Here is a 57671-nt window from a genome sequence, read left to right on the forward strand (position 1 = left end):
TGCGAAAACTTCTCTAATATTTACCGTCGTGGTCGCGGCCTGTTTATCTCATACCCGAACCGCGACCGTATCGAAGATATGCTCAACAATGCTTCTCGCCACAACGTAAAAGTTATCGTTGTAACTGATGGCGAGCGTATTCTGGGTCTTGGCGATCAGGGCATCGGCGGTATGGGTATTCCTATTGGTAAGCTGTCACTGTACACCGCCTGTGGTGGTATCAGCCCGGCTTACACCCTACCCGTTGTTCTTGATGTCGGCACTAACAACCCACAGCGCCTTTCTGATCCTATGTACATGGGCTGGCGTCATCCTCGTATTACAGGGCAAGAATACGACAACTTCGTTGATGACTTCATTCAGGCAGTTAAAGAACGTTGGCCTGATGCACTAATTCAATTTGAAGACTTTGCTCAAAATAACGCAATGCCGCTGTTGGAGCGTTACAAAAACAAAGTTTGCTGCTTTAACGATGATATTCAAGGCACGGCTGCAGTAACCGTTGGTTCTCTACTTGCTGCATGTAAAGCTGCAGGTAGCCGTTTGTCAGAACAACGCGTGACTTTCCTTGGTGCAGGCTCTGCCGGCTGTGGTATCGCCGAAGCCATTATTGCGCAGATGGTTTCTGAAGGTATTTCAGATGCTCAGGCACGAAGCCAAGTCTACATGGTCGACCGCTGGGGCCTGCTTGTTGACGATATGCCAAATCTGATCAACTTCCAGAAGACATTGGTTCAGACGCGCGAGAAAATCAACGAGTGGGAAACAGAGGACAACAATATCTCCCTGCTTGATGTGATGCGCAATGCCAAACCAACCATTTTGATCGGTGTATCTGGTGTTCCTGGCCTATTCAGCGAAGAAGTTATCCGTGAGATGCACCAGCACTGCGAACGTCCGATTATCTTCCCGCTATCTAACCCTACCAGCCGTGTTGAAGCGACACCTGCAGATTTGATCCGCTGGACAGATGGTCATGCCCTTGTTGCTACAGGTTCACCATTTGAGCCAGTAATCCATAACGGTAAGACGTACCAAATTGCCCAGTGCAATAATAGCTATATCTTCCCAGGTATTGGTCTTGGCGTACTCGCGGTTGGTGCGCGCCGCGTAACAGATGAAATGCTAATGGAAAGTAGCCGTGCGTTGGCTGAATGCTCGCCAATGGCAAAAGATGGCAAAGGCCCTCTTCTTCCGCCACTAGAAGAAATTCAGAATGTCTCTCGTCATATCGCCTTTGCCGTTGCCAAGAAAGCTGTAGAGCAACGTAAAGCGCCGAAAAACTCTGACGAACGTATTAAAGAGAAAATCGACGATAACTTCTGGAGTTCAGAATACCGCCGCTACAAGCGTACCTCTTTCTAATCCACTCATAATAGGGCTCCATTATGGGAGTCATACCGCAAACCCGCCATATGGCGGGTTTTTTATAGCCATTATTCAGCTATACGTCAGGCGAATTCTGCCATAGTTATCCTATTGAAGCACTTTATTGCATATATAAATGCGCCATATTGCATTACAGGATTCAAAATCAAGATAAAAATAAACTTTAATTGTATATCTTTGCAATGAATCCCAGAAATTTCTCAACCTATTTATACTGTTGCAAAATTATGTATATGATTACATTCAAACAAAATCTTGTACGGTAATAATAATAATTCTTTGGAGACACTATGCTACGATTACCGATGTGTACAAAATGCGGCCAATCAGAAGAGTTTATGGTAAGTGAGGATGAGCAATATATTTGTGTCTGCGGCCATCAATTCCGCCCTAATTTCGATACTCGCATCAACACACTGCCTGAGAAACCGAAACAAGAACCTTGGCAATTTTCAGCACTAATCCCTATCCATTGATCAACCCACATCTGCAGTGCCGGTTAATTCATTCTCTTTTACCGGCACCGACATTCTCACATTATAAAAATAGAAACCCCATTTTATCGATTGCGCGTCCCGCAATTTAAGAAAATATTGTTAAAAATACGTTTACATTTAACCCTTGGAATATTTATTCATAACATTTTCAATTAAGTCGAGAGTCACTCTATCTCACATGTTAAGAATAAATTAATTTCACACCCACCCTTTTAGTTAAAAAACGCGCGCAAACTCGTTAAATCAACGTTAAATTCGAAATTAATTTCAATTGAACAGCGCTCATTACCGACCTAGCTGACAACACTTCAATTAAACATAAGGCACTGATTTAAAATCATTTATTTTACAGCATGAAATACTGCAACGCTAATTTGCATGTTTTCCTTTCACGCAGTGTGACTTAGATCACGCTGATTGTGGCAAATTTCGTGCTAACTTACCTTCCCGTCTACAGATGAAATATCTGATTCATTGTTTCATATTTGTAACCTTTCTTGGTTGCGCAATCATGCCGTTTGGCAAGACAAAACAATAATTATTTCAGAATCATATTCATGAACTGTCGTATAAGGACGTTCCCGTTTGTTCTATTAGCAAATGATTAGTAGGACACCATTTACAGGATATAAAGTATGAGTGTTACGAATGAATCTTGGCTGACCACACTAAATGATGGGCTAAATTCCGTCATTGGAGCCATTAACGGAGTACTATGGGGCCAGCTACTTGTTTACTTACTGGTTGCAGTAGGTATCTACTTCACTTTTCGTCTCGGCTTCATTCAAATTCGCCAATTCAAACATGCTGTCGAAGTGCTAAAAAGTGGTCGTGATGTCGACAATGGCCTGAGTTCCTATCAGGTATTCTGTACCTCTATGGCAGCTCGCGTGGGTACGGGTAACATGGCCGGTGTTGCTGTTGCACTAACAGTAGGTGGCCCTGGCGCCATATTCTGGATGTGGCTGATTGCCCTGTTCGGTATGTCAACGGCGTTTATTGAATCCACATTGGCCCAAATCTACAAAACCAAAGATGTCGACGGTCAATACCGTGGCGGCCCTGCCTACTACATGGAAAAAGGCCTTGGCCAGCGCTGGATGGGGTCTTTGTTCTCTGTCTTCTTGATCATTGCCTTCGGTTTGGTCTTCAACGCCGTACAGGCAAATACCATTACCGATGCACTGAGCCACTCTTTTGGTTTCGATGAAACTATCATGGGTGTGGTCATCGTTGCTTTCTCTGGCTTCTTTATCATGGGCGGCCTACAGAAAATTGCTCAGGCGTCATCCCGCATCGTACCTGTCATGGCAATCGGCTACCTGGCCATTGCAATTGTGATTGTGATTATGAACATCACAGAACTTCCAGCTGTACTGTCTCTGATCGTGAAGAGTGCATTTGGCTGGCAGGAAGCGGCAGCCGGTGGTGTGGCCTACACCATTGCGCAAGCCATGCAGAGCGGTATTGCCCGCGGTCTGTTCTCCAACGAAGCGGGTATGGGCTCAGCAGCCAACGTAGCCGCCAGTGCGACACCAAACCCGAACCACCCTGCCTCTCAGGGCTTCGTTCAAATGCTAGGTGTATTCGTTGATACCATCGTGATTTGTACAGCATCTGCGGCCATGATCATGTTGAGTGGTGTAATGGACCAGCCTGATGCTGCAACCGGTATCAGCCTGCTACAGCAAGCCTTGACCAACGAACTGGGTAGCTGGACAACATACTTCATGGCAGCGGCTATTCTATTGTTCTGTTTCTCGTCAATTATTGCTAACTATAGCTACGCGGAAACAAACGTGATGTTCCTAAACGGCAACACAAAGAAAGGCCTACTTGCATTCCGCCTGTGCGTACTGGCAATGGTTATGTTCGGCTCTGTAGCTTCTTTGCCTGTGGTTTGGAACCTCGCCGATGCATCAATGGGCATGATGGCCTTGATCAACATCGTCGCACTAGTTTTGCTTTCAAAACTGGCAATCAAAGTCATCAAAGACTACGAACTACAGCTGAAACAAGGCAAGATGCCTGAGTTTGACCGCTCTAAGTTCCCAGAACTTGACGAACTTGATGGCGCATGGCATCCGGAAGATAACGCAGAGCCGATTGCATCTAGCAAATAAGCTTCGTTACCCAACCCCAAGAGCCAGCAATATGCTGGCTCTTTTTTTTCAATCTGGCTTATTTTCTCTCCACCCCTCCTCCGTTGCATACCACATACCAGCCTGTATACCTAACGCCCCCTCCATCGCCCAGCTATCCAACACTATTTATGCCGTATAGATACAAAGAACATAGAGCATCTAAATCGATGATTAAAGAAATTGACCATAAAAAAATCCCCATCAAGAATGGGGATTTAATACAGTTGATATCAGATGGGCATTATTTATTAGGCATCAATGCGCTCAGCCGTTATACGAATCACATCAACAACTACATTGCTGGCAGCCTCAAGCGAGCTCACAGGCAAGTATTCATAAATAGAGTGGAAATTATGGGCTCCGGTAAAGATGTTCGGGCATGGCAACCCTTTTTGCGACAACACCGCACCATCATAACCGCCACGCATCGGAATCGCATTCATCTCGATCCCATTACGTGAATACGCCTCTTTGGCTATATCAATAGGGAAACTCGCTTCGCCTTCTAGACTATTAGCAACGTTTTCATAACGGTCAGACAAATCAATGTGAACGGCCTGCTCCCCCCACAACACTTGACAACTGTCGGCAAGCTTTTGCAAAAATGCCATACGATCAGCATAGCCTTGCTTGCTGAAATCACGAATATCCATCTTCAACACGGTTTTTGCACTGTTACCAGCCAGCTCTTTCACCCAATAGTAACCCTCGCGGCCATCGGTATATTCTGGCGCTTCCCCCGGCGGCAACATCGCAATGAATTTATGAGCCATCAACAAAGAGTTCTTCAGCTTACCTTTCGCCGACATCGGATGGGCAGACTGACCGGTAAACGTCACCACGGCATTGCCTGCATTCCAGTTCTCATGAACAAATTCGCCAATGCCACAGCAATCTAAGGTATAGCCAAAGTCAGCACCGAATTCCTCTACATCAAATGCCTTAGCACCTCGCAGCCCCTGCTCTTCATCAGGGACAAAAGCCACCTTCACCGGGCCATGCTCAATAGATGGGTTCTCCACCAGCACTTTCACTGCGTGCATAATGGCAGCAATGGCAGCCTTGTCGTCGGCACCCAACAGGCTTGTTCCGTCGGTAACAATAATTTCCTGTCCACGATATTGTGCAATTTCAGGAAATTCCGCTTCTTTCAATACGATATCCAGCGCTGAATTCAGAACGATATCGCCACCGTTATAAGCTACAATCTGCGCCTGTGTATCATTAACCTGCTCGGCACTGGTATCTAGGTGAGCAAAAAACGATACCGTAGGAACGCATTTAGAGGTATTGCTCGGCAGTGTTGCCGTCAGGATCGCCGTATCACGCAAACGAACATCTTCTAAACCCAATTCCGTCAGCTCACGAGCCAACAACTGAGCCAACTCCATCTGCCCCGGTGATGAAGGCATAATGCCAGCAGCACCTTTATTCCTGTCTGTGGTTGTATTAATCCGGGTATAATTCAAAAAGCGTTCAACAATTGTCATGCAACCTTCCTTCTAATTCACCTTACCGTTAATACCTCGGCCATGAAAACAAGACAATAACCAAGCCTATCGGTAGGAGGGATTCAATCGTCAGTACTTTGCAATCAAAGTACTCACGGCTGAACACGCAAGAACAAAACTCGCCGCTTAATAAAATACAGCGGGCCATATGCCCGCTGTATGATCTTCAGCTCACATTAAACAAGAATTTGTGAACAGATCATGATAGTCACCAAACCACCCAACATAGGGATCGCCGTACGCTTAGCCAATTCAATTGGAGATACATTAGCAACCGCCGCACAGGCAATAACCACACCGGCAACCGGTGATGCTGAGCGCATCAGGCCCGCAGCCAACTGCATAGGCAGTGCGACATGCGCAGCGGCCGTACCCACCTGAGCCGCAACATCTGGTGCAAGGTTAGAGAAACTAAAGAACGCAGCATTACCAGAACCTGACAACATGGTGATAGTAACGATGATACCCACCAGCATCACAATCATCGCGCTGTATCCCAAACCAAGGTTTGACGCAGAGTTAAGAAGAAGATCAATAAAACCAATTGCTTTTAGGCCAACAACGAAAACCTGGGCAGCAATAATCAGGGTCACTACGCCAGAGAATACGTTGCCCATACCTTCTAGATATACTTTCAGTGATGCCGCCACTTCTTTGCCGTCGCGGCTGTAAATGAAATCACATACCATCGAAACAAATAGCGCGATAAACATTGCTGTTACCACGTCCATTTTAATCGTGGTGATGGCAAACTTACTGAAAGTAAGAAGTAGCAACAGAGGCAATACAGGTAGGAAAGCAAACCACTTCGGCGCTTTACGCTGCTCTTTCGCTTCTAGGTTAAACTCATGCACAACACCATTTTCTTCATCTTTACGGTCAAAATAACGCTGGCTGACAAAGTGAAGAGCGGCAATCACGATCATCGCAGCAATCGCGACTGGCAACTGGTAACTCGCAAAATAAGTCGCAACATCAATGCCAGACACTTCCGCCGCTTTGTTTGCAGCCGATGAGGCAGGTCCCAAATCCAAACACCCTGTAGTGGCAACAACCGCCGCCGCTGCCGCAGGGTTACAACCAACACCAACAAGTACCGGATACATCGCAACCAACAGAAGCAATGCCAAGCCCGTCGCACTAGGAATGAAGATATTAATCAACTGGCCGATAATATAGGCCATTGCTAACACTAAATATGGATTCTTAATATGAGAAAGCGGCTTAGTTGCAATCTGCACCATCGCATTTGCCGCACCAATATGCCCCATATATTTAGAGAAGCCACCTACAGCCATGATAATCAGGCCGAGCTTAGCTAGAGTACCAGAAGAAATAACTTTAATTACTTCGAAAAAGTCGACAACAATAGAGCCGGTATGTGTACCACCTTTCGGTAAGAAATCTGTGTTACCGTTGATCACACCAAGCATGATCATCATTAAACCAGCAAGGAACAAAACGGCCTGAGTATTATATTTTTTAACAATAAAATACCCCACACCAAATATTGATGGCAAAGCTAAATACGTAATCATTATCGACCTCTTCGATCTTAAATTAATAAATCAATAATTTCAGGGTGAATGAAGCCACCCGTCTTTAAAAACAGGAACAGAATAATTTGAAAATCTAGTTAACTTTTAAACACCCCAAACTCATCAAAGAGATTTTCGATACGTTTGAATCGATAGTCTTTTTCTTGATGGTGGGATAACCCCTTGATCAGCGCCTCGATAAGCGCAAAACCTGCAGCACGGTTATTGAAAAATCCCGTCCCAGCACTTTCAACATTAAAGAGCACATCACAAAATGAAACGAAAGGATTCACTGCTTGATCGGTAATCACAACGATTTTCCCGCCACACTCATGAAACCAATGGACAAGTTTTACAGTAATATTTGAATAACGATGATAGGAAATAGCTAATAATATATCTTCTTTACCGACATCAACTAACTGATGAGGTAATGTTGATATATCTGCTTTTAATAAAACAACATCCTTGCGTAAATAACGTGCAAGCATGTAAAAATAACTTGCAAGTGCTTCAGATGACGCACTACCAATAACATACAACTTACCTCTTTGATCTCGCATAATATTGACAGCATTTTCAAAATCCTGATCCGAAAGCGCATCAAAGGTTTTTTCCATGTTATCCATAATTTCTGCGTAATGGCTGGATAACAGCGTTTCGGCATTCCCTTCACGGGCAGGATCAGTAGTGTGATATTCGTAGCGCTCGATAGGCGTCGTTAACGTTTGGGTTAAATCCTCGGTAACTTGCTTTTTGAATTGGATAAAACCTGAGAAACCCAACCGTTGAAGAAAACGTCCCAAGGTAGCCTTGCCTATTCCGATCTGCTTGCACAGCTCATCAATTTTGGCAAAGGGCAAAACAGTATAGTGATCCATAAAATACTGGGCTATCCGTTTTTCAGCATCCGTATGTGAATCAAACCGATTAACTGCATTGATGAACTCTTGCTTATTCATTACACATCCATTCGCATTTTCAGCCTACTAAGAGTCGCTCTCCTCCTCATAGACGGCCATAACTTTCCTGTTCTTGGCTGGAGCTGCCACTCCGACGTCGTGGGTATTAATTCCCGCCCAGCACTCTATGTGGGAAATTTTTCCATTCATGACAAAATGATGCAAGGGAATACATTTTTCCCATTATTAATTTGTGATCATTCCCTTACCTGACACATGAAAGAGCAATTCATTAATGATGAATGACAAAAATCGCCACACAAGCGCAACAATCTATACCGCAAAAGCATCACTTATCGCTGAATTTAATCCAATTTTTATCAAAACAAAGTCCACTTACGGTTTTTTCTGAAACAGGACAAATATGCGTCAATTTCCAAGTCTACTCAGATCTAAATTTCACAGGAAATTTTTCCCAGCACTGTCACTGCCCATTTTGCAACCAGTGACGTGTTGAAAAATACACCAGTTACATATTTTCTGATTGCCCAGAGACAAGGGGATATCCACGATATAAAAAGTGATGTTTAAAGACGATGATATTGAAAGTCTTTTTCTCTCAATAAGTTATAAAAAACGAAAACCAATCGTTTGCGCAACCGAATAATATAATAGTGATCTCAGTTTTGTTTTTTTGCAATTGCCTGTAAAAATCATCTCGGATATAGTCCCCCCGCCTCATATATCTCTGGCTTTTTCACTGGTAAACCCGGTTTATCACACTATAAAAATGACACTGTGTCCTTTTTCGCTGTGACAGGAAGAAGGTCCAACAGGTCAAGCCCAAGGTAAAATAATGAACATTTCAAAGCCTCTAGTAGCATTGTCCGTAGCCATGGCCCTAACTGGTTGTGCGCAGTCTCCTTTCGCTACCGATGATAGTTTTACCCTTACCGTTGCCCATATCAACGACACCCACTCTAACTTTGATCCGGTGAAGTCAAGCTTCAAGGCCAACGATACCTTGGTATATAACGAATTTGGTGGTTACCCTCGACTACAGACCATGGCTGAGGAATACAAGAAAGCCGCCACCGATGAAAACCGCAGCTTCTTGTTCCTTCATGGTGGTGACGCATGGCAAGGCAGCGCTTACTTCAAAATTAACGAAGGCGCAATGAATGCCGAATTGCTAAGCCGCATGGGACTTGATGCAATGGCGCTTGGTAACCATGAGTTCGACCTCAACAATGCCAAGCTCAACGCCTTCATTAGTGACATCAACTTCCCTGTTCTAGCTGCTAACATCGACACCAGCAACGATCCTGACCTGAAAGACCAAGCAAACCTCAAGCCTTATATTGTTTTCGCATTCGACGGTAACAACAAAGTTCAAGTCAACGACCTCAATAACCTTCCTAAAGACAAAGACATCGTTGCCGTTTTCGGTATTGCCCTTGATGATATGCCAAACCTTGCACCAAACACTGGCAAGGTCGAATTCGAAGACATGGTGACCTCTTCCCAGCAGACTGTCGACTTCCTGAAGTCAAAAGGCATCAACAACATCATCGCCCTAACCCATATCGGCAATGCAGTTGATTTGGATGTCGCCTCTAAGGTAAATGGTATCGACCTTATTGTTGGCGGCCACTCGCATACCCTATTGGGCGATTTCACCAACATCGGCCACGACAATGCCGGCATCTATGCACAAATGGTCAATAACCCGAATGGCCAGAGCCAAACCTGTGTTGTCCAGGCTGGTGAATATGCACAAGCTATCGGCCAACTAGATGTTACTTTCGACAGCAAAGGCAATGTTAGCAACTGTGCAGGCCTTAACACGCTGCTGACCAACGATGAATACTTCCACTCACCAATGCGCGAAGCCAGCAGCAAATTCAACGCTGAAGAAACAGCTGCCGTTGTTGACTTTGTCGAAGGCGAAGAGAATATTGCGATCACAGCGGAAGAAGCCGCTATGCGCCAGCTCATCGACAGCAAGTACAAGCCAGCGGTTGTTAAGGCATACGGCAAAGTTATTTCTCAGGTGCCAGTAGAGATTAACCACGAGCGCCGTCCGGGTGACCGTGGTACAGACAAACATGGTTCTGATGTAGCAACTATTATCGCTGAAGGCCAATACTACTGGGCAAATACCCCTGCCGTACAAGCAGCGACAGGCATGAAAGTGGACTTCTCGCTAATCGGCGCTGGTGGTATTCGTACCAACTTTGAAGCTGGTGAATACCGCGAAGGTAATGTTTCGCTAGAAATGCTGCCTTTCTCAAACTTCATGTCTGTCGTACCGTTGAAAGGTTCAGTTGTGAAGTCTCTGATCCAAGAGACGATTACTGCAACCCTACCAGAAGGCGCTCACGCAGGTAAATTCCCATACGGCGGCCACATCCGTTACCAGTACACAGAAACCACACCACACAAAGCCGGTAAAGTGGATTTTGTTGAAGTGATGACTGGCACAGAAGCCAACCCAGTATGGACGCCAATTGACGACAACAAGATCTACAATGTTGCGATCAACAACTACAATGCGACAGGTAACGATGGCTGGACGGCACTGTACAACGCGCAGAAAGACTCATCAGACCGTGTTGACCTTGCTTACGTAAATGGCAAAATCACAGGCTTCCCCGTGCAGAAGATCGATGAAGTGAACGGTAAATACAAAGTCCGTTACGAAGGTCAGGCACCTAACTGTAAAGCAGCCAACACTCGCTGTAATACAGATGCACAAGCCGTTATTGACTATATTGCCGATCAAAAACCGACTCTTAAGCCTCTGAGCTACGAAGTGGTTACTTTTGAGCGTGCAGCTAAATAAGCGCTACCGCCTATAACAAACAAAGGGCTTTGGATATCCAAAGCCCTTTTTCGTATTCCTCATATTATTATTACCGCAACAACTGCTCTAATTGCCCTGTAAGCAACGCATCTGTCGGCTGTGTTCTACTAGCAAATACAGCAACCACATTGCCTTTGCGATCGATTAAGTACTTGAAAAAATTCCAATTGGGTTCAACCCCTGATTCCGCAGCCAATTGCTTGAATACCGGATTAGCCTGCGAACCTGTTACAGCCGTTCTACCCGCCATCGGAAATGTTACACCGTAATCCAGATAACACACTTTAGCCGTGTCTGCTTCACTTCCTCGATCTTGGCGAAAATCATTCGACGGAAAACCAATAACAGCAAATCCACGACTGCTATAAGCCTGATGCAAGGCTTCCAATTGTTTATATTGCGGCGTAAAGCCACATTGGCTGGCCGTATTAACAATCAGCAGTACTTTCCCCTTAAACAGCCCACACATATCCAATTGCTTCGACGAATTTAGCTGCGTGAACGAATGCTGGAGCAATAACGGGCAGTCGGAACTCTTCCCGTCACTCCCCCATGCCGCCTTGCTAACAAAAACACTCAGTATCATCAAACTGGCCCACAGAGCCGCACCACATCGCGGCAGCCACCTCTTGTTCATATCCACACTATTATGCATTTTCCCTCCTGCCTTGCCCTACTGAGCAAACCTATTAAGACACTGCAAGTACGTCAAGAAAGCGATTGATGATCATTTTTTACCCACTTCGAGCGCCATAGAGAAGTGATAGCTTTATCCCACCGCCGCTCTCGTTTAGACTGCAACCACACTCAATTTGCCTTAACGCCGAAGGATACCTAATGCAACAAGTAAACCTTATCCCTAACCCACAAATTGCGATTATTTTCAAAGGCTGGGCTGACGACTGGGCAAAAGAGAGCGACCCTTCCCAAAAAGATACTGCCACCAAATTTCATACTGTCTACCGCATCGCTGCCGAGTTATTTCTCAAAGGTGGGGCTGTAGAGCTATCGCTTCTCAATAACTTGTTTGAAGACTGCAAACAGAAGCTAGAACATGCCCATGCGATGATCAAAAAAATCGAATTGGCATTGGCTGACGACCCTCAGAAAGCAGAAGCCATCATTAAAAAGATCAACACGACGGCACAAGATGCAGCCCATGTCGTTCGCTACCTCGGTGAAATCCTCAAGCCATCAGCAAAATAATAGGTAAAAGGTGCCCAACGAGTTACGAATATACCGTTCAGACCAACAACTTGGGCATTCCCTTCCCCCGCAACATCCATGGCAAAATATAAAACTTATAAATAGTTATATTTCAATGCATTGTCTTGAATTTTATTGCCATAACCGCCACAAAATTTAAATAATTATTACACAGCAAGTTTTTTGTGCTCCCGTTCAAACTTTGATGCAACTGATTGCTATACCATGTTTGCTCTTCAATAAAACAGAGTGTAAATGATGGATCTCTTACTTCTTAGCAACGGCAAAATTGCAGGCAATGACAAAGTGATGGAATTTGCTCTTCCAGCAATCACTGAACTATTCACTCGCAAACAAGTGAAAAACGTGGTTGTTATTCCTTACGCCGTTATCCGTAGCAGCCATGATGATCGTACCGCTATGGTCGCAGATACGCTAAGCCATCTTGATGTGAATGTTACCGGCTTGCACCGTGCGGAAGATCCTGTGAAAGCTATCCGCGAGGCCGATGCTATCGTATGCAGTGGCGGTAACACCTGGGTATTGAATAAAACCCTTCATGATCTCGGCCTTATTGGCCCTATTCAACATGCTATCGCCAATCGTGGGGTTCCATATGTTGGCTGGAGCGCCGGTGCCGTAATCAGCGCGCCAACCATTCGCACAACAAACGATATGTGCATCGTTAGCGCGGCAATCACGCCATCGCTGAACTTGGTGCCCTTCCAAATCAATGCGCATTACATTGATGCAACCATTGAAGGCCACAACGGTGAAACCCGTGATGAGCGTATTGAGGAATACCTCATTGTGAACCCTCACCAATCAGTGATAGGTATTCCTGAAGGATCATGGCTAGCAGTATCCGGCAAGACCATGACTTACGAAGCAGCGAACGGCAAGCCTCTACACTGGTTCAAGCTAAACCAAGAGCGCCGAATGATCGAAGCGGGCAGCGATGTAAGTGAATTGCTTGGTCTTGATGGCTAACAATTTCGCCACCAACAAAAAAGCACAACGATATGTTGTGCTTTTTTATTCGCTAATCAAAAACAGCCTGAATTACTGTTGTGGGAACACCGTATTGAGCTCATCGGCAAGACGATAGCCGGCCTTAGCAAGACGTTGCTTAATCTTCTCCTGCCCCTGCTCAATATAGGCTTGGGACGATTTGCTATCGATCTTAGGCTGGTAGGCAAAATCGGCAAGATCATAGCTTTCTTCCACCCATAGCGACACATCACCCGTATCACCCAACATCATGTCAGCACGCGGATACGCTTCTTGAAGAGAAGCGGCAAATTCATGAATATTATGTGGCTTTTCCAACAGCCCCATTCCACTATCCCATAAATGGTGAAGATCTTTCTCCGGCACATCCAGCGTATACAAGTTACCGCCAAAATCACTCTTACAACGCCACTTACTAAGACTATAGGCCACAGAGTGCATTGGCTGATGGGAGTCACCGGCAATATGGCTTAAAAACATCAAGCTAGCCGCCTGAGGTTGTTGCTGAAATTCACTATAAAGGTAGGTACCAACCTGGCGAATATTAGGCTCTTTAACAAAGTTACACTGGCTTGTCGCGGGATACGTCAGATTAATATAATGCCACTGACCCGTTTGCTTCTCTTCCCATACCTCGGAAGCGGGCTGCTTGCGAATCATATCAGGCACCATCGCCAAGGCAGCAAAACGGCTCGCACCTTCGAAGCTGTCCATCTTCTTCTGTACATCAGCAGGCAATGATTCATACGCTTTCTCAGCAAGTATATCTACTTGATGGCGAGCGGTATCATTAAGGTTTTGATAGGCGATCTCCCCTACTGCCACATGGCCTTGGTAGTTCCATGCCATCGCGGTATTCGGCAACGCGACAACGGAGAACGCAACTACCGAAAGCGCCATTGTTGACAATGCCGTACCCTTTGAAGACGAATTTTCCATGTTTTCACCATTTACATTTTGTTACAACCTGCGAGATTAAGCGCCTATTTCAATGAATAATCAACAATTTTATTCTAAAAAGGGATTCGCAGGCCACTTGACTATCCCCTTTTGATTCGCCTCTTTCATGAATTCAACTGCGTTCTCATTTCGCTGCTCGGCCGCAAGATAGATATAATAAAGCCCAATCTTTTCATTCTTATCAACACCGTTACCATGAAAAACATCTAGGCCATAACACCACTGCGCAGGGGCATAATCTTTTTGTGCCGCTTTCAGATAGAAACTGACCGCTTCAGTTATTTCACCTTGATCATAAAGGTTGCAACCATGCTGGTATTGGGCTTCAGAGCAACCACCTTCCGCGGCTACCCGTACCAAATCCGCATATTTTTCCTCAAATTCGGATTCACTTAAGCTTGGAGATTTTTCACCAAGATTAGGCATACCGGCTTTAAGCCACAATGCTTGCGGATGAGATTGCTCCCAATAAGGTACAAGAATTTCAGTAGCCATCGCCAATAGTTGTTCATTGTGGTTATCATCAGAGCATAAACTAAGCGCAGCTAATATATATTCCGCTTGCCTTAACGCATGATCTATTGTCATAGCTACTCCTAAACAAAAATTCCCCCTAAACTATAGAGCCCAAGCTAGCACAGGTTGATAACCTAACATTCTCTTGTCGCGATACTTCACCCGATTATGCGAGCAAGAGCTTACTGCTCAACGCTTCCTTTAACTTTTTTCTTCAGATTAAGCATGAATGTTTTGAAGTGAGGCATAAAGTCGGTAAACAATGGATGCTTACGGTTCTGCATCATGAGTGGCCCAAGCAGACGCAAGCCGATCCCCATTTGGGTTGCTGATTTTTCATCCAGCCCACTACCCTGCTTGAGCTTTTCAACAATTGCAAAAATATCCTCTCGATCTTCTACATCAAGCTGCATACTTTTTGGATTCTCTGTATCCATATTTTCAATGGTAATGCGATACCCGCGTGATTTTTTAGTGCTCGTTTTCATCTTCGACCTCTGATTCCTATTGATTAGAAGCTTCTCGACCAAAAGTATCTACCTAGGCCAGCTTCTTCATAACCTTATCCATCACTTGAAATACCCATGAATAATGTTGATAATGTCAACTATATTGACTTGGTTGATAATGTCAACCAATTTATCAGCAGGTAAATATCATGAAAGAAACAAAATCAATGGAATCGATGCATCATCTGGTTCACCTTATAAAACGAAAACTTCACGATCATGTTGAAAATCTTGAGCTTAATATCACTCCAATGCATGTGAGGGTAATGAAAATTATCCATCGAAAATCCAACTGCTCCGCGGTCGATATCGCTTCGTTTCTGAATCGCGACAAAGCTCAGGTAACACGCCTGCTCAACACTCTGCTTGATCAATCACTGATCACCAAAGCGCCTAACCCAGAAGACAAACGCAGCCAACGCTTGCTACTCACACCAGCCGGCAATGAAATCATCAAGCAGATGGCAAATATTGATACGCAGCTCATCGAGCAAATGACCCAAGGCATAACCCCTGAAGAACTTACCGAGTTTGAACGTATTGCCAATAAAATGGCTGAGAATTTATACAATTCATAAAAAAGCACCCATCGTGGGCGCTTGATAAAGAGTTCTGCAACAGCCGTAATTAACAAAAACAATAAAGCCAGAGCAAGGTTTCCCCTACTCTGGCTCATGCAAACAGTCATACAAAAGTATCTCGTCGCTTAGAGATGGCGATTCAATACTTTTGATTACCCTCACTAGCTACATTATAACGCTGCAAGTTTCACGGCATTACCCAGTACGTTCAGGCATGTCAAACGACCAACGCCACCCGGCACTGGGGTAATAGCGGCAGCAGTCTGTTCATTATGGTGGTGAATATCCCCCACCAGCTTACCTTCGATACGGTTGATACCCACATCGATAATCAGTTGGCCTTCAACAAATTGATCGCTATTAAGCGTACCGTGGTAGCCCGTTGCAACAACAACAACGTCAAAACTGCTCCAGTCAACGGCTGCCATATCCGAGCGACTATTAAAACTCGACACGGTACTCTGACGGTTAATCAGCTCAATCACCAAAGGTTTGCCGACAATATTACTACGACCAACCACTGCCACTTTCAATCCTGAAAAAGCATTCTCGACACAATGCGATTCGATAATATCGATGGCCGCCTGAACCGTGCACGGCAGCACTGGTGCGTGGCCAAGTACCAACAAACCAAGTGCTTCACTGCCGAAACCGTCAACGTCAACCTTGGCTGGCAAATCAGGCGCAACCAAACCATTTGGTAACGGTAGTTGGAATAGAATTGGATGAGTGGCATTAGCGGCAAGGACATCGAGATCAGACTGCATTGTCCCAACCTCAGGCATCACGATATGATGGCAAGGAAGGCCTAGCTCTTCAAACAAACGGAGCTTATTGCGAACATAGACTTTACTGGCAGGATCATCACCAACAGTGACAATAGTCAGGGCGACAGGCAGCTTATCTGCCTCTATTTGTGCTTTTAGCTCTGCGAGCTTCTGTTCATAAAGGGTATTTATTGCTGCTTTCATGAGTCACTACTACTTAATCGACATTGATTCGATTCTACTCGCCCAGCCATTCAACTCAATAAAAATCTGAATTAGCTCATAAAACCAAGGTAACAATGGCTCTTTAACAGCAAAATAAACCTCACAAACCGCGCAATTTCAACACTATATCCCTTCTGAATTTGACATTACCCTGAAATTTCTCCGGATTTTACGTGGTACAAATAGGACAATCACACAACAAACCATTATTTGAAGCACTGAGAGAGCCGTTATGACCCAGACAAAGACTCTTAAAAAACTCTTTTCTCGCAAAGCCTGTGTTGATCGTGTCAAACGCTACCAAGGTAAAGTACGTGCGGCCGTCATTGCCGGCCAATTCAATGAAGTAGAACAACTACTCTGTTCTTTGGAAACCGCCCAGAAACAGCTTGAGGCTGTTTATGCTCACCGTTAAGAAATCATCGTGACCAACATCGCGGGTAGGATGAAAATAAACCAGAAATACCCGTCGAAATTGGAAGCCAAAAGAAATACAGACCTCGAAGTACTTGCTAGCATTTTATCTACCACTAGCATGTAGGCTAATTTGTGAAAGCACCAATCCATCCTGTCTTGAAGGCGTATGGGTAATGAGGGAATAATAATGGGCAATGCGGCAAAAGTAGGCGATCTCGGCCTCCAGCATGATGGATTTCATCCAACAAAAATTATGACTGGAGCCGCTACGGTCTTTGTTGACGGTTTACCTGCGGCACGCAAAAGTGATCCACTCTTCCCTCACGCAAAACCAGATAACCCGCCCCATCCCAGGAAAATTAAAGAAGGCTCTCCTTTGGTATTATTTGAAGGCAAAGAAGCCGCACACTCCACTCACTCTATTGATTGTGGGGGAATAATAGTCTGTAGCAGCACGGTTACTATCGGCTAAGTAGCCAACTTATAGATCCCGGTAGAGACGCAACATATCCTGATGTTGAATACCATGTTCAAAAATAGGCTTAGGATAATGCTCAATAAAATAGTCTTTGACTACGGCATCAACCCGAAACCCTAAACGTTGATAATACGTAAGTTGATACCCAAAGGTTCCCGTCCCCAGCTCGACACGTTTTACATTTTTTGTCGCTAGCTGAGCCAGGGCAAAACGCAGCATATCCGATCCAATCCCCTTTTGTTGAAAGTCGGGATAAACGGAAACATTCACAATTTCAGCAATACCCTCGTCTTTCAAGGTTGCCACACAAACGCCAACAACCCGCCCACCATATATCGCAGCAAAACACCATGAGTCTTTAAGATAGGTATTAATGCTCGCCTCTGACGGGTCTGCCTCCAACAATAACGGCAACGGTACGTCACTTGTCTTGATTTCTTGATACTGCACGCCTACCTCGATGTCATACGTCTTAATTTTGTCCAGATCCAATATAAAGGCATTGAAAGAAAAATTATCACCACACACTTCGTGCTTTGAAGCGCTTTCAGCAAATGCCTTAGCTTTTTGCGAAGAAAAAAATACGCCAACACAAATACAGATCAGACCAAGTGATATGATAACCGACATAATCACATATTCTATATGTTGTGACGAATCTAAAAGGCTAACTACAAATACCGAGATAACGGCAAATAGTCCTCCCAGAGTAACAAGATAACTTCTCGAAAAAATGTCTTCATCCAGTTCGGAGAAAGATCCTCGCCTGATCATTTCTTCCCCTTCCGACTATTCCCATCACCACTTTATTTTTTTCAAAAACGTACGTACTAGCTGATAAAAATGTACGGGAATAATAACAAAGAGTGCTGTACCACGATCAAAGTGGGGATTGAGTTCACAATAATAACGAATTTCGGGCTTATCACTGCTGCGCAACATCGCTAACTCTTGCGGACTGTAATTACTCTTTCTGTCGACGGCGGCTAAACAACGAAGATGGTTTTTTTCGCACTCAATGCCATCAGGATTAAACTGAGCAAAAAGATCGACGGGCGCCTGAAGGGCAAAATGCGGCCAGATGATTGCCGTATTCTTGGCGATCGCACGATACATAGCAGGACTTAGCATAGTGTCAGCATAATAGTGTTTGCGCCACGGGCGCTTAAGCCAACTCATCACACTTTCCTTCAAGGAAAAAGCAAACGTATTGCTTCCTTGACGATAATTAGGCAAAAAAGCAGCTGACGCTTTGATAACGGTGCACTTGTCTATATCCGTAAAAGACAGCAGGCAATACCCAACTACTTTTTCATGATGCAGGTAGAGCCGTAACCGTTTTTGGTACGGTGCAGGATCGTCAAAGTATTTGGCTAAATACTCATCGGCGTCTATCTGTAAAAAACTCGCACATACAATCTGCCGCAGCGAATCCCTTATCGTTGCCGATAACCACTGTTTAGACTGCACCAAATCAACAATACAAAGCTGGCTGATAACAAACACTCCCTTGTTGTCAGTTTAAAGGCAATACACTCACTCAAAGCTCTTCCCCACCTAATGATAGGCCCAGCACACCACAAACGGCATCACAATCTCCACTATAAATCAGATCACTTACAAAAGATTTTCCATCATCCTCTATCTCAAGGTGAACACCGCCATCTTTTAGGCCTTTTAACTGCATTTCTAACAACTTATCAAAACTCTCACAAAACACCCGAGATTCACTCGGTTCGCCATAGTAAATACACACAATCAGGTGAAATTCTGCTTTGTAGCGTCACTTGGGTATACTCGTTAAGAGTCTCATTGAGAGAGATGATAACAAATTGGGGGTTGCAACTACTTATTTTCGGTATATATTAGGCACATAAAACTACTGGATAAATAAACATGACTTTACAAACCGACCAGCAGAATGCGGCTAACGACAAAGAAAAAGAACTGAAACTCAACAGCATTGGCTCTGCCCAGCGCGAGCGCTTGGCGTTCATTGATTTTGCGCTCTACTTTCTTGGCGAAGTCACACGGAAAGATCTCATTGATCGGTTTGCAGTAGGTCATGCAGCCACAACCCGCGACTTTGCACTGTACAAAGAAATTATCCCCAATAACCTCAAGCTTGATATGCGATCAAAAAAGTATTACAAGCAGCCAGAGTTCACGCCACTGTTCGAGCTCGACCTCAGCAAAACATTGGCAACTATCGCCCTTGGTTATGGTGATGGCTTCTCTGGTCATCAGGATTTTCCTATCAGCTGCGAATCGCCTAAGTCCCTGACTGTACCTCGTACGCCTATCATGGCAGCGCTATGCGAAGGGATCTACCGTAACAAGCTCATTGAAATTGCGTATTTCTCAACCTCCAGCGGCAAAAGCACACGTGTGATTGCACCACACAGTTTGGTTAACTCTGGCAACCGCTGGCATGTGCGCTCTTTCGATCGAAAAAACAACCAGTTTATGGATGTTGTGTGCAACCGCGTTATCTCTGCCCTCCTACTGGAAGATTCTCCACAAAGCCACGAACGCATTGAGTCAGATAGACAATGGCAAAAGTTTATTGAACTGGAATTGATTCCACACCCAAAACAGAACAATCCAGAAGCCATAGAGCTTGATTTTGAAATGAAAAATGGCAAAAAGATTATTGAAGCACGGGCGGCGCTTGCTGGCTACCTGCTACGCAAGTGGGAGGTCGATTGCAGCCAAGATGGCAGCCTCCACCACACTGTCGGCTACCAGCTTGCCCTAGCAAATCCTCAGGCGCTCTACCAAGTAACCAGTGCCTGCCTAGCCCCTGGCTATCGGGAAGAGTAAACGCTCCCTTGTAAAACTAAAAAAGAGGCATTTAGCCTCTTTTTTTGACTTGTTTATTGGCTGATTAACTCAGCATACCCGCGACTATTTCGGGACATTAAAGCTTTTATCGCCACTACAAATAAAAGTGTAATAGCTCTTACGTTCGTGAAACGCATTGAATCCCTTGCCTTGGCAATACGCGCCATTTAACTCTTGCATATAAGCGAGGGTTCCTTGATCTTTTACCAAAAAGTAGCTGTCATTTTCACAAACAATTCGGATCTTTCCATCATCCCCCAGCGAGTAAGATTGCACTTTTGCCCCACACAGCGTGAAACTCGCCTCAACATACTCGTCTGCCCGCTCATCAACCGATTTACTACAACCAACGGCAAATAATGGCAATAACAAAATACTCAGCAGATTCTTCACAGACACCCCAACTTATTTTTGTTATCAATACATTGAGTCTAGTCACAGAAAACTGATCGTGCCATTACAGAAGAATTTTACCCGTTCATAGGCTTTTTCTTGCCCTTACCATCTTCAATCCGACGTCGGTGCCAAATCGAATAATGGCGCAAGCCAGCCGGGCCATGGGCGATAACAACCGACATCAGTAATACGACAATAAACAGTTCAGGCTTCCATTGCGGTACCAAGGCAAAACTTGCAATCATCGCCAATTTTACGAAGGTCAAGACGCCTTTGAGCTGAATCAGCCACAAGCGCGACTGACGAATCTCAAAGATCACCATAAGGCAACCAGTGACCATCGCCATTATCCACCAATGCAGCCATAGTGTTTTATCCACACCATAGAAAATGCCACCAGCGCTACCCGCAATCCCCAAAATATGAAACGCCCGTACCGCAGTCTTGCTTAATCGCTGGATCCAAAACCGCGTTTCAGACATGCCGAATTGCTCATTGCCAAGGGAACGATGATTTGATTCTGAAGAATGGTGCTTTGAGGATTTTTTCATGATGTCATCAGGGTATGCTTGAATCGGACGGCAAGCATACCCTTCTCGATAAGGTTGCTCAAGCAATCAGTCGCCTGCGCTACCATGCATGTATATTTTGAACCTGTTAACGTGAAGCCGCTATAAGCTCGATGATCTCGCCATCTTTGACAAAATAGCAATCCATACCAGCCGCTGAGGCTGCCTGCACGCCCATTGGCGTATCTTCAAATACCACACATTCTTCCGGTTGCAGACCAAGACGTCGGGCTGCCTCTAAAAAGGTATCAGGATTAGGCTTATGCTTCTCTACGTCATCGGCCGTGACCAAGGCATCTAGCAAAGGCAAAATACCCGTTTCAGCCAATAATGGCTCGGCATGTATCACTCGAGATCCTGTGCCTACGGCTATCTTTTTGCTGTCCTTGTTATCGAGCAGGATTTGATAGGTCGATGTGATCACATCCCCCTTATGTTCGATTTGCTCATAAAAGGCATATTTTGTTCGGGCTAATCGCTGTACATCGAAATTCTGCTGGAAATAACTATTAATTTCCTCTGCAATGCGAAAACTAGGCTTACCGCCTAAGCTATACATCCACTCGCGATCAAACGGAATCTCGTGGATTGCGCAGGTCTTTTCCCATGCATCCAAATGGGCCGGCATTGAATCCACCAATGTTCCGTCCATATCAAAAATAATGCCTTTATATGCAGATAAATCCATGTTTTTCCTTTGCTAATATATTACGACTTACTTTTCTATTGTGTCGTTTTCAGCAACTAACAGCAATCCCTGCCCACATCAAAATACACCAAGCGATGGCTACTTAACCTCAAGGCGTGCCAACCCCCATTTTTTTGCAATACGATCAAAGAAACCTTGTGTCCTTTTTAGCTCAATCCAGTGATTAACATAGTTAATCCACACCTGATCCTCTTTAGGAAGAATCATCGCCACTGGGGACGGACGGCGCATACCATCTACCCTCGCAATCGCTAGTTCAGGATAACGGCTAACAAGTATAGCGGCCTCGATATTGGAAGTAACAATGGCCGTTGTCTTGTTATCTAACAAGTACTGTTTGACCAGTGTTGGATTATCGGTGCTGTGCTGACGAGCATTAGGCAGCAGCTCGCTGATAATCATATGCTGCACCGTTCCCGGTACAGACGTCAGCACCACTGACTTGCTATTGAAATCAGACCACTTGCGAAAACGACTCTGATTACTCTTTTTAATGACTGGCACAAACGCCAAGTAAAAATACGTATCGCTATATCCCGCCACCTTGGCCCGCTGCATATTCAGCGATGCACTCCCGGTCATATCATATTTGTTAGTAATAATACCATTGACCAAGGTTTTCCATGTTGTCGGCACATACTCAACGGTAACACCGAGATCTTTGGCCAACTCTGTGGTGACATCAATATCAAACCCGCGGTAAAAATTTGTGGCAGGGTCTCGCATCGTCATAGGTTGCCAGTCACCCGTTGTACCTACACGCAAGGTGCCACGATCAATAATTTCACTTAACCGACTCGCTGCGACGCTCGCACTTGAAACAAAAAAAGTTAAGATAACCAAACAAATAAAAGTAAATCGGGACGGTCTTTTCTGCATAACACCCCCTGACAAGGCCCACGAGTATATCCGATTTAAAGATAGCAGTTATTTATCTTACTCATTTGTCCTTTTCTATCATCCACAGCCCTATGAATAGTTAATCTCGCAATTAAGATTGTCAGGATCTGACCATGTACCCCTTCAGAAACAACTCAACACTCGAGCGCAGGTACGCATAGCGTTGAGCGGTATCCTCTTCCGCATCCTGGCCGAGATAGGCCCAATACACTGAACGACCGTGCAGCATCAGTAACAACTGAAATGCCGCCTGCTGGCAATCCATCTCTGGCTGTAATACACCTCGTTCAACCAAAATCTGACAATATTCAGCCACCATATCCGCCGTATATTGCGGGCCGGCATTAATATACACCTTGGCAAGTTCAGGATGCGTCTCACTTTGACTGACTGCAGTTCGGTATGTATATCTCGCTTCATCTGATAACAACATAGATTGAAAACGACAGGCAAAATCAAATAAAACATCTTCTGGTGAGCGACAATCATCAACCAATGTTGTATCAATCTTATTAGCCGCACAACTTGCCCGAATACACGTATCAAACAGTTCATCTTTCGTTTTGAAATGAGCATATACCGTTTGCTTAGATACCTTAGCCTTATTGGCGATGGCATCCATACTGATTCCATACCCCTGCTCGCCAAATAATTCTGAGGCCGCATCTAAAATTTGTTGGCGCTTCTGCGCACTTCTTGAATTTAACACGTAGTAACCTTTATCGATTTAATGAAACGTTTTTAATACAATCAAACTAGACAGTCTAGTTTTATTGGATTATTTTTTAAACGTAGACCATATCGCCTACATCAACAACAACATCATCTCAGGGACATACTCAATGAACAGGCTAAAGGTATGCAAAGCCGCACAAGTGATTGTATTATCAATATTATCGTATACTGTCACTGGCTGTAATAGCTCCACTTCGGATCGTACACATCAAGCCACAACCGATCCACATCCCGCGATCCAGACCTTTAGCCTCACGTCTTCCGATTCTTACACCGTTCAACGCGAGTATGTTGGAATGGTGCAAGCGGGGCAGCAAGCAAACCTCGGGGTAGAGCTCGGTGGAAAAATCGCACAACTGTTTGTTGATGTCGGCGACAACATCAAAGCCGGAGAACCTATCGTCAGGCTTGATACCCAGTTATTACTCACACAGGCCGATCAATTACGAGCACAGAAAGCCCAGATAAAAGCCCAGTTGGTACTCATCGAAGCCAATCTAAAGCGGCAGAATGCGCTCAAAACAAAAGGGTTCAGTGCCGATGCTGAAATTGACAATCTCAGCAGCCAGCGTAATGCCCTCAAGGCAAACCTACGCCAGCTTGATGCATCACTGGCGGCCAATCAGCTTCAGCGTGACAAATCAACGGTATATGCCCCCTATGATGGCACTGTCAGCGCAAGGTATGTCTCGAAGGGAGATGTCGTTGGCACCGGCTCACCGACAGTCACCCTGCTCGCTTCAACAAACAAAGAAGCTCATATCGGTATTCCTGCCAAACAGCTGGCAAAACTTGTCACTGACGGAAATTGGGTGATCAGAATCGGCCAGTCTAGTTACCCTGTCACATTGCTTAATCCGGGAGCTCGTGTTGATATGGGGTCACGAACGGTAAAACTCCGATTTGCTCTGCCTGAGGATATTCAGGCTATTGATGGCGAGCTGGCTTACCTTCAATTTGATGATCGCCATAACTCGACAGGCTATTGGATCCCATTATCGGCGATGACAGATGGTCTCCGAGGAGTCTGGAATGTCTTTATCGTTAATAAAGACAGTAATAACGAGCAACGTATCGAACGGCGATCCATTCAGGTTCTCTATGCCAATAATGACAATGCATTTATAACAGGGGCCATTGCAAATGGTGACCTCATCGTCGCCAGCGGCCTCCATCGACTTGTCCCCGGCCAACAGGTAACTCCTATCGTAACGCCACCGGTATCACTGATTCATCATCCCGATCGAACTGAATTACCCCACCCTATCACAGCGGCTGAGAACGAGGCAGAATAATGAAAATGCACGCTATTCTGAGCAATACCCGGCTCATGGTACTTGCCGCTGTCTTTCTCATTGTTGCGGGCTTCTCTTCGCTAAGCTCGCTACCTAGGGCGGAAGACCCTATTATCCATAACCGTTTTGCCAGTGTTATCACCCATTTCCCTGGGGCCACAGCAGAACGTGTCGAGGCATTGATAACGGAAAAGATAGAAAACAAGTTACGCCAGTTAGATGAAATAAAACTGATTGAATCGGTCTCACGTCCGGGAATATCGGTTATCCAGCTTGAATTGATCGATACCGTCACAGACGCCGATCCGATATGGTCCCGGGTACGCGATAAACTCACTGACGTTGAACCAGTACTACCGCCAGGAAGCTCAACACCTGAGCTAGATAGCGATCACGGTTATGCATTCACTATGATTACGGCATTAACCTGGAATGACACGTCCGAGCCTGATCTGCTTATCCTGCGACGCTACGCCATTGAGCTCGCCAACCGCCTACGTGTACAAAGCGGCGTAGAGTTTGTCGATAGTTATGGGCTGCCTGATGAAGAAATTCTAGTAAGACTCGACCCGGCAGCAACCAGTGCATTGGGCCGTTCAGCATTATCGCTCTCGCAATCCATTGGTGCCGCTGATGCCAAGAACGCCGCCGGGGAGTTGGTCAATGGCACTACCCGCTTTACTCTTGAGGTAGCCGATTCCCTTGACTCACTGGATCGCGTTCGCAAAGTCCCCGTAGCCATTGATAGCAACGGTTACCAAATCCGGCTTGAAGATATTGCACAGGTGAGCCGGACTATGGCGACACCACCTGCCGAGCTGGCCTTCGTCAATGGCAAACCCGCCGTCATTGTTGCGGTCCGGATGCAGCCGGAATTGCGTGTTGATCAATGGACAGCTCGTATCCACCAATTTATGGCCAACTACCAAGCCGAAATACCCGCCAATATCCAACTCGATACGATTTTTGAGCAACAAGGGTACACGGCATCGAGACTATCGGAACTTAATGCCAATCTAGTCATGGGATTCTCTATTATCCTTGTGGTCCTATTGCTCACCCTCGGATTCAGGTCAGCCTTGCTGGTGGCTCTATCCCTTCCGCTCACCAGCCTTGTCACCTTGGCTATGATGAAATTCACCGGATTACCAATCAACCAAATGTCAATTACCGGACTGATTGTCGCGTTGGGCATCATGGTCGATAATGCCATTGTCATGGTCGACAGCATCCAGTCGCACCGCCAGCAAGGTCACGGTAAACTGGAATCCGCTATAAAATCGGTTAACCATCTATGGATCCCACTTCTAGGCTCAACCCTGACCACGGTACTGGCCTTCGCCCCAATATTCCTGATGCCAGGACCTGCAGGGGAATTTGTTGGAGCAATCGCAATCACGGTCTGCTTCTCTCTCATTGGCTCCTATATCATCTCCCATACCATTATCGCCAGCTTCGCTTCCCGTATACTCCCCGCCCCTTCCCAACGGGGAACGCCAGCAGAGAAGCAAAACAGCCAATGGTATAATACCGGCATAACAATACCTGCTCTGAGCACACTCTTTGCCAAGAGTATTGCCCTTGCTATTCGCCACCGTGTTAAATCAACTGCGCTCGTCTGCCTTCTTCCCATTACGGGATTCTGGGGGGCAGGACAACTTACCGAACAATTTTTCCCGCCGTCGGATCGGGATATGTTTGAACTGCAGGTATTCCTTGCTCCCCAATCCAGTATTTACGCAACGGCACAAACAACCCAGAAGATTGATGCAATCATGGCGCAATACCCTGAGGTAGAGCAGCTAAATTGGATTGTTGGCAGCAATTTCCCATCGTTTTATTACAACATGGTCAGCCGTCAGCAAGGCGCTGCCTATTTCGCCCAAGCCATGGTAAAAGTCAGCAACTTCAACGCAGCCAGTGCGTTAATCCCTAAATTACAACAACAATTTGATCAAATACTCCCTGAAGCCCAAGTTCTGGTACGTAAACTTGAACAAGGTCCACCATTCAATGCACCGCTTGAGGTCCGCTTGTCCGGCCCCAACCTTGATCGGCTCAAAGCCATTGGCGAAGATATCCGGCTTATCATGGCGGAAACCCCCAATGTCACCCACACCCGAGAGACTCTTCAGCCCGGCACCCCCAAGATATGGGTCAACGTCAATGAAGAAGCCAGTCAACTCAGCGGCCTGAGTCTCAGTGGCGTAGCGGATCTGCTGCAAGCCTCGTTTACAGGAAGGCTAAACGGCAGCCTGATCGAGGCCAGTGAATCGATCCCCGTACGAGTCCGAGTCGGTGACAAGCAGAGGGAGAATATGACTCACCTGAGCAGCCTTCCCCTGCCTGTCATCTCAGATCAAAGCCTTATCGGCCTTCCGGTATTTGCTCTGGCCGATCTGAGCCTATCACCTAGCCGTGGAGCCATACCTCACCGAAATGGGCAACGAGTTAATGTGATTGAAGGCTATCTCCGGGCTGGCGTATTACCACAAACCGCACTGGATCATTTCGAAACGCGGCTCGTAGACTATCGACGTACGTTACCCGCAGGGTACAGCATCGAATTTGGCGGGGAATCGGAAGAGCGCAATGAGTCAGTCTCTAATCTCATGGCCAATCTCACCATGGTCTTCACTTTGCTTCTCATGGTCGTTGTGCTGGCATTCAACTCTTTCAGGCTCAGCGGCATCATCTTTACCGTTGGCTTTTTGGCGGCCGGGCTTGGCCTGTTTTCCGTCTGGCTCTTCAACTACCCGTTTGGCTTTACCGTTATTATCGCCCTGTTGGGTCTCGTGGGCTTGGCAATCAACGCAGCGATTGTCATTTTGGCCGAACTCAAGGCGAGTCCTAGGGCATGTCACGGTGATATCGAGGCGATTGTTGATGCGGTAATGAGTTGTACTCGGCATATTACATCAACAACTATCACAACCGTTGGTGGCTTTCTGCCTCTCATTCTTGCTGGCGGTGGCTTTTGGCCCCCCTTTGCCATTACCATCGCCGGAGGAACATTACTGACCACCATCATTTCATTCTATTTCGTCCCCGGGGCGTTCCGGTTGGCAATAACATTCAAACCTTGGCGATCATGTGCCAACACTGTTGAGCAACCTAGCTGATAGCTCCGATCACCGCTCATAAAAAAGGACGGGGGGGACCCGTCCTTCTCATGTGAATAGCTAACCAAACAAGTTACATACACGCCATTTGTAGCTCGTAATAAACGGCTTCAAAATCCGTATTGGCAAAATATTCGTTGTTCACCATCAAACTCTTACTGTTAGTCCAATTTGATGCCGCGGCCCCGTTGCCATAAGGAATACCATAAATTTCAAAATGCCTATCACGGCGTTCAAAAATCAAATTCGATGGCATCCGGCTTGAGCGACGAGTCATACTTTTATAATACTTAAAGTCTTCCGTACAACTCTTAACAATATACGAACCATCTTCACTTCTTACACTGATGTATGGCTTCGACACATTTTCAAACTCAGCCAATGTCCATACCCCAACTGAATTAGCAAGGCGAATACGAGGCTCAATCGGTTTTTCAACCACTTTCTTGGCAGCCAGTCTCTGCCGTTCGGCTAACTCACGCGCAAGATCCTCGGGATTAGGCTCTACTTTTACCAACGGTTTTTCTTGATTTGACTCAGGAGATGGGAATAACCATGCTGACAAGGTGTCTTTATTCAAAAAGCCCAAAGCACTAACCACCAGCAACACGACCAACACTACAAATACTTTTCGTTTAGCTGCTGAGTCTCGTCGAGGTTCTCGGTTGTTCTCTTTGTTCTCTGTCTGCTTAGTGTCTTCATCAGTCTTAAACTCATTCCCCATCCGCATCGTAGCGTTACACTCAGCAAGCTCAGCATTCAAAGAGGACACCTGACTTTGCAAGCGTCTGTTTTCATTGCGCAACGTCTGCAGCTCACCATCGCTAGCCCCCTTCTTTGGGCTGCTTGACTCAACCTGCCGACGAGCAGCCTCAAGCTCACCGGCCATGGTTTGCAATTTCGCCTCTAGCTGCTTTTTCTCATGCATACACTGGGTATATTTCAGCTCCAGCAATTTGCAACGCTTCTGCCAAAGCTCATTGTTATCTTGACCTTGCCCCTGAGGAGCCGCTGTTGCAGCAGCCACTTTTTGTAGAGCATCACCATCCCCTTTTCCGGCAATGACCTGTTCATAAGCGTTAACAACCAATTGCATCAATGCGTTAGAACCACCTTTATCAGGATGATTTCGGCTACAGAGCAACTTGTACTGTCGCTTCACCTCTTCAATCGGTGTTGAACTATTGGTACCTAAAATGTCATGAAAAGTGGTCATGCGAATTAAAATCCATACTGCGGAAAATCACTTACGGCTCAGGGCGAACTGCATAAAAAACGGCCAATGCGAACTCACTAAATGTGTCTCTTCAGATATATCGGCCAATGACGAAATTTCTTAACGATTATTTCACCACAGTATCATTTCCGACAGCACCCGCAACAATCACCTTGCGACTACACCCCTGACATTTTACGCAACCAACCTAGGATAGGCCGATGATCGATAAAATAGCCATCATCGTTCTTAGCAATCGCATAGACTTCTCTGGATTCAGAAAATGGCCCTGGGTTCTGCTGAATGATTTCGACTTTTTGTCCTTCCAAATCGACATGGGCCACAATTGCAACATGCCCGTATGGGTTATATAGCGTTGGCTGATAAACCAGAATATCACTCACTTGAGGTAGCTCACCCTGTCCATTGGTAAACTGAAGCAATCCCCGCTTTAGATTAACGCTTCCAGAAATGACATCCGCATCAAAAAAATCTTTGGCGTGCCCATAACTGTCAGGCATTTTGTGTTGAAATAGCTCATAGTAATAGCGTCTAACAAACTCGACACATTGATATTTCAAACCGAGATTATAACCATCCACAGAAACATTTCGCTCCAGCACATGATTAACCCCACCATTGAAATAGACGTCGACACCATTAAAAGAATCAACAACTGTGCCTATTTCTATCTCTGTATTTAAATTAACCTTCGTCACCAAATTGTAAGCACCTGCACCCAAAACAACGAGTACACCAAAGGCCATCACCAGCTTTTTCATTTATAACCTTTTGTAAGAAAGATAAACTCACCCAAAGCCGTGCATACTAAATGTAAAACCATGATGAACAAAACAATATCTTGTTAGCAACAGTCCGTTAAGAGCCAATAATATGGATAAAAAGATAGAATGAGAGGCAGAAAAAAAGAGAAGAAGAGAAGACGGTATCGGGCCGACAATTTATTCTCCCAATACCGCCATAACTATAAAATAAGTCACGCCTTATTTTATTACCCCGCCCTTGCACCATTTGGCATCGCGGTTTCTGGGCATGCTAAGCATGGCTGCAACTTATCTTCATAGCCAATATCAAACAGCATTCCCTGAGAGATCTCCCCGGCCATCTTTCTCTCAGGCAAATTAACAACGAACAGAGCCTGCTTACCTTCTATTTCTTTCGGGTCTTCTCGCTCTTGTTTAATACCCGCTAGAATAGTTCGAGTGTGATCGCCAAAATCAACAGTCAGCTTCATTAACTTATCTGATTTAGCCACTTCGCTAACTTCTTGAATCGTCCCGACGCGAATATCAATTTTTGCGAAATCATCAAATGTGATTTCATCTTTGATTGGGGCCTGTTTCATTCATATATCCTTAACTTTACCTACGAGCACAACTTTTGCTCAATAGCTAATACTACCTGCTTGGCAGGATATTGAATAGGCTAACAAAATGACTAACTAGATATAAATTTGTACCAAGCACCGCAAGGATTCAATATGCGAGGAACGCGCTAGCCCCCTCGCCTAAGGGAGCTTGGACAGAAGCGTCGAATGCGCGGACACGACTTGTAAATTTTGGCCCAACTTCTGCCAAAGCCGGGTAAACGCAAAGCAACCATTAGCCTTTACCCCATCATATTGCCCTTTGATTTCAGCATTGACGTAAACCATAGCGCAATCTCCATGGGGTTTTATCTGCAGATCACTAAACACTATCGACTCAATAGACAACAGGCCAGATCGGTGAGCCTCTATGTCGTCTTGCTTAGTAAGCCGATACCCGAAGTGATTAATAAAAACGAGGTCATCAGAGAGCAATTCATCAAGCAGCGCAACATCAGAAGCAATCATCGATGCCTTGAGCTTTTGCTCTGCACTGATCACGTCCTTTTCCATTAGTAGCTCCATCACCTAATCATCCTTATATTGCACAACAGACACAGCAGCTGAATGCTTTAGCATCCAGCGGTAAGATTATTATCTCTTCCAACGCAGATATTCTCCTACTCGAGAATACCCGACGCATCTGTACACCTTACCAGCCCCCTTACCTGCAAAACCAACTATGAGGTCCTACGATGTAACATCTGTGAGGTATTTGGTACTAATAATGCCCAATCATATCGGAACCTTTGCGTCTTTTGAGATCAATCCATACTTTCTAAATAATACACATCCGTTGTCATCAAGGCGCATGAAGGTTCAACTTCCGCATTCTGAATTCACCGGGAGAACATCCCATATGCTTCTTAAATACCCGCGAAAAATAGGAGACATCTTTAAACCCCGCCGAGTGAGCAATATGGGAAATCTTCTCTTTATCCGAGCTCAACAAGCCACAAGCCAAATCGAGTCGTTTCTTGATGATATACTGCTTCAGGGTTACCCCCATGACGCTATGAAACAAACGAGAGAAATACGTTGGGGAATAATGGCAGGCATTAGCCAGATCTTCTTCTCTAAGGGGAGCACTGATATTCTCATCGATAATTTTTAGAGCCGGACGAATTGACACTTCACGTTGCTCGAAACCTTGCACGGGTTCCGGCCTGATCGTATGAGTATGCAGTCGGCTGAAACACTCATCGATTTCAGGCTTGCTCGCAGATGCCGCTATCACATCTTCCCCTCCGGCACGCAGTACATTAAGCGCCAAATCAGCATCCAAATTATGGTAAACCACAACGACTTTTGTTTGTGGAAACCGGCTCTTTACCGAGCGAAGCAATTCAAATCCATTAGAGGTGGAATCTATCACCTCAAGAAAGATCAATTCCTGCCCGGTCATCGTCGACAGTAATTCAAAAGGTGAAACGTCAACCACATCATGGGACAGCTTCAAGTTTTCCTTTGCTTCTGCCAACTTATCGAAATGACTACAACTCACCCAAATCACAAGCATCTACCTTCTGTATTACGTATTAATAGATATACTTGAACGATCCTTGTTGCTCGCAGCCACTTCCTTAACAAAACAGTCAAAAAAGTGACGACTCACCAGTAATTAATACCTATAAACCCAAATAAATCCAGATAGCCAAACTGTTGCAGTTGTGATGCACTCAAAGTATATATATCTGCTAATACCACTAATTCAGCGATTTATTTCATTTATTTGCGGCAAAAAAACAGCACTGATAGACAATCCAATGGAATATAAAAAAATTTTTTATTCTTTAATATTCTATAAAAAGAGGGGTATTAGAAGTGATGCTGAGTATTCAACAACTTTATATGTGTCTTGTTACTAATAATCTTGTCGCATCAAAACAATAACAAGAAGCGAGATGCCTCCTCACTGCCACCACAATGCTCATCTCAACAGGCATGTATCTGAACTTGTGGTACAGGTAAGCCTCGCACCAAGGCCTGCTTTCTTCCGTAAGAAAACCTCACGTTAGAAATCCTCTTCGATAAAACACATATGACAGTGAGAATACACGCTTGCTGACCCACATCATGCCAACCAGAGCCGATTTCATACAAAGTTGTACGCTCGACGTATTCCTCATCTCTATGTTTTCTACCAATCAACGACTCTATTACACTAGAAGTTGCTGCAAATTCGTACAAAAGATACGGTTCAGATCGCAAGTGCGGAATAATTGCACTAAATATTTAAATTTAGCCAGCATAAATTTGAGGACAATCTCATTTTTATCCTTTACACTAGCTCTGTTCGTGTTCCTATGAAGACAGCAGGAGAGTGGCAAGTCTCACTTTTTGGGGTAACCCAAATAAGAGAAACACCGCCCGCCGAAGAAGTAAGCTGCCTATCCCGTCCGGGTCTGTCCGGGCAATAGCAGTAAATCTTTCAGGCACCTTTTTGAACATTGTGTTCAACAAGGTATGGACTGTTGTTGGAGGAGCCTCTGGAGAGATCCGTTAAATCGGGCGCCGAAGGAGCAAACCCCGTGTTATCACAGGGTGAAACTCTCAGGCAAAAGGACAGAGGAGATATAAGACAACAGTATGAAGTACCCTTAACTTCTGTTACAGCCGACAACGGTAGAGATCTGTTGTTCTTTATCTCTTACTTTGATGTTTAAAGGTAAAGAGAATGAATCCGTTTTATAACTTTCTACAAACTATTGATAACCTTGTTTGGGGTCCCCCGCTCCTGATTCTACTTGTTGGTACTGGTGCTTACCTGACGTTCCGTCTGGGTGTTATCCAGATCCGCTACTTACCGCTTGCGTTACGTTACCTGTTCAAAGATGACGAAAACAAAAGCAAATCCCGTGGTGATGTTTCTAGTTTTGCAGCTCTCTGCACAGCCCTTTCTGCCACCATCGGTACAGGTAATATTGTCGGTGTTGCTACAGCAATTAAACTCGGTGGCCCGGGTGCCCTATTCTGGATGTGGCTTGCTGCCCTGTTTGGTATGGCAACAAAGTATGCAGAATGCCTGCTTGCCGTAAAATACCGCGAAACTGATGCCAACGGCCAGATGATCGGTGGTCCTATGTACTACCTGCAAAATGGTGCCGGCCAAAAATGGCTAGCAAAACTGTTTGCCATCTTTGCACTGGGCGTAGCCTGTTTCGGTATCGGTACATTCCCACAGGCAAATGCGATCGTGGATGCCGCACAACTGTCATTTGGTATTTCTCGCGAAATTACAGTTGTTGTACTCACTGGCTTGGTTGCAACCGTTACCCTCGGTGGCGTGAAGTCAATCGCAGCTGTGGCCAGTAAAGTGGTGCCATTCATGGCTCTCTTCTACATCTTTGCCTGTGTCATGGTATTGGGAGCACAATACAGCGCTATTCCGGCTGCCATTAATACAGTGATCAGCTCTGCCTTTACCGGCCATGCTGCAACTGGCGGCTTTGTCGGTGCGGGTATTATGCTGGCTATCCAGTCTGGTATTGCGCGAGGTGTATTCTCTAACGAATCAGGTCTGGGCAGTGCTCCAATGGCCGCCGCAGCCGCAAAAACCGACTCATGCGTACGTCAAGGCTTGATCTCGATGACAGGTACCTTCTTCGATACCATTATCATCTGTACCATGACAGGTCTGACATTGGTGGTTACAGGAGCTTGGCAAGGTGATCTCGCCGGTGCAGCCATGACGAGCTATGCTTTTGCCTCTGGTCTTGAGTCGAGCCTTGGCCCAATCCTGGTTACCGTCGGCCTAATGTTCTTCGCCTTTACCACCATTTTGGGCTGGAACTACTACGGTGAACGCTGCATTACCTACCTATTCGGTGTAAAGGCTATTTTGCCTTACAAGCTGTTCTTCCTTGCATTGATTGCCGGTGGTGCGTTCATGAAGCTGGATATGATTTGGCTCATTGCCGATATCGTCAACGGCCTAATGGCGATTCCGAATCTTATCGGCCTGATCTTGCTTCGTGATGTGGTTATTAGCGAAACGCGCCAGTACTTTGAGCAACTTCGCTCAGACAACACGAACATGCAAACAGCCTAGCAGCTCGACTCGCTTCTAATAGCCAGTGGCAAATAGCACAAAGCCCCACTCCATAACGGTGTGGGGCTTTTTTAATCTAGGTAGCGCGTTAACTGCTGGTAAAGATCGAAACTACTGTCTTCAAGCCAGCAATCACAGATTTTCCCATCTTCCTGCTGAACAAAATACAGCATCCCGGTCATGTGCACTTTCTGCTTCTTTGCCGGAATACGAGCCCAACCACCACTGTAAGTTGCCTCGCACTCATAAATTACCACCGTCTTATGGCCCTCTTGCACCACATCGACAATACGAAATGCAACATCACGAAAGCGCTGGCACCAAATAGAAACAAAATTCAGGTAGTCAGTATGGGATAACGGGTAGATTTTCCCGCCAGGTAGATGAAAATTCAACGGTTCTGCGGCCAGTTGTGTCAGCACACTTAAGTCAGCCTGTGCCCAGACCTTATTAAACCAATCATAAATCCATTGCTGATTGTTCATAGTGCAACAACTCCTACTTCATCCATGTTGGTTAAACCCTTCTGGCAGCTACCGGCACAATTGGGCTACAAACCACAAATACAAGTAACATAAATATACTAGACACTACTATCTAACCACTCAAAAATATAAACAGTGCCACAGAATAACGGCCATGTTGTGGAAGATTTTAGAAATGACATCAAAAGCAAAGAGGATCAAAAAAGGCGCTGATTATCAGCGCCTTTGAATTATTGCAATCTTGACGGGTTTTCCAGCATCCAGCGCTTGGTTCGTTCGTCTTGTGTGGTTGCAGCGGTCTGGCGAGCTTTTTCCAACCATTGCTGCTTTTCCTGCTCAGGAAGATTCACCCAAGTATCATCAGCCAAATCCAGAGCCGTTTCGAGAACCAACTGGTCGTATCGTTCTTTCTCTGCCAATGTCCAAGCCTCAACCAGAAGCGTTTTCGCACCTTCGCGATCATGTTGAGCCGCTAACATACGCGCTTTTTCGCGCAAGTAATACACCTCGGCACGAGGCTCTGCATTGCCCAAAAATGCCTTGGCCTGAGCAAGATAATACTCGGCCTGAGTAAAGTCATTGCGCATCACGTAAGTACGGGCAATTTGGCTCAATAGTTCGCTGAAAAATGTCTTATCGACACTGACGGCAGCCATATCTAACATCGCAAAGAAAGTCGTCGCGGTAGTCTGCGGATCATCATAGTTCCACAGTGCCATGTAATCAGGGAAGTTGAAATCCATATAGCGATGACAATATGGAACATCTTCCTGGGCGGCAGTCACTTGCCCAGCAAAAAAAACAGAACAACAACCAGCAATAGCAGAAAACAGTAAGTGGCGAGCGCGCATAGCGATATTGGCCGATCTATGAATAAATATGTCCTGTGACTATATCGATTTCTCGGAAGCGAGCCGTGTCATCACCCATAAACTGGAAGCGCTTTCACACTCTCGCTCACCATTTGCCTATTATGATCTCGTGTTGTCTGAAATAAAATCAGTGCATCTCGTGTGTATTTTCAGCTCACCATCAATGCACAGTTAATTCAGAGTATACTTGCTTGAAATGTGACAAATTTGGCAAATGAGACTGATTAATATCGCTACCGCCAATTTCAATATATTCGTAACCCAGCTCTTTCGACGCATCGCGGTTTTGTGCCCCCTCGCCCAATACAATGCAACGTTCAAACGTCAAGCCGCTATCTTGCTTGGCACGAAAAGCCGCCAATGCCATGATCTCTGTTCGGCTCATCGCATCTGACGATGTGGCAAACGTAAAGGTACTAATATCCAAACCAACTGCGTGCAGCTTAACTCTAGCTGCAGATTCCCAACCAGATGTAGCGATAGCCAAGTAACAATCTTCACTTGGTGCAATATTGGCAAGAAAATCATGTACGCCCGGAGCAACTCTCACCTTCTCCGGGGTGATGGCCAATGCTTCATTCATCAATGCCAAATAGCGTTGCTCAACCTTGCGGTGATTAAGCATGCGATTTCCTGCTGTCTGGTAACGAGTGAGCAGTTCATCCAACACGCCAGCATCCGTTGAATGTTTGAATTGGCTGCGATCGATATCCACTGTTATCCCGAGCACCTCTTCTACCGCACGAAAATAGCACTCCAGCTCAAGCGCTTTAGATTCAACCAGTGCGCCGTCTATATCAATCAAAAATAAATCCGTCATTTCATATACCTATGGTTTCTTCGTGCGGGGCGATAATGCGCTCGTAACACGCGTGTTTCAAGCTCCGCTTGAACCCAAACAGCAAAACCCTGCCTTAGATCACTAATACGAAATGATAAAAACATCTAGTTTTGACGCTTTATTCTGAAATATTTCACAAGCCAATAAAAAACATCAATGTCGGAATATTGCTATATCTATCGATGCATAAACTGATCGTCCAGAATTGAGCCAACGTAAACACAAACGGTAGATAGCAAATAGTTTGACTAAAATCGATCATGGGAAGATACCCAGATAAAAACAATACATTCAAGCAATGTCGTGACACTAAAAGGAAGTAATAATGAAAGACAATAAGAACCGCAGAACATTCCTCAAACTATCCCTCGCGAGCCTGATTGGGATGACAGCCGGAAAAACACTGTTAACTCAGCCCGTTCATGCGGCAGAGCTTCCACAATTAAGTGAGGATGACCCGCAAGCAAAAGCGCTTCAATATGTCCATGAAGCACCAGATGCAGAAAAAAATTGTGCGAATTGCGCACTCATCCAAGGTGAAGATGGTAAAGAATGGCGGCCATGCGCCATCTTCCCTGGCAAAGCCGTAAACGCCAAAGGTTGGTGTAGTGCATGGGCGAAAAAACCATAATTTCCTCGCTAACATCCAAAATGCATACAAAAAAGGGGCTCTCTTTGAGCCCCATTCAACATCATCGTTAGCGACCCCCAGTCAATTCATCGAAACCTTGGGATCATTAGACTATAACGTCACTACTTAAATGCGACCTCAGCCCAACGAGCTAGACCAGCAGTCACTGAACCAAAATAGCTACCACTAACAACAGGAATACCTGGTAGCAGCGCTTCAACCGTCTCACGCAGCACCGGTGACTTTGCCGTACCACCAGTCATGTAGACCATATCAGGGCGCACCCCGCTTTGCTCCACCGCCTCGGTAATAAGTTGGCTGATCTGAACCCGTGGCGACTCGATCGCTGCTGCCATCTCCGACTGCGAAATATCCACCGACAGTGCATCTGCCAGCTCATGCAAGGTAACTTGCTGCGCTGTTCGCTCAGAGAGTGCTATCTTGCACTCTTCGGCTTTGCGTACCAATTGATAGCCCAGCTTTTCATGGTAAACCTTGATTAACCGCGCCAGCTTCTCAGGCTGTGCCGCGTCACGGCGCAACTGGTCAAGTACCGCAAGGTTGGCATTCGCGTAGAAGTCACCTTGTGCAACCACATTATTAATGGCAATCGGATTCCAGAACTGACTAATGGGCATATCAATCCCCTTTTGGGTCTGAGTCCCAAACCCCAATTCAGGCATTAATTGGCGAAAGGCCAGATGGATATCCAAATCATTACCGCCGACACGCAAACCACTATGACCCAATAGGCTTGACTGGCGATCAATTCGCTTAAACCAGCTTGGCCCCATTTGAATCATCGAACAGTCAGTCGTACCACCACCGATATCAACCACCAGCACCGTTTTATCTTCTGTCAGCGTACTCTCAAACTCCAACCCGGCAGCAACCGGCTCAAACTGAAACTCAACCGACTTAAAACCCGCCCTTACCGCCGAACGGCGCAGAATCGATTCGGCTTGCTCATTCGCCCTTTCACCACCAGAACCCTGAAAGTTAATAGGGCGACCAATCATGGTGTGTTCGATAGACTGTTGAAGCGCACCCTCTGCCTGAGTTTTAATATTAGACATCATGGCTGTGACCAGATCTTCAAAAAAGCTGATCTGCACTTCATGTAATCCATTGGCTCCCAAGAAAGATTTAGGCGACTTAACGTAATACACCTCTTCCGGATCGCTCAGGTACAAATCCAACGCGGCTTGGCCAAATAGCATATCGCCTTTTGCCAATTCAATGTCTTCATCACGGTTAGCCGCAATTGCCCGGCGCAGCACTTGCTCGCCAAGTTGATCCGTTGGCTTAACCCCCATGAACTTAAATAGGTATTCGCTCACCGCCTCACGCGTCGGCGCGCACAACGTGGAAGGTATCATGGTATTGTTACCTTCAAGCTGCAAGTGACGAGGCTGCCCTTGCTCCATCACAGCCACCGAGCAATTCGCCGTTCCATAATCAAAGCCGATAAACATTTTCCCTCCGGGGATTAAGTTAGAGCGCAGCCCGTAGCCGCTGTTTCACAACGAAACCGACCATCTTACTGAAACTTAAATGGCGAGCCAAGTCGCGATTGTCCCCCTCCCCAACAAAATCAAAGCCACTGTCGATTACCCGTTTATTCGCACAAATAAGCAGCTAAAATCGCTCGTTCATCATTAGAAAAATGCCAAAGATGCGCTTCTGATTCAGAAACTGCATCGCTAGCATCTGAAAATTTGATTTGGCATGACAACATAACTAGGTTTATCGTCCATACTTGAACTTTTAGACTTATCATGATGAGAATGATGAAAAAATTACTAACTTTCCTTGCGCCTCTGACTCTTGTTGCCGCCCTGCTTGGCGGTTGCTCCGATAGCAATGTGCCAAAAGAAGGCGAACAGTACACCGTTGTTCCTACCCCGACAGAAAACGTGGCCGATGTCATTGAGGTCTTTTCGCTCGGTTGCGGCCACTGCCGTAATATGGAGCAGGTACTGCCGACACTAAAAGAGTTGGCGAAAACAGACGTCGAGCAAATGCACGTGACCTTCAATGAGAGTGCGCAAATCGCTGCTTATATGTTCTATACCGCGGCTTTCCAGATGGACGGCAAGCCATCACCTGAAATCAAAGAAGATCTGTTTGCCTTTATTCAAGGCGGTTCTGAGGGCTTAGATGCCACCCAGCGCGAAGCCAAAATCAAAGAGATTTTCAGTAAGTACAACATCAAGAGCCCGTTTGATCTTACTGAAACTGAGCAGCAAACCGTCTACAACCTGATGAAAACTGCCAACGAGTTTGAAAACAATGCCCGTGTAACGTCCGTACCAGTATTTATCGTTAAAGGTAAGTACATGATTCAAAGCGACAAGCACGAAAGTGTTGAAGAGATTGCCACCACTATTCGCTACCTCATCGACAACAAATAATCGCGTTGTTTCATCCCTTCAAAAAGCAGCTAATTCTAGCTGCTTTTTTTTCCATTCAGCTCCGCATCACAGTATTTACAAAACAATACCCGCACCTCAAATACCGATGCTGACACAAGCATCCAACGTCTACATGGCGAAAAGATGCAAGTCATACAACTATTTCGTCTATCAAATATGTTGCTATTACCAAATCGTTACATTGTCAGAATATCACCATGTCAAGACTTGAAGATCATCATGGTTAGTGGTTTGATCAGCGCCTTGCTGCCACCGCTCAACTTCTTGCTCAACAAGTAGACACGTTGTAACCAGCTTGGCTTTTCTGTCTGCTGTCGGCGGCGGCAATACAACACGACAACATTAAGGTGCATTCATAATGGCGAAAACCCCAACGGCTTCGAACGTATCTCAAGCATCTGATATTGCTTACCAGCCAACCTCTATGGAAATCTGGGACAGCAAATATCGTCTTAAATCAAAGCATGGAGAAACTATTGATATCACGCTTGACGATACCTTCAAACGCGTTGCCCGTGCATTGGCAGACCTAGAACAAAAAAACGCCAAAGATCACTGGTATAATGAATTCCTGTGGGCACTGCGTAACGGTGCAATCCCCGCAGGCCGTATTACATCCAATGCGGGTGCCTTTGAGCACAAACCGGCTACCTCTACCATCAACTGTACTGTTTCCGGTACTATCGATGACTCGATGGATGACATCCTGAACAAAGTCCATGAGGCAGGCCTGACTCTTAAAGCCGGCTGTGGTATCGGTTACGATTTCTCGACACTACGCCCTCGCGGTGCTTTCGTATCGGGAGCCGGGGCATATACCTCTGGCCCACTCTCTTTCATGGATATCTATGACAAGATGTGCTTTACCGTCTCGTCTGCGGGCGGTCGCCGCGGGGCACAAATGGGTACCATGGATATCCGCCATCCCGATATCATCGACTTCATTCGCGCCAAGCGAGAAGACGGCCGCTTGCGTCAATTCAACCTATCACTACTGATCACCGAAGATTTCATTGAAGCCGTTAAAAACGATAAAGAGTGGCAATTAATTTTCCCGATCACGGCAAAGGAAGCCAAACAGGACAAACTCGATCTGGATAATGACGCCAGCATTGTCTGGGCCGACTGGCCAACTAAGGAAAATCTGGTTGAAGACAGTGAAGGCCGTGTTGCGTGCAAGGTTTACCGCACTTTGCCTGCCCGCAACCTATGGAACGTCATCATGACGTCTACCTACGACTACGCTGAACCCGGGTTTATCCTGATCGACAAAGTCAACCAAATGAACAACAACTGGTTCTGCGAAGAAATCCGCGCAACCAACCCATGCGGTGAGCAGCCACTTCCGCCATACGGCGCATGTTTGCTGGGCTCGGTGAATCTAACCAAGTTTGTTCGCGATCCATTTACCGATGAAGCCCGTTTCGACTGGGAGGCATTCCGTCGCGTTGTCGCTATCTTTACCCGGATGCTCGACAACGTGGTAGAAATCAACCAGCTGCCGCTTGAAAAGCAACGCCACGAAATCATCAACAAACGACGCCATGGCATGGGCTTTTTGGGTCTGGGCTCAACCATCACCATGCTCAAGCACAAATACGGCAGCGCGACATCTGTCGCTTTCACCGAGCAAGTCGCTCAGGAAATGGCATTAACCGGCTGGAAAGAATCTCTAAGTCTTGCCAAGGAAAAAGGCATCGCGCCGATCATGGACGAAGAGTTCGAGATCACTGCCAAGATGCTGCGCCTGCGCCCGGAAATGGCCCAAGACGGCATCAAAATTGGTGACAAGGTGAAAGGCAAAGTGCTGCACGCCAAATATAGCCGTTACATGCAGCAGGTCGCCGAGATCGAACCAGAGCTCGTTGCACAACTGGCTGAACACGGCGGGCGATTCACCCACCACAGTTCCATTGCCCCTACGGGGACGATTTCGCTGTCTCTGGCCAATAATGCCAGTAACGGGATTGAACCTAGCTTTGCCCATCACTACACCCGTAACGTTATCGTACCGGGTAAGAAATCCAAAGAGAGTGTCGATGTATACAGCTTCGAGCTATTGGCCTACCGTGAGCTGATCAACCAAAAAGCGATGCCATACACCACCGATGCCGAGTGCCAGCTACCGGAATACTTCATCACTGCCGATGATATTACCCCTAGCCAACACGTCGAGGTGCAGGCCGCGGCACAACGCTGGATTGACTCGTCAATCTCAAAAACAGCCAACGTACCGACCGACTTCCCATTCGAAGACTTCAAAGACATCTATATGGATGCCTACGACAAAGGCCTGAAAGGCTGCACTACATTCCGTTTCAACCCGGAAGTGTTCCAAGGCGTGCTGGTTAAAGAAAAAGATTTGGAGAACACAACCTATGTGTTCACGCTGGAAGACGGTACAACCATTGAAGCCAAGGGTAATGAGGAGATCGAATACGACGGCGAAATGCACTCTGCCGCCAACCTCTACGATGCCCTAAAAGAAGGCTACTACGGTAAATTTTAAGCGAGATAGGTTTTAAAACATGGCTAAGAAAATTGACAGCAAGATTGTCGCCTTCAGCGTAAAAAGCAAAGAACAGCCCCCTCAGGCAGCTCCGGCCCAGCCAGAGGTAAAAGTCGAGCAAATGCACGAAGATATCCAGCGTCCCGAAAAATTGCTGGGTACAACCTATAAGCTAAAAACACCTGAGCACATCTCAGAGCACTCGCTGTTCATTACCATCAACGACGTTGTGCTTAATGAAGGTACCGAGTATGAAACTCGCCGCCCGTTCGAGGTATTCATCAACTCCAAGAGCCTAGAGCACTATCAGTGGATCGTTGCCCTCACCCGTATTATGTCTGCGGTATTCCGCAAAGGTGGTGACTGTACCTTCCTTGTTGAAGAACTACGCTCAGTCTTCGACCCACGCGGTGGTTACTGGAACAAAGGCAAGTATGTGCCTTCGCTGATTGCTGAGATCGGCAATGTTATCGAACAGCACCTCACTGAAATCGGCATGCTGGGCAAACCTGAAGTTGACGAACACCAGCAGGCATTTCTTGACGCCAAGAAAGCCGAACTTGCCGCTCAGCAGGAAGAAGCTAAAGAAGAAGAGACCGGCAACTTCCCACCAAGCGCGACGCTTTGCTATAAGTGTCACAATAAATCGGTCATCATCAAAGACGGTTGCCAAACCTGTCTTAACTGCGGTGATTCCAAGTGCGGCTGATGCCTTGCTAATCCGATACTCTCCAAAAGCTGCTCACTATGAGCAGCTTTTTTATAGCCGTCGCTTTTTTCATTGGTTTGCGTATACTGCACCGCTTAATTCATCCCTCTTAACGGTGTCATTGCAATATGATTATTTTTACCACTAACTTTGGCGATATCGAAATTGAACTGGACATGGACAAAGCCCCTGTCACATCAAAGAACTTTATCAAATATTGTCAAGAAGGCTTCTATGAAGGCACCATTTTCCATCGTGTCATTAAGGGCTTCATGATCCAAGGCGGTGGCCATACTGCTGATATGACAGAAAAGCCAACTCACGATCCTATCGTAAATGAAGCCAACCGTGGCCTGAAGAACGTTATCGGCTCTATTGCGATGGCGCGTACTGATGCCCCGCACTCTGCAACAGCACAGTTTTTCATTAACTTGGCAAACAACAGTTTCTTGGATTTTACCGCAACCACCAACGATGGCTGGGGCTATGCGGTATTTGGTAAAGTAACGGCGGGTATGGATGTTGTGAAGAAAATTGGCCGAGCAAAAACCACATCAAAACACGGCCACGACGATGTTCCGCGCGAAGCCATTGTGATCGAAAAAGTCACTATTAAGTAAAAACCAAAAGCATCACTTATAGTGGCTCATACCCGAGCTGACATTTCCGATAATAAACACGGAAACTCTTGGGTAATTGGGCCACTACATGTGACTTACTGGCTGAACCTATAAAAATTCAGCACGCTCATCACGGCACTCGTATGAGCCCATTTCAAACTCGCGGCATATCCACGGGCGATTTTCATAAATGGTACACATGAAAGTCTCGCGGTCTAACGCCGAGCACCACCCATCTGACAACCTGAGCATGGTTTCTCCCCCCCACTGATCACGCTTGATGTGTTCTTCTGGCACACCGGTATCAGAAATCAGCATCACTTCTAACCGACAACAGCAAGCCTTACAGTTAGAGCATAAAACCTCAGAGGGCGTTTCATTTTTGACTGGTATATTCATGGCTATCTACAATAAACGCAATTGTCCATCATACCCCAAACTGATTCGTACTATGCGGGTTATTCCAAAGTAATTTCGCATCCCCGCACACTATCCCCGTCAGTCAATGCCTATCCAGAACAGAATCGCGCCGCCAGTGCCATATCGCGGTGGTCAACCACCATCTAGCCATCAACCTTAACTAACTTGACACCGTCAACCACCATGAACCACTCACCACCAGATTCATAAGGCGGAGAGTAAACAATAAACTTGGTATTCAAAAAGCCAAAACCGACAGTAAAGTCGTCGCCGATAAATTCTTGCAACGGCGCATTTATTGACGTACTCGCCCCTTCTTTTACTCGCTCGTAAGACACTGAGCCATCAGGAAGAATCAACAAATACATATCATCGCTGACCCACTCCCCGATATAAGACCACTTATCACTAGGCAGTGGTTTACTGCAACCAACCAGCATGATGATACTAAAAAACAATATTGCTATTTTTTTCATTATCGCCCTCATCGAACTCAACACCGCCCCTAACACCGTAAAATCATGATGTGAAAACCTTGATCATTTTATAAACTATCGCCTCAAGTACAACAAACACACCGAGACCTACCACTGTACGAATATATAATTCGGATACAGACAATGATTGTCCATCATTAGCTGCAAACAAAGCAGAAATACCACACCAAGACAAAGAAAGAGAAAATAAAAAATAACAGCCAAGTATCATCCCGGCCGACAACCACAACCAAAAATAAAGCGATTGATAATTTATTACCCCAGGAACACCAAGGCCCCAGAGACCAACACAAAGAAAACAGGCCAATGCCAATAACACATTAACAACTACAACGCCAAGCAACCCCAACATTCTCTACATCTCGCTGAAAGCCATTATTCTTAATAACTCTCTTACCAATTCCATTTAAAGTCAAAGCATTAGACTATATTTTATCTACTTATCCATCCCTGACAAAAATATGACGCTGTTACAGCCTGCTTCAGCATAAGCAATATTTCAACATTGCAGAAAACAACTCGAGATCTGCCTTAAGGAAAACACGCAAACGGTCGCCTTGTGTTTAAGAAACTTGCTTATAAATGTAGTGCCATGAAGGAACGTATCACAATTTCGGTATCCTCGATAAACGGTTCTAGACAGTTTAGCTTAGGAAGAAAATCGCAAAACGGTTTGCGTTGGGCGTGCTCTATCGTCGTTATCGCATCGTTACTGACCGGCGGCACCATGTGGTACCTGGTAAATGAGGTCGATTTCGCCAAAGTAAAACAAGAAGAGCTGGAAAAACAGTCCTCTTCTATGAATGAAGAGCTTGACGCACTCAAACTGCTTAAATCCGATCTAGAAAGTGATTTGGATGAGCGAGAGTTACGTTTAAGTACGGTTTCCGACCGTTTGGGGGAACTTGAATCTTTACTTGGCGTCAGCACCGATGCAGATACACGACTGGAAGTACGTCTTGATGTTGCTGCAATAAACTCAGCTGTCAGATTAACAATTCTCGATAGTCTACCAAACGGCTCCCCGGTCAAAGATGCAAGGCGTTCATCATTGTACGGCGTGCGCATACACCCAATTACACGTGAAAAGCGTATGCACCGAGGACTCGATTTTGCCGTAAATATCGGAACGCCGATTTATGCACCTGCGGATGGCGTAGTTGAAACTGTACGACCAAGCAACAAAGGGTCAGGTAACTTTTTGCGGCTTCAGCACTCTTTCGGGTTCACATCCTCATACTCCCATCTGCAAAAGTTCGCTGTTCGCAGCGGTGACTTTGTAAACAAAGGCGAACTAATTGGTTATTCGGGCAATTCCGGACTGTCATCAGGGCCGCATTTACATTATGAAATTCGCTTCGTGGGCCGAGCGCTGAACCCTAGCTCTTTTGTTGACTGGGGCGTGGATAATTTTGAACATATTTTCGAAAAAGAGAGGAAAATTAAATGGGCATCTTTAATAAACAAGGTGGAACAGCGAGTCAGCATGCAACTACAACTGTCATCGCAAAGGGATGCGATATCACTGGCGAACTCCAACTAACTTGCGATATTCAGGTTGATGGCGTTATTGAAGGTAAACTTCGTATTGAGAAAAACCTGGTAGTCAGCAATACGGGTCAAGTGAAAGGCGAAATCTATGCCGACAAAATCGTAGTCAACGGTCATGTTGAAGGGACTTGCTATGCCAATACGATTGAAATCCTAGAGAAAGGAGTCGTATCAGGCACTATTTACAGTGACAATTTGAGCATTGAGCGCGGTGGTAAGTTCTTCGGTAGCACTCACCCAGCAGAACAGAAACCAGTGGTTGAATTAACGCCTAAAGATAAAGTGGCTTCAAAAGCCTCAAGCAAAAAGCATGATTCTAAAGCGGTGAATGAATAATACCCCGCTTGTTTATTGAGATAAGAAGCGAATAACTCTCTTATCAATTTGCTAAAAACAATAGGTTAAATTTAGCATTGCGTAGATGATTGGGCATGTTGGCTTCTTATCAGAGAGCCAGCGCCCAAAATTGCTCCTGCTAAAACAAAAAATAAAAATGAAACGCCCATTATTAAACTCAAGCCTTGTCGCCCTGATTCCAGCACTACTGCAAGGCTGTAGCAGCGCCCAGACTCCGCATTCCCCATCATTTATTTCCGATATCGAGTTCACTGATCCTACTTTTGCCCAGTGTATATCTCACAGTAACGCCAAAGATCTGACTGATATTACCCAACTTGACTGTAGTAGCTGGGGTATTCATTCGGTAGATGAAATTCGCCTGATGCCTAATTTGCAAATACTGCGCCTTAGCAACAACCGCATTAAATCTATCGATACCTCGGCTAACCAAAACCTACAAGAACTGGTACTGTCTGATAACCCGATCACGGACATTGATGTATCGCACAACCACCAGCTCACAAAGCTCTTTTTGTCTAATGCTAGGCTGACCAGCGTGGATGTTTCCCACAATCCTCTGCTTGAAGCGCTTATGGTGGGCAATAATGATTTAACCGAAATAGACGTTTCAAACAATTTGCGCCTGAAACGACTTAACATCGACGATAATAAAATCACATCGGTGAACCTGAAAGGGCTAGACCAACTCACCGCAATGTATGCCTACAAAAATCCAATTTCGGCATTGGATGTTTCGGGCAATACTGCGTTAAAAGATCTTGGGATCAGCCGCCATCACCTCACAGAGCTGGATCTCAGTCATAATCCACACTTGCGCTCACTCAATGTGACAACCGGTGAATTGCAGGCACTGGATCTTAGCCATAATCCAAAACTGTTGGATCTTCGAGCGTCAAACAACGCCCTCGACAGCATCACGTTACCTACAAGCGCATCCCTACGTTATATCAATGTGCAGAAGAACAACCTTACCGCACTTGATACCAGTACCGTCAGCGCCTTGACTGAACTCCATGCCGGCCAGAACAAGCTGTCCAGCGTCAACCTCGGCACGGCCGATAACCTGAAAACCATCAGCCTGAATCACAACCAGTTAACCCAGCTGGATCTTAGTTCACTCACCAATCCAGAATCCATTGTGCTGTTCAACAACCCATTGGAAACCATCAAGCTACCTATCGACTTCAACCGCAATACGCTGTCTGCTGACAATACTCCGTGGGCACAACACCATGCTGTCGCGCCCGCAGAAAACCCTGAAATTGAAGTACTAGGGGCAGGTTTTATCTCCCAACACAACGGGCGGTTTGAAGTCGTAGGCCCAGCCTTGGTTCTGGCTGATATCGGTGACTATGTCGGCATGCAGTACTCGGTACGCTTGCCCCAAAATGCTGATGGCAAAAAACAACTGCCTCGCCAGTTCGCCATCACGGTTCGTGTGACCCACCCGACTATCACCCCACCCAATGGTGGCAAGCCTTTTACCGTCAGTAGCTGGGGCGATAATATGTACCTCAACGACTACAATTTGGCGATGTGGCAATTCACCGAAAATTGGGAGTTAGTTGAAGGCAAGTGGCTGTTCGAAGTGATCTATCAGGATAAGGTCGTGGCTAAGGAAGCTATCTTGGTCCAAAAGGTGATGTAACTCCGATACGCCCTTCCACAGGCAGGTCTGTCCTGCCTGTTTCATTTCGTACTCCCCGACCCCAAAGTTTGACTTTCATTCTTTTTCAGCGTTACTGTCACCCCTCGGTGCCATCAAGCCCGATGTTTGCATCGCTATCCGGAGAATAAGTGTGGAAGAAATCTATTTTGCAGGTGGTTGCCTGTGGGGCGTTCAAGAATATATGCGCCACCTACCAGGCGTTATCGCAACAGAAGCCGGACGAGCCAACGGGACAGCCCATACTACCCAAGGTAAGTACGATGGGTACGCCGAATGTGTACGCACTGTATTCGATCCCAAACAAGTTTCAGTAACCGAATTGATGGGCTACTTCTTTGAAATTATCGATCCGTACAGCATCAATCAACAAGGCGAGGACATCGGGGAAAAGTACCGTACTGGCGTATATAGCAAGTATCCACGTCATCTTGAACAAGCAGCATGTTATATTGCCGCTTTAGAAGCAAATTCAGTGTCGTCGCCCGCCATTGCTGTTGAAGTGAAACCACTCTCCAATTATGTGAAAAGTGATGATGAACACCAAGATCGGCTCACCCTACATCCTAACGACTACTGTCATATCCCACTGGCGTTATTGCATAAATATAAAAAATAAAAAAACAAAGCCCCTCTCACTCATCACAATATGTCGAGTTACGCGACCGCAATCGCCCCCTAATACAACATCCCCCCAAATGATGGGGGGATTGGATAGCCATTGACTAAGTAAATCGAGTAACTAAATAAATCGAGCGGTTTCTGGTGATGTCGCCAACAATATATTTCGAGAGGCCGTATTTAATGGTTTCAGCTCTAACTTACCGTTATTCTGCTTAAAGTAATAAGGCTTATCGTTAGTATCCACCAACAATGTACGCAAGTGACCAAAAACAATTACCTGATCCAATTTTTTCCAGCGTTGCTTTTTATCCAATGTCGGTAGTAAATCGTCAGTATCCTGCTGCATAACCATCGACTTCAGCGTAAGCTGCCCCTGCTCGTCAAGCATCGCAAAAGTATCAAAGGTATCCTCGACTTTTGCTAGGCTCACCATACTATTGGCTTCAATACGCAATGCTGGGCCTTCCCCCAAACTCCAGCAGTGCACATCGCCATTACGTCGCAAAGCACAAAAACGGTCACTGTCAGGGCTGGCAGCCAATAACTGGTAATCACCTTTTATTTCATGATCAAAATAATAGGCCAACGGCCCCCAAAGCAAGATGTTACCTGTATTTTCCAACGCTAGAAAATGGCTCTGAACCGGGGCGATATCAATTATATTGCCTTGTAAACGACGGTAAACTTTGAGTTCATCGTCCAAATTCGAGTAGGCCGAATCTTCAAAGTTAGAGGCTGCCAAAATCGGCGAGCCACCCGCCATTGCCCCGCCCCAAGTAACAACACTACCGTCATACAACAAGGCTGCGGATGCCGCATCGTTATGAACGAGCTTTTGTGCTCCTTCCACTTGGAGGTGTTCCTGAATCACAGGATCAGGTCGACATCCCCCCTTCAAGTAGTGAATAAACAAGTTATCACCCGTCTCCCGGCTGAACAAATAGCCGCAATGACTTTGCTGCACAGCCAGATTATTAGCTAACAACTTAAACGGCAGCATCTCTGGTGGGTTCCAAACTCCATCTAACTGCACCCGGCCATCTTCAAACTGCTCAGGCACTGAATTCTCATCACGACTAAAAGCCACCTTTTGAGGTCTATTCGGTGATACATTATCTACCCACCATGGTGATAGAGACATAGCGCGCGAGCGAACTCGGTACATCTTTTCGAACTGGCGGTTATGCGCCAGATAATAATTAGGATCATCCTGTTTGGAGAGCAATTCTATATAGCGCTTCTTCATCTTCTGGCCACGATGACGAATATATTCAATGATCTCTTTTCTCGCCTCTGGTCGACCACTGTCTGCCAAAATATTTATTTCTTCATCAAACTGATAGAAACTGAGGTAACGAGTATCCCAGTACCGAAAAGACTCATATTCCCCACTCTGGTCATCGCCCCTCGACAAGACATGCTGACTCAATTGGTCCTGAAAAGCAGCCGCTTCCCTCCGCCAAATAAGTGCGCGTTCCTTGTCCCCTGCCTCAACGGCTCTATCTTGCAACCAAAGCATTGCCGTTACATTCCCGAATATAGCGGAGTAGTAAATTTTGGCACGGGTATCGGGCAAATTAGGGTCTTGCTTAAGGGCACTCTCTAGCAAGGCATTTGCATCACCTTCATTTGCGGCATTATCTAAATAGCGGGCAGCCTTTTGAGGATCACTTTTTTCCAGCAACAGGGATAACTGATATTTACATGTACTATTACACGCACCGATAACATCAGCCTGATTCAGCAGCTCCAAGGCCGACTCGGTGTCTCCTTTATCCATCTGAACATATGCCAGCTCAGTAAACGCTTGCGGTTCACCAGCCTGTGCGGCAGCAAGCAATAGCCTTTCCATCTCTTTACGATCGTCATCGGTAAAAAAGCTTCCGCCTTGCTCCGCATAAAGAGCATCACCACGGGCAAATAATGCGGGACCATAATCGCCAGCCTTGCTAAACCACGTTTCGGCCATCTTAGGATCAGGCTGGAACATACCGATACCATGCAACGCCTGCATTCCCATCAAGTAACTGGCAACAGGGTTACCCTCCTCGGCAGCCGGCTCTATCCAGTCCGTTACGCAATGCCGGCTCTGGTAAAGCGGGTCTTCTTGCACACACATGTCAAGATGCATTTCGGGCGGAACTTCTGTCGAATATGCCCACTGCATAGCAGCCTGTACACTCACTGGCAATCCATAGTTACCCGTTCGGTAACCATCGGCCAGATAAAGACGTGATTGCCTAATATCAGCTTTGGCAGCTTGCCACAAATACGGTGAGGCCTTCGCCGGATCAGACTGACTTGCCCATCCCTGAACATGGCCCAAGAAAGCACTGTAGGCCGAATAGGCATCCCCTAGCTGGGCGCTCAGTTCAAACATTGCCAATGCGCGATCTTTGTCGGGGGCATTTAACCCTTCGCCCGTATAGTAATACTGGGCCAACATTGCTGCACTCCACGCCGTATGCTCAGTAATCGACTCAGCCAACGCCAATCGTTTTTCTGCACTTAACGTAGGGTGTTGTAATTCATTTTGGAAATCAGTAAGAGGATCGGCAATAAGATCCGGGCTGCCAATCAAAGCCGCAACCAAAGGAAAAAGCGAAAAATACCGCACAGCAAATGCCTATTAAGCTTGATGAAAGAAGAAGAAAACTACCACTTAAGAATTTGAAATAAAACAAATATCGTTCTTTTAAATATCAACCAATCAAAAAAATGTCTCATCCATAATTCTGAAAGGAATGAAAATGAGCAACCATTGGCATAACAGCCGTAAAAAAATCATTATTTTCTGCACATCGCAGCAGCAAGAACATTAAGGTCAAAGAGTTAAAATAATCATTAGGCAAAAGCCGCATGCTCATCATCCATCATATTTAAATACAGCAACGGTGATATTCATGGGTTATTTGCAAAGATATCAACTCTGTGCCAGCTTTAAATAGCTAGTATCCATCTGATACTCCTATGTAGTAGATAAATATTACGCCTGTGACTGAGTCCTACTTTCTATTCGAGGGATCGCCTATGAGACTCACAGCCCACATCGTTATATTCCGCCCCAAATCAGGCTTGGTTAGCCTTTGCAATCCTACCTTTATGTCTCCGCACCCAAATGCCTACTGAGCGCGTAACTGCTCACCAACTCGTAGACACGTCTTGTCATTAAGGTCTCTCCGACAGAGACAGTGAATAAGCCATCTTGCCAGATATATACCTGCGCGACAGATAAGGAGCGGAGAATGAGTATATTTGAACAACGCGAATCAAACCTTCGTGGCTATTGCCGGATTTACCCGACTGTATTTACCACTGCCTACAACGCCCGCCAAACCGACGAGAACGGCCGCGAGTATATCGATTTTTTCGCCGGGGCCGGCGTTTTGAATTTTGGCCACAACAATAAAAAGATGACACAGGCAGTGATTGAATATATCCAGAACAACGGTGTTCTCCACAGCCTAGATATGAGTACCAGTGCCAAACGCCTGTTTATGGAAAAATTTGTCGAGGTAGTACTTTCGCCACGAAACATGTCCCACAAAATGCAATTTGTCGGGCCGACCGGCACTAACGCCGTTGAAGCCGCCATGAAACTGGCTCGCCGTGTTACCCAGCGGCAAACCATTGTCGCCTTCCACCATGCCTTTCACGGCATGACACTGGGCTCACTGGCTGCCACCGCCAACAGCTACTTCCGCGGTGCGGCGGGTGTTCCCCTAAACCATGTTATCCACCAGCCTTTTGGCTGCGAATCGCCATGCCTTGGTTGTCAACTCGGCTGCGGTAAAACTCAACTGGATCGACTCCAGGCCCAGTACCATGATTCGTCATCCGGCTTGGAAAAGCCCGCAGCTTTCATGGTTGAAGTCGTTCAAGCCGAAGGCGGGGTTAATGTCGCCGATAAAGAATGGCTATTGGCGCTTCAACAACTGGCAAAAGAGCTAGGGGCACTGCTGATTATCGATGATATTCAGGCGGGTATGGGCCGTACGGGAACATTTTTCAGTTTTGACGAATACGGAATTGATCCAGACATCGTCTGCCTTGCCAAAGGGCTCGGCGGGCTAGGTACGCCGCTTGCCATGAACTTGGTCAAACCTGAATGGGATGATCACTGGTCCCCCGGCGAACACACAGGCACATTCCGCGGCCAAAACCTCTCTTTCGTTGCCGGAACAGAAGCCCTTAGGTACTTCGAAGACCCGGGCTTTCTCCAAGATGTACAACGCAAAGGGGCACGAATGATAAAACATCTAACCCAACTGGCTAATGACCCGAAAATACAGGTACGAGGCAAAGGAATGATGATAGGCATCGATCTGGCCGACGGCGAACAGGCCAAGCAGGTGGTCGCACACTGCTTCAACCACGGTTTGTTACTCGGAGCCTGTGGAACCGGTGGACGCGTAATCAAGCTTATCCCCCCGCTGACCATTGAGGATAGTGATCTTGATACGGGAATGGCTATTGTCATCGAGGCAATCGAAAAAACCAAGGAGGGTGCCAAATGATTTCCAGAGACGATATGACCTTCCCCCCGGAAGAATACCAAGCAAGGCTTGACGCCCTCCGGCGACGAATCGAAGAGCGCTGCATGGATGCGGTTGTTATCACGGATCCCGAAAACATCATGTACCTCACAGATTACCAGACATCAGGCTACTCGTTCTTTCAGGCTCTCATCGTACCGCTAGAGCAAGAGCCGATCATGATCACCAGAGCGATGGAAGAATCCAACGTCACAGCAAGGACATGGGTAGAGCACACCCGCCCCTACCCTGATACGGGCGATGCCATCCAGATGCTGGTTGAGACCCTACGTGAATTCAACTTGGCCAACAAACGTATTGGCTATGAACGAAATAGCTACTTTTTCCCCGCCTACCAACAGGATTTCATCCACACCACCTTGGTTGATGCCAAGCTGCTAGATTGTTTTGGGATTGTCGAAGAAGGCCGGATCTGCAAATCGCCAGCCGAGCTCGACATTATGCGCAAAGCCGCGATTGCCACCGAGGCCGGTATGAAGGCGGGTCTGGCAGCGGCGGTTGAGGGCGTAAGCGAAAATGACATCGCGGCGGAAATTAGCGCCGCCATGTTCAAGGCGGGCGGCGAAGCCCCTGCTGTAATGCCCTATGTGACAGCCGGTCCTCGAACCATGATCGGCCACGCCACATGGGAAGGTCGGATAATCCAACCCGGCGAACATGTATTTCTCGAAGTCGGAGGATGCTTTCGACGCTACCATACCGCCATGATGCGTACTGTCATCAATGGCGAGCTCACCGACTCCATGTACAAAGCACAAGAGCTGATGAAAACAGCGCTGGATACTCTGCACAGCTACGTCCAGCCCGGTATGACTGTCTCGGATGTCGACAATCTGGTTCGCAATATTATTTCCCATAATGATGTCGGGGCCAGACTTATCTCGCGCTCAGGCTACTCGATTGGCATCGCCTTTCCCCCCAGTTGGGATGAAGGCTATATCTGTAGCTTGAAGCAAGGTGATTCTGCGATTTTAAAACAAGGAATGACCTTCCATATTATCCCTTGGATGTGGGGTGTCGACGGAACCAAAACGTGCGGCATATCCGATACCATCTATGTCACAGATAACGGGATTGAATCATTCTTTACCCTAGACAGGGACTTTGTTGTCCACCCCAGCCGCTCTACCTCCAATTCAACAACAGATGCAGAAAACAATATCAGCCTTATCAATCCTGGCTCGACGGACGAAAGCCTCGGCAAACACCCCCATGAAAGTCCAATTAACAAAAGCGACGCAACCACTGAGCGTACTAACAGACCGCAGGGAGGAGAGAATGTTGAAAACCATTAACCCCACGACAGGCCAGCTCCTTCATGAATATCCAACACTAGACAAAAGTGAGATACCGCAGGTTATCGATAAGGCTCAGCAGGCATTTGAGCACTGGCGCAGGCTTTCGTATCAGGATCGCGCAAATATTCTACGCAAGGTGGCCACACAGCTGCGAACTGACAAGCTCACCATCGGCCAGCTGATGACGGATGAAATGGGCAAACCGGTAAAAGAAGCCGCCCCCGAAGTAGAAAAATCCGCTTGGTGCATTGAGCATTATGCTGAACATGCCGCACAATACCTTGCAGATGACATCCTCCCTTCCGATGCCGCCCAAAGCTATGTCCACTACCAGCCTCTTGGCCCGATCCTAGGTATCTTGCCATGGAACGCCCCGTTATGGGTTGCCTTTCGTTATATTGCCCCAACCCTTATGGCGGGCAATACCTGTGTAATGAAACACGATCCCCATGTACAGGGCTGTGCCGAAGCCATCATCCACACTTTCGAAAAAGCCGGAGCGCCACACGGAATTATCGTCAACCTGCCCATTGCCAATGAAAACGTCGAGTTCGCCATTCGTCACCCGGCAATTCAGGCGGTATCCTTTACCGGATCGGCGTCAGCAGGCAGCCTTGTAGCAGCAACAGCAGCCAGCGAGATAAAACACGCCGTATTGGAATTGGGCGGATCAGATCCATGCATAATTCTTGCTGATGCCGATTTGGATCAGGCTGCAGATACCGCGACCCTGTCACGGATTATCAATGCGGGGCAATCATGTATCGCCGCCAAGCGCATTATTGTCGAAGCACCAGCCTATGATGAGTTTGTCGACAAACTCTATACCCGTCTTGCTGCGCTCAAAGTCGGTGATCCCAATGACCCCGACACAGATATCGGCCCCATCGCCCGCACCGATCTTCGCGATAACCTCCACCGGCAAGTCATCGAAACTATCCAGCATGGCGCACACTGCCTATTGGGTGGTGACATGCCCGACAGCGATGGCTTTTTCTATCCGGTGACCTTGCTGACCAATGTCGCGGAAGACAGCTGCGCAATGAACGAGGAAATCTTTGGCCCAGTCATGGTTGTCCGCCGCGTCGACAATACCGAAGAAGCGCTACGGCTAGCCAATGCCACCCCATATGGTCTTGGAGCGGCAATCTGGACGCAAGACAGCACAAAGGCCAGATACTTCGCAGAACGCCTTGAATCCGGCCAAGTTGCCGTCAACGGTATTGTCAAAACGGATCCTCGCCTGCCCAGCGGAGGGATCAAGCGATCCGGTTACGGCCGGGAACTGGGGCCTCACGGCATCAGAGAATTTGTGAATGCCAAGCAAATTTGGATCAAATAAACCAATATCGCAGAGACCGCAATGTCGCTGAAACAGGCATTCAATAATGAATGCCTGTTTCAGATCTAACTTTCATCTGAGTGTGCTGGAAATGACAAACCAAGAAACCGCAACGCCTGTTCACACTGGGCAGCATTTTCAAATTGAATGGCTGACATACCTGCTAGTTTCGCTCCTTCAACATTTCGCGCCATATCATCAATAAATACAGATTCATCACCATCTAGCTGATAGCAAGAGAGCAACGACTGATAGATTTCCAGCTGGGGTTTCAATAAACCCAAGTCGGCCGAAACGACCGCACCATCAAATAACGGCCAAAAATCATAGGTTGATTTTAGGTGATCGACAATTTCGACCACGTTATCTGTCAGCGCATAGACACGATAGCCTGCACTTTTTAGACGCTTGATGAGATCAACCGTACCAAAAATAAGCAACTGGGTATGCATGATGTAATAAAATAATTGCTCACAATCCCTTGCTGAAAGCCCCAACTCTTGCTCGTATCTTATTTTTGCTTGTTGCGCACTCAGCAGCCCTTTATTCAGTTCAAGCCAGATGTCACTCTGAAAAATACAACTCGCCAACTGTTCAGCCTCATCTTGAGGCTGTTCGCCAAAAGTAAGACGAACAATCTCTATCGGCGACCAACGAACAATGACATTCCCGACATCAAACACAACATGTTTTATCTTGCATATATCCATTCTGCATCTCTCCTTAGATATCCATACAGTCTATTAGATAGACAATCCCCAGATCAAATCATTGAATTTTAATCAATGCTCAAGAGGTAACATCGGAACGATTTTGTTACAATGCCTTTTTTGCCTCTCGGATACCCTATGACTTTGCGAACCTTATTAGGAGCAATAGGAATTCTACTCGCGACCAGTAGTTATGCCCAACCTGCTGAACCCCTCGTAGACAATATCTATAAAGTACAAGATCTCTACGGTGGCTTTTTACAAAACAAACAACTGGGCGCCACCATAAACCTATGCCAGAAAGAAGACGCCACTCAGTGTTATTTCATTACACTTAACCACTCCTCTTTTTTGGACTTACTAAGTGGTTTCAGTATCCAAAATCGCCGCGATAACAACCCCAACCTAGTTGCCACCGCACAGCTAAGATCAATGCGGTTTAAGCTATCCAAAGAACAAGATTCTGGCCTAATTCTCTCTGTGGTCGAACAAAACGACGACTACATGAAAGTAAAAATACTGATACAGTTGGCAACACCGAAAACAAAACCAGATGAAGTCACGACTTTTGTCCGGCTACCCACCAGCACCTTCACGATTTACCAAGAGGATATCCATAAACTGAAATCCCTATTAGGTGTTTCGTTGGATGGCAAAGAACAAAAATTCAGCGAACTGAACGACTGTGAGTTAGCCAACCAGATCTATTCACAAACCGCCCCCCTTATGGCTGAAGCAATGCGCTTTATGACGCCAACGGCGAGCCAAACCGAATACTATGCATGGCGCGAGAAAAGCTTTATG

Annotated in this window: 56 protein-coding genes and 1 riboswitch (2 of these 57 running past the window's edge); of the genes, 25 read left to right on the plus strand and 31 right to left on the minus strand. The window is 46.2% G+C overall.

The window, feature by feature from the left end:
• Together ACSF8X_RS10390 and ACSF8X_RS10395 are read left to right on the plus strand one after the other, a co-directional pair.
• On the plus strand, positions 1-1365 hold the 3' portion of the coding sequence (locus ACSF8X_RS10390; protein WP_047880981.1) for an NAD-dependent malic enzyme. Its footprint begins 324 nt before the window's first position; the window shows 1365 of its 1689 coding nt (coding positions 325-1689); the start codon falls outside the window, past its left edge; its stop codon occupies positions 1363-1365.
• A gap of 1156 nt (positions 1366-2521) precedes the next feature.
• The gene (locus ACSF8X_RS10395; protein WP_047879252.1) at positions 2522-4009 is read left to right on the plus strand and encodes an alanine/glycine:cation symporter family protein; all 1488 of its coding nucleotides are present in this window, start codon (positions 2522-2524) and stop codon (positions 4007-4009) included.
• 269 nt (positions 4010-4278) lie between these two features.
• Here the strand turns inward: ACSF8X_RS10395 and pepT are convergent, their stop codons facing one another.
• From pepT to ACSF8X_RS10410, 3 genes are all read right to left on the minus strand, one after another.
• On the minus strand, positions 4279-5520 hold the full coding sequence (pepT, locus tag ACSF8X_RS10400; protein WP_500849870.1) for a peptidase T: 1242 nt from the start codon (positions 5518-5520) through the stop codon (positions 4279-4281).
• A gap of 197 nt (positions 5521-5717) precedes the next feature.
• Positions 5718-7079 (minus strand): C4-dicarboxylate transporter DcuC, encoded by a 1362-nt coding sequence (gene dcuC, locus ACSF8X_RS10405; RefSeq protein WP_047879250.1) that lies wholly within the window; start codon positions 7077-7079, stop codon positions 5718-5720.
• A gap of 98 nt (positions 7080-7177) precedes the next feature.
• Complete coding sequence (locus tag ACSF8X_RS10410) at positions 7178-8041, minus strand: MurR/RpiR family transcriptional regulator (RefSeq protein ID WP_500849871.1); 864 nt, start codon at positions 8039-8041, stop codon at positions 7178-7180.
• Between the two features lie 796 nt (positions 8042-8837).
• Between ACSF8X_RS10410 and ACSF8X_RS10415 the strand changes: the two genes are divergently transcribed.
• Positions 8838-10826, plus strand: a complete 1989-nt coding sequence (locus ACSF8X_RS10415) for a bifunctional metallophosphatase/5'-nucleotidase (protein ID WP_500849872.1) — start codon at positions 8838-8840, stop codon at positions 10824-10826.
• Positions 10827-10896: 70 nt separating this feature from the next.
• Here ACSF8X_RS10415 and ACSF8X_RS10420 read toward each other — a convergent pair whose 3' ends face one another.
• Positions 10897-11433, minus strand: a complete 537-nt coding sequence (locus ACSF8X_RS10420) for a glutathione peroxidase (RefSeq protein ID WP_047879272.1) — start codon at positions 11431-11433, stop codon at positions 10897-10899.
• A gap of 251 nt (positions 11434-11684) precedes the next feature.
• Here ACSF8X_RS10420 and ACSF8X_RS10425 point away from each other — a divergent pair, with 251 nt between their 5' ends.
• Both ACSF8X_RS10425 and pepE read left to right on the plus strand, forming a co-directional pair.
• A complete protein-coding gene (locus ACSF8X_RS10425; protein ID WP_047879247.1) occupies positions 11685-12053 on the plus strand; it encodes a hypothetical protein in 369 nt (122 codons plus the stop codon).
• A 258-nt stretch (positions 12054-12311) separates the two neighbouring features.
• Positions 12312-13043, plus strand: a complete 732-nt coding sequence (gene pepE / locus ACSF8X_RS10430) for a dipeptidase PepE (RefSeq protein WP_047879271.1) — start codon at positions 12312-12314, stop codon at positions 13041-13043.
• A 72-nt stretch (positions 13044-13115) separates the two neighbouring features.
• On the opposite strand, the gene ACSF8X_RS10435 is transcribed toward pepE, so the two are convergent.
• From ACSF8X_RS10435 to ACSF8X_RS10445, 3 genes are all read right to left on the minus strand, one after another.
• Entirely contained in the window at positions 13116-14003 is an 888-nt protein-coding gene (locus ACSF8X_RS10435; protein WP_500849873.1) for a S1/P1 nuclease, read from the minus strand.
• Between the two features lie 69 nt (positions 14004-14072).
• Entirely contained in the window at positions 14073-14612 is a 540-nt protein-coding gene (locus ACSF8X_RS10440; protein WP_500849874.1) for an SEL1-like repeat protein, read from the minus strand.
• Between the two features lie 110 nt (positions 14613-14722).
• Positions 14723-15028, minus strand: a complete 306-nt coding sequence (locus ACSF8X_RS10445; protein WP_500849875.1) for a DUF3861 domain-containing protein — start codon at positions 15026-15028, stop codon at positions 14723-14725.
• 170 nt (positions 15029-15198) lie between these two features.
• Between ACSF8X_RS10445 and ACSF8X_RS10450 the strand changes: the two genes are divergently transcribed.
• Positions 15199-15627 (plus strand): MarR family winged helix-turn-helix transcriptional regulator, encoded by a 429-nt coding sequence (locus ACSF8X_RS10450; protein ID WP_047879244.1) that lies wholly within the window; start codon positions 15199-15201, stop codon positions 15625-15627.
• Positions 15628-15800: 173 nt separating this feature from the next.
• Here the strand turns inward: ACSF8X_RS10450 and ACSF8X_RS10455 are convergent, their stop codons facing one another.
• Positions 15801-16601: a tetrahydrofolate dehydrogenase/cyclohydrolase catalytic domain-containing protein gene (locus tag ACSF8X_RS10455; RefSeq protein ID WP_500849876.1), complete on the minus strand. Its 801-nt coding sequence runs from the start codon at positions 16599-16601 to the stop codon at positions 15801-15803.
• Positions 16602-16854: 253 nt separating this feature from the next.
• Between ACSF8X_RS10455 and ACSF8X_RS10460 the strand changes: the two genes are divergently transcribed.
• Together ACSF8X_RS10460 and ACSF8X_RS10465 are read left to right on the plus strand one after the other, a co-directional pair.
• Complete coding sequence (locus ACSF8X_RS10460) at positions 16855-17037, plus strand: hypothetical protein (RefSeq protein WP_047879242.1); 183 nt, start codon at positions 16855-16857, stop codon at positions 17035-17037.
• A 189-nt stretch (positions 17038-17226) separates the two neighbouring features.
• Positions 17227-17511 carry a type VI secretion system PAAR protein gene (locus ACSF8X_RS10465; protein ID WP_500849877.1) on the plus strand — a complete coding sequence of 95 codons (285 nt, stop codon included), beginning with the start codon at positions 17227-17229 and terminating at the stop codon, positions 17509-17511.
• Positions 17512-17520: 9 nt separating this feature from the next.
• Here the strand turns inward: ACSF8X_RS10465 and ACSF8X_RS10470 are convergent, their stop codons facing one another.
• The 3 genes from ACSF8X_RS10470 to ACSF8X_RS10480 form a co-directional block, all read right to left on the minus strand.
• Positions 17521-17967: a GNAT family N-acetyltransferase gene (locus ACSF8X_RS10470; RefSeq protein WP_047879270.1), complete on the minus strand. Its 447-nt coding sequence runs from the start codon at positions 17965-17967 to the stop codon at positions 17521-17523.
• Between the two features lie 348 nt (positions 17968-18315).
• Positions 18316-19023, minus strand: a complete 708-nt coding sequence (locus ACSF8X_RS10475; protein ID WP_500849878.1) for a hypothetical protein — start codon at positions 19021-19023, stop codon at positions 18316-18318.
• Between the two features lie 34 nt (positions 19024-19057).
• Positions 19058-19204 (minus strand): hypothetical protein, encoded by a 147-nt coding sequence (locus ACSF8X_RS10480; RefSeq protein WP_500849879.1) that lies wholly within the window; start codon positions 19202-19204, stop codon positions 19058-19060.
• A 209-nt stretch (positions 19205-19413) separates the two neighbouring features.
• Between ACSF8X_RS10480 and ACSF8X_RS10485 the strand changes: the two genes are divergently transcribed.
• Positions 19414-20340 carry a WYL domain-containing protein gene (locus ACSF8X_RS10485; protein WP_047879241.1) on the plus strand — a complete coding sequence of 309 codons (927 nt, stop codon included), beginning with the start codon at positions 19414-19416 and terminating at the stop codon, positions 20338-20340.
• Between the two features lie 84 nt (positions 20341-20424).
• Here ACSF8X_RS10485 and ACSF8X_RS10490 read toward each other — a convergent pair whose 3' ends face one another.
• The 5 genes from ACSF8X_RS10490 to ACSF8X_RS10510 all read right to left on the minus strand — a co-directional run bounded on the left by ACSF8X_RS10490 (position 20425) and on the right by ACSF8X_RS10510 (position 23644).
• A complete protein-coding gene (locus ACSF8X_RS10490; RefSeq protein WP_047879240.1) occupies positions 20425-20754 on the minus strand; it encodes a hypothetical protein in 330 nt (109 codons plus the stop codon).
• Between the two features lie 77 nt (positions 20755-20831).
• The gene (locus tag ACSF8X_RS10495; protein WP_500849880.1) at positions 20832-21308 is read right to left on the minus strand and encodes a hypothetical protein; all 477 of its coding nucleotides are present in this window, start codon (positions 21306-21308) and stop codon (positions 20832-20834) included.
• 106 nt (positions 21309-21414) lie between these two features.
• Positions 21415-22014 carry a beta-phosphoglucomutase family hydrolase gene (locus tag ACSF8X_RS10500; RefSeq protein ID WP_500849881.1) on the minus strand — a complete coding sequence of 200 codons (600 nt, stop codon included), beginning with the start codon at positions 22012-22014 and terminating at the stop codon, positions 21415-21417.
• A gap of 99 nt (positions 22015-22113) precedes the next feature.
• On the minus strand, positions 22114-22914 hold the full coding sequence (locus ACSF8X_RS10505; protein WP_047879237.1) for a transporter substrate-binding domain-containing protein: 801 nt from the start codon (positions 22912-22914) through the stop codon (positions 22114-22116).
• Between the two features lie 121 nt (positions 22915-23035).
• Entirely contained in the window at positions 23036-23644 is a 609-nt protein-coding gene (locus ACSF8X_RS10510; RefSeq protein ID WP_047879236.1) for a TetR/AcrR family transcriptional regulator, read from the minus strand.
• A gap of 133 nt (positions 23645-23777) precedes the next feature.
• Here ACSF8X_RS10510 and ACSF8X_RS10515 point away from each other — a divergent pair, with 133 nt between their 5' ends.
• Positions 23778-24965, plus strand: coding sequence for an efflux RND transporter periplasmic adaptor subunit (locus ACSF8X_RS10515; protein WP_500849882.1), 1188 nt, complete (start codon positions 23778-23780; stop codon positions 24963-24965).
• Positions 24966-24970: 5 nt separating this feature from the next.
• Complete coding sequence (locus tag ACSF8X_RS10520) at positions 24971-28087, plus strand: efflux RND transporter permease subunit (protein WP_500851181.1); 3117 nt, start codon at positions 24971-24973, stop codon at positions 28085-28087.
• A 73-nt stretch (positions 28088-28160) separates the two neighbouring features.
• Here ACSF8X_RS10520 and ACSF8X_RS10525 read toward each other — a convergent pair whose 3' ends face one another.
• From ACSF8X_RS10525 to ACSF8X_RS10545, 5 genes are all read right to left on the minus strand, one after another.
• On the minus strand, positions 28161-29303 hold the full coding sequence (locus ACSF8X_RS10525) for a J domain-containing protein (RefSeq protein WP_047879234.1): 1143 nt from the start codon (positions 29301-29303) through the stop codon (positions 28161-28163).
• 179 nt (positions 29304-29482) lie between these two features.
• Positions 29483-30085 carry a CHAP domain-containing protein gene (locus tag ACSF8X_RS10530; RefSeq protein WP_500849883.1) on the minus strand — a complete coding sequence of 201 codons (603 nt, stop codon included), beginning with the start codon at positions 30083-30085 and terminating at the stop codon, positions 29483-29485.
• Positions 30086-30315: 230 nt separating this feature from the next.
• Positions 30316-30669 (minus strand): tRNA-binding protein, encoded by a 354-nt coding sequence (locus ACSF8X_RS10535; protein WP_500849884.1) that lies wholly within the window; start codon positions 30667-30669, stop codon positions 30316-30318.
• Positions 30670-30831: 162 nt separating this feature from the next.
• Entirely contained in the window at positions 30832-31203 is a 372-nt protein-coding gene (locus ACSF8X_RS10540) for a nuclear transport factor 2 family protein (protein ID WP_500849885.1), read from the minus strand.
• Positions 31204-31492: 289 nt separating this feature from the next.
• Positions 31493-32209: a helix-turn-helix transcriptional regulator gene (locus ACSF8X_RS10545; RefSeq protein WP_240478309.1), complete on the minus strand. Its 717-nt coding sequence runs from the start codon at positions 32207-32209 to the stop codon at positions 31493-31495.
• 960 nt (positions 32210-33169) lie between these two features.
• A riboswitch (glycine riboswitch) is annotated at positions 33170-33269 on the plus strand.
• Positions 33270-33367: 98 nt separating this feature from the next.
• On the opposite strand from ACSF8X_RS10545, the gene ACSF8X_RS10550 reads away from it, so the two are divergent.
• Positions 33368-34741 carry an alanine/glycine:cation symporter family protein gene (locus ACSF8X_RS10550; protein ID WP_500849886.1) on the plus strand — a complete coding sequence of 458 codons (1374 nt, stop codon included), beginning with the start codon at positions 33368-33370 and terminating at the stop codon, positions 34739-34741.
• Positions 34742-34812: 71 nt separating this feature from the next.
• Here the strand turns inward: ACSF8X_RS10550 and ACSF8X_RS10555 are convergent, their stop codons facing one another.
• The 3 genes from ACSF8X_RS10555 to ACSF8X_RS10565 form a co-directional block, all read right to left on the minus strand.
• A complete protein-coding gene (locus tag ACSF8X_RS10555; RefSeq protein WP_500849887.1) occupies positions 34813-35226 on the minus strand; it encodes an ester cyclase in 414 nt (137 codons plus the stop codon).
• A 230-nt stretch (positions 35227-35456) separates the two neighbouring features.
• The gene (locus ACSF8X_RS10560) at positions 35457-36011 is read right to left on the minus strand and encodes a hypothetical protein (RefSeq protein WP_500849888.1); all 555 of its coding nucleotides are present in this window, start codon (positions 36009-36011) and stop codon (positions 35457-35459) included.
• 247 nt (positions 36012-36258) lie between these two features.
• On the minus strand, positions 36259-36918 hold the full coding sequence (locus ACSF8X_RS10565) for an HAD family hydrolase (protein WP_500849889.1): 660 nt from the start codon (positions 36916-36918) through the stop codon (positions 36259-36261).
• Between the two features lie 346 nt (positions 36919-37264).
• On the opposite strand from ACSF8X_RS10565, the gene ACSF8X_RS10570 reads away from it, so the two are divergent.
• Complete coding sequence (locus tag ACSF8X_RS10570) at positions 37265-37570, plus strand: high-potential iron-sulfur protein (RefSeq protein WP_500849890.1); 306 nt, start codon at positions 37265-37267, stop codon at positions 37568-37570.
• A gap of 122 nt (positions 37571-37692) precedes the next feature.
• Here the strand turns inward: ACSF8X_RS10570 and yegD are convergent, their stop codons facing one another.
• On the minus strand, positions 37693-39045 hold the full coding sequence (yegD, locus tag ACSF8X_RS10575; RefSeq protein ID WP_047879226.1) for a molecular chaperone: 1353 nt from the start codon (positions 39043-39045) through the stop codon (positions 37693-37695).
• Positions 39046-39357: 312 nt separating this feature from the next.
• Here yegD and ACSF8X_RS10580 point away from each other — a divergent pair, with 312 nt between their 5' ends.
• Entirely contained in the window at positions 39358-39984 is a 627-nt protein-coding gene (locus ACSF8X_RS10580; RefSeq protein ID WP_500849891.1) for a thiol:disulfide interchange protein DsbA/DsbL, read from the plus strand.
• A 221-nt stretch (positions 39985-40205) separates the two neighbouring features.
• Here the strand turns inward: ACSF8X_RS10580 and ACSF8X_RS10585 are convergent, their stop codons facing one another.
• Complete coding sequence (locus ACSF8X_RS10585; protein ID WP_500849892.1) at positions 40206-40358, minus strand: hypothetical protein; 153 nt, start codon at positions 40356-40358, stop codon at positions 40206-40208.
• 5 nt (positions 40359-40363) lie between these two features.
• On the opposite strand from ACSF8X_RS10585, the gene ACSF8X_RS10590 reads away from it, so the two are divergent.
• The 3 genes from ACSF8X_RS10590 (at position 40364) to ACSF8X_RS10600 (ending at position 43843) form a co-directional block, all read left to right on the plus strand.
• On the plus strand, positions 40364-42514 hold the full coding sequence (locus ACSF8X_RS10590; protein ID WP_500849893.1) for an adenosylcobalamin-dependent ribonucleoside-diphosphate reductase: 2151 nt from the start codon (positions 40364-40366) through the stop codon (positions 42512-42514).
• A gap of 19 nt (positions 42515-42533) precedes the next feature.
• Entirely contained in the window at positions 42534-43223 is a 690-nt protein-coding gene (locus ACSF8X_RS10595; protein WP_047879223.1) for a TSCPD domain-containing protein, read from the plus strand.
• Between the two features lie 128 nt (positions 43224-43351).
• A complete protein-coding gene (locus ACSF8X_RS10600) occupies positions 43352-43843 on the plus strand; it encodes a peptidylprolyl isomerase (protein WP_047879222.1) in 492 nt (163 codons plus the stop codon).
• A 108-nt stretch (positions 43844-43951) separates the two neighbouring features.
• Here ACSF8X_RS10600 and ACSF8X_RS10605 read toward each other — a convergent pair whose 3' ends face one another.
• The 3 genes from ACSF8X_RS10605 to ACSF8X_RS10615 all read right to left on the minus strand — a co-directional run bounded on the left by ACSF8X_RS10605 (position 43952) and on the right by ACSF8X_RS10615 (position 45112).
• Complete coding sequence (locus ACSF8X_RS10605; protein ID WP_084722257.1) at positions 43952-44242, minus strand: YkgJ family cysteine cluster protein; 291 nt, start codon at positions 44240-44242, stop codon at positions 43952-43954.
• 164 nt (positions 44243-44406) lie between these two features.
• Positions 44407-44739, minus strand: coding sequence for a hypothetical protein (locus ACSF8X_RS10610; RefSeq protein WP_053062477.1), 333 nt, complete (start codon positions 44737-44739; stop codon positions 44407-44409).
• A 43-nt stretch (positions 44740-44782) separates the two neighbouring features.
• Positions 44783-45112, minus strand: a complete 330-nt coding sequence (locus tag ACSF8X_RS10615) for a hypothetical protein (RefSeq protein ID WP_157037844.1) — start codon at positions 45110-45112, stop codon at positions 44783-44785.
• Between the two features lie 240 nt (positions 45113-45352).
• Between ACSF8X_RS10615 and ACSF8X_RS10620 the strand changes: the two genes are divergently transcribed.
• From ACSF8X_RS10620 to ACSF8X_RS10635, 4 genes are all read left to right on the plus strand, one after another.
• Positions 45353-46303: a M23 family metallopeptidase gene (locus ACSF8X_RS10620; protein WP_047879264.1), complete on the plus strand. Its 951-nt coding sequence runs from the start codon at positions 45353-45355 to the stop codon at positions 46301-46303.
• On the plus strand, positions 46207-46647 hold the full coding sequence (locus ACSF8X_RS10625; RefSeq protein WP_500849894.1) for a bactofilin family protein: 441 nt from the start codon (positions 46207-46209) through the stop codon (positions 46645-46647). Before ACSF8X_RS10620 ends, ACSF8X_RS10625 begins: the two co-directional genes overlap by 97 nt.
• A 157-nt stretch (positions 46648-46804) precedes the next feature.
• The gene (locus ACSF8X_RS10630) at positions 46805-48319 is read left to right on the plus strand and encodes a leucine-rich repeat domain-containing protein (RefSeq protein WP_500849895.1); all 1515 of its coding nucleotides are present in this window, start codon (positions 46805-46807) and stop codon (positions 48317-48319) included.
• Between the two features lie 151 nt (positions 48320-48470).
• Positions 48471-48956: a peptide-methionine (S)-S-oxide reductase gene (locus ACSF8X_RS10635; RefSeq protein ID WP_500849896.1), complete on the plus strand. Its 486-nt coding sequence runs from the start codon at positions 48471-48473 to the stop codon at positions 48954-48956.
• A 123-nt stretch (positions 48957-49079) separates the two neighbouring features.
• Here the strand turns inward: ACSF8X_RS10635 and ACSF8X_RS10640 are convergent, their stop codons facing one another.
• A complete protein-coding gene (locus tag ACSF8X_RS10640) occupies positions 49080-51578 on the minus strand; it encodes a tetratricopeptide repeat protein (protein ID WP_500849897.1) in 2499 nt (832 codons plus the stop codon).
• Positions 51579-52206: 628 nt separating this feature from the next.
• Between ACSF8X_RS10640 and ACSF8X_RS10645 the strand changes: the two genes are divergently transcribed.
• The 3 genes from ACSF8X_RS10645 to ACSF8X_RS10655 are packed head-to-tail and all read left to right on the plus strand — an operon-like array spanning position 52207 to position 56157.
• A complete protein-coding gene (locus ACSF8X_RS10645; protein ID WP_500849898.1) occupies positions 52207-53478 on the plus strand; it encodes an aspartate aminotransferase family protein in 1272 nt (423 codons plus the stop codon).
• On the plus strand, positions 53475-54812 hold the full coding sequence (gene doeA, locus ACSF8X_RS10650) for an ectoine hydrolase (protein ID WP_500849899.1): 1338 nt from the start codon (positions 53475-53477) through the stop codon (positions 54810-54812). Before ACSF8X_RS10645 ends, doeA begins: the two co-directional genes overlap by 4 nt.
• Complete coding sequence (locus tag ACSF8X_RS10655) at positions 54796-56157, plus strand: NAD-dependent succinate-semialdehyde dehydrogenase (protein WP_500849900.1); 1362 nt, start codon at positions 54796-54798, stop codon at positions 56155-56157. Before doeA ends, ACSF8X_RS10655 begins: the two co-directional genes overlap by 17 nt.
• Before the next feature lie 65 nt (positions 56158-56222).
• Here the strand turns inward: ACSF8X_RS10655 and ACSF8X_RS10660 are convergent, their stop codons facing one another.
• Positions 56223-56867 carry an HAD family hydrolase gene (locus ACSF8X_RS10660; RefSeq protein WP_500849901.1) on the minus strand — a complete coding sequence of 215 codons (645 nt, stop codon included), beginning with the start codon at positions 56865-56867 and terminating at the stop codon, positions 56223-56225.
• A gap of 138 nt (positions 56868-57005) precedes the next feature.
• Here ACSF8X_RS10660 and ACSF8X_RS10665 point away from each other — a divergent pair, with 138 nt between their 5' ends.
• Positions 57006-57671, plus strand: partial view of a hypothetical protein gene (locus ACSF8X_RS10665; RefSeq protein WP_047879214.1) — the 5' portion only. It continues 264 nt past the right edge of the window; 666 of the gene's 930 nt are visible here — the first part of the coding sequence; its start codon is at positions 57006-57008; its stop codon lies beyond the right edge, outside the window.

The sequence above is a fragment of the Photobacterium panuliri genome, assembly GCF_059920555.1.

Bases quoted from the DNA above. Each gene is read 5' to 3' on its own strand.
- ACSF8X_RS10570 (WP_500849890.1), top strand. From the start codon at position 37,265: ATGAAAGACAATAAGAACCGCAGAACATTCCTCAAACTATCCCTCGCG.
- ACSF8X_RS10555 (WP_500849887.1), bottom strand. From the start codon at position 35,226: ATGAACAATCAGCAATGGATTTATGATTGGTTTAATAAGGTCTGGGCA.
- ACSF8X_RS10520 (WP_500851181.1), top strand. From the start codon at position 24,971: ATGCACGCTATTCTGAGCAATACCCGGCTCATGGTACTTGCCGCTGTC.
- ACSF8X_RS10395 (WP_047879252.1), top strand. From the start codon at position 2,522: ATGAGTGTTACGAATGAATCTTGGCTGACCACACTAAATGATGGGCTA.
- ACSF8X_RS10615 (WP_157037844.1), bottom strand. From the start codon at position 45,112: ATGTTGGGGTTGCTTGGCGTTGTAGTTGTTAATGTGTTATTGGCATTG.
- ACSF8X_RS10620 (WP_047879264.1), top strand. From the start codon at position 45,353: ATGAAGGAACGTATCACAATTTCGGTATCCTCGATAAACGGTTCTAGA.
- ACSF8X_RS10600 (WP_047879222.1), top strand. From the start codon at position 43,352: ATGATTATTTTTACCACTAACTTTGGCGATATCGAAATTGAACTGGAC.
- ACSF8X_RS10480 (WP_500849879.1), bottom strand. From the start codon at position 19,204: ATGCAGTTAAAAGGCCTAAAAGATGGCGGTGTTCACCTTGAGATAGAG.
- ACSF8X_RS10580 (WP_500849891.1), top strand. From the start codon at position 39,358: ATGATGAAAAAATTACTAACTTTCCTTGCGCCTCTGACTCTTGTTGCC.
- ACSF8X_RS10535 (WP_500849884.1), bottom strand. From the start codon at position 30,669: ATGAAACAGGCCCCAATCAAAGATGAAATCACATTTGATGATTTCGCA.
- pepE (WP_047879271.1), top strand. From the start codon at position 12,312: ATGGATCTCTTACTTCTTAGCAACGGCAAAATTGCAGGCAATGACAAA.
- ACSF8X_RS10525 (WP_047879234.1), bottom strand. From the start codon at position 29,303: ATGACCACTTTTCATGACATTTTAGGTACCAATAGTTCAACACCGATT.
- ACSF8X_RS10420 (WP_047879272.1), bottom strand. From the start codon at position 11,433: ATGATACTGAGTGTTTTTGTTAGCAAGGCGGCATGGGGGAGTGACGGG.
- pepT (WP_500849870.1), bottom strand. From the start codon at position 5,520: ATGACAATTGTTGAACGCTTTTTGAATTATACCCGGATTAATACAACC.
- ACSF8X_RS10660 (WP_500849901.1), bottom strand. From the start codon at position 56,867: ATGGATATATGCAAGATAAAACATGTTGTGTTTGATGTCGGGAATGTC.
- ACSF8X_RS10465 (WP_500849877.1), top strand. From the start codon at position 17,227: ATGGGCAATGCGGCAAAAGTAGGCGATCTCGGCCTCCAGCATGATGGA.
- ACSF8X_RS10515 (WP_500849882.1), top strand. From the start codon at position 23,778: ATGAACAGGCTAAAGGTATGCAAAGCCGCACAAGTGATTGTATTATCA.
- ACSF8X_RS10450 (WP_047879244.1), top strand. From the start codon at position 15,199: ATGAAAGAAACAAAATCAATGGAATCGATGCATCATCTGGTTCACCTT.
- ACSF8X_RS10485 (WP_047879241.1), top strand. From the start codon at position 19,414: ATGACTTTACAAACCGACCAGCAGAATGCGGCTAACGACAAAGAAAAA.
- ACSF8X_RS10645 (WP_500849898.1), top strand. From the start codon at position 52,207: ATGAGTATATTTGAACAACGCGAATCAAACCTTCGTGGCTATTGCCGG.
- ACSF8X_RS10595 (WP_047879223.1), top strand. From the start codon at position 42,534: ATGGCTAAGAAAATTGACAGCAAGATTGTCGCCTTCAGCGTAAAAAGC.
- ACSF8X_RS10630 (WP_500849895.1), top strand. From the start codon at position 46,805: ATGAAACGCCCATTATTAAACTCAAGCCTTGTCGCCCTGATTCCAGCA.
- ACSF8X_RS10565 (WP_500849889.1), bottom strand. From the start codon at position 36,918: ATGACGGATTTATTTTTGATTGATATAGACGGCGCACTGGTTGAATCT.
- ACSF8X_RS10545 (WP_240478309.1), bottom strand. From the start codon at position 32,209: ATGCTTGTGATTTGGGTGAGTTGTAGTCATTTCGATAAGTTGGCAGAA.
- ACSF8X_RS10440 (WP_500849874.1), bottom strand. From the start codon at position 14,612: ATGACAATAGATCATGCGTTAAGGCAAGCGGAATATATATTAGCTGCG.
- ACSF8X_RS10435 (WP_500849873.1), bottom strand. From the start codon at position 14,003: ATGGAAAATTCGTCTTCAAAGGGTACGGCATTGTCAACAATGGCGCTT.
- ACSF8X_RS10540 (WP_500849885.1), bottom strand. From the start codon at position 31,203: ATGGAAAAGGACGTGATCAGTGCAGAGCAAAAGCTCAAGGCATCGATG.
- doeA (WP_500849899.1), top strand. From the start codon at position 53,475: ATGATTTCCAGAGACGATATGACCTTCCCCCCGGAAGAATACCAAGCA.
- ACSF8X_RS10550 (WP_500849886.1), top strand. From the start codon at position 33,368: ATGAATCCGTTTTATAACTTTCTACAAACTATTGATAACCTTGTTTGG.
- ACSF8X_RS10655 (WP_500849900.1), top strand. From the start codon at position 54,796: ATGTTGAAAACCATTAACCCCACGACAGGCCAGCTCCTTCATGAATAT.
- ACSF8X_RS10425 (WP_047879247.1), top strand. From the start codon at position 11,685: ATGCAACAAGTAAACCTTATCCCTAACCCACAAATTGCGATTATTTTC.
- ACSF8X_RS10605 (WP_084722257.1), bottom strand. From the start codon at position 44,242: ATGAATATACCAGTCAAAAATGAAACGCCCTCTGAGGTTTTATGCTCT.
- ACSF8X_RS10445 (WP_500849875.1), bottom strand. From the start codon at position 15,028: ATGAAAACGAGCACTAAAAAATCACGCGGGTATCGCATTACCATTGAA.
- ACSF8X_RS10455 (WP_500849876.1), bottom strand. From the start codon at position 16,601: ATGAAAGCAGCAATAAATACCCTTTATGAACAGAAGCTCGCAGAGCTA.
- ACSF8X_RS10625 (WP_500849894.1), top strand. From the start codon at position 46,207: ATGGGCATCTTTAATAAACAAGGTGGAACAGCGAGTCAGCATGCAACT.
- ACSF8X_RS10530 (WP_500849883.1), bottom strand. From the start codon at position 30,085: ATGAAAAAGCTGGTGATGGCCTTTGGTGTACTCGTTGTTTTGGGTGCA.
- yegD (WP_047879226.1), bottom strand. From the start codon at position 39,045: ATGTTTATCGGCTTTGATTATGGAACGGCGAATTGCTCGGTGGCTGTG.
- ACSF8X_RS10585 (WP_500849892.1), bottom strand. From the start codon at position 40,358: ATGCACCTTAATGTTGTCGTGTTGTATTGCCGCCGCCGACAGCAGACA.
- dcuC (WP_047879250.1), bottom strand. From the start codon at position 7,079: ATGATTACGTATTTAGCTTTGCCATCAATATTTGGTGTGGGGTATTTT.
- ACSF8X_RS10460 (WP_047879242.1), top strand. From the start codon at position 16,855: ATGACCCAGACAAAGACTCTTAAAAAACTCTTTTCTCGCAAAGCCTGT.
- ACSF8X_RS10590 (WP_500849893.1), top strand. From the start codon at position 40,364: ATGGCGAAAACCCCAACGGCTTCGAACGTATCTCAAGCATCTGATATT.
- ACSF8X_RS10495 (WP_500849880.1), bottom strand. From the start codon at position 21,308: ATGAAAAAATCCTCAAAGCACCATTCTTCAGAATCAAATCATCGTTCC.
- ACSF8X_RS10415 (WP_500849872.1), top strand. From the start codon at position 8,838: ATGAACATTTCAAAGCCTCTAGTAGCATTGTCCGTAGCCATGGCCCTA.
- ACSF8X_RS10505 (WP_047879237.1), bottom strand. From the start codon at position 22,914: ATGCAGAAAAGACCGTCCCGATTTACTTTTATTTGTTTGGTTATCTTA.
- ACSF8X_RS10410 (WP_500849871.1), bottom strand. From the start codon at position 8,041: ATGAATAAGCAAGAGTTCATCAATGCAGTTAATCGGTTTGATTCACAT.
- ACSF8X_RS10610 (WP_053062477.1), bottom strand. From the start codon at position 44,739: ATGAAAAAAATAGCAATATTGTTTTTTAGTATCATCATGCTGGTTGGT.
- ACSF8X_RS10500 (WP_500849881.1), bottom strand. From the start codon at position 22,014: ATGGATTTATCTGCATATAAAGGCATTATTTTTGATATGGACGGAACA.